The organism is Nocardiopsis nanhaiensis, from assembly GCF_054778635.1.
Map to the genome: position 1 here is coordinate 1 of NZ_BAAGZJ010000071.1, position 40,990 is coordinate 40,990.

Here is a 40,990-nt window from a genome sequence, read left to right on the forward strand (position 1 = left end):
CGCAGCGCCCGGTGGAGCGCGGGCAGGTGGCGGGCGGCACGGCGCAGGTCGGCCAGGGCGGTGGAGCCGACGTTCTCGGGCAGCCAGGCCGCACCCTCGCCCAACCACACCTGTTCCAGGGGCAGGCGCAGCCCGGGGTCGGCGGTGGAGCGCACCCAGAACTCCAGGGTCCAGGGGCGGGGACCGCCCTGGGCGCCCTCGTGCTCGGGCTCGCGGAGCACGAACAGCAGCTGGGCCCGGCCGCCGCCGCGCACCCGGGAACGCCATGCGCGCAGGGGCCCGTGCAGTGTTCGCGCCGTGTCCTCGTCGACGCGGGTGCGGTGCCCGGTGAGCGCGGCCGCCAGCCGCGCGGCAGGTGCCTGCTCGGGGGCGGGCACGGGGGTGTCTTCGGAGGCGTATGCGGCCGAGTCGTCTGCTCGGGCCCGGACCACGGCCATCCGACGGGCGGCGGCGTCGGTGAGCAGTTCCAGTGGAGCCAGCACACAGGTCCGCGCCACCTCTTCCCGTGCTGCCCCTTCCCGCGCCGCTCCGTCGCGCGCTGAGCCGCCCCGGCCCGGCACGTGCAGGTGGGCGGAGGCCGACGGCGGCAGGGCGTCGGTGAGCGCCGCCAGGTGCTCCTCGGCGCGGTCCAGCGGCGCGGGCCGCCAGCGCGCTTGCGGGGGCGATCCCACCAGGTCGGGGAGGACACCGCCCGCACGCACCAGGTGTTCGGCGAAGGCGTGGACCGCGCGTAGGTGGGTCAGGGCGGGGCCGACCCCGCAGGGCAGCTGGTCGAGCGCCCCCAGGAGCGTGTCGGCCTCGGCCGAGGACAGTTCCAGGGCCGTGACCCGCCAGGGCAGGAACGCCGCGGGGGAGGGGTCGGTGGAGCCGGACGGCGCCGGGGCGTCGCCGTCCGGCGTGGCAGTACTGGGCAGCGACAGCACCAGATCGGTGGTGTGGGCCGTGTCCGGGTCGAGCCCGGCTTCGGCCACCGCCTCACGCAGTTCCGCGACCCCCGTGCCGAAGGGGTGCGCCCCAGGGGAGCGTCGCGCGTCCCCGTCGGGAACACCCGGTTCCCCCTCGCCCCAGAGCAGCAGCGTGTCCCTTGACCACACACCGTGCAGAACCCGCACCGTAGCGCCCGCCAACCCATACCCCCGTGGTACCGCCTGCCAACGTCGTCGGCCCCAAGTATCGCCGGGACCGACGACGTTGCGTCACGCGCGGACCGGGAAAGGGGCCGAGGGCGGCGTCACAGGTTGCCGGGTACCTCGTTGCCGACCGCTTCGATGCCCTCTTTGAGGTTGGTCCACCACAGCAGCAGGCCGCCGACGATGAAGAACACCACCAGGGAGAAGATGGCGGTGCGGAACCCGCCGGTCAGGTTGACGACCAGGGTGATCGAGGCGGCACCCAGCAGGACCGATCCGCGGTCGGCCAGCTGGAAGAGGCTGAAGTACTCGGCCTCGCGCCCGCGCGGGATGAGCAGTGAGTACAGCGCCCGCGCCAGCGACTGCGTGCCGCCCAGAACCAGCCCGATGCCGGCGCCCAACAGGAAGAACAGCAGCGGGTCGTTCGGGGGCAGGTAGTAGCCGGCCGTGACCAGGAAGCACCAGGCGACCAGGCCGGCGAGAACGGTGTTCTTGGTGCCGAATCGGCGGCCGATCCAACCCATGATCAGGGCGCCGGCGAAGGCGACGAACTGGATGAGCAGGATGGTGCCGCTCAGCACCTCCAGCGGCAGTCCCAGATCCTGGCTCGCGAAGCTGCCCGCGAAGTAGATGACGGCCTGGATGCCGTTGTTGAACAGAACGAACGCGATCAGGAACTTCAGCGTGTTGGGGAAGCGCCGCATCTCGCCCAGAGTGCGCAAGTACTGCTTGAGTGAGGACCCCAGTTTGGGAGCCCCTGGCCCGGCGGCGAGTTTGCCGTACCGGTTGCGCAGCAGCCGGATGCCGATGACGGAGAACCCCAGCCACCACACGCCCACCGAGGCGAAGGCGATGCGCACCGCGTGGTCCTCCGCCACACCCAGGTCCCCAGCGAAGGCCAGCAGACCCAGGTGTGCGGCGAGCAGGATCCCCCCGCCCAGATAGGCCATCGACCACCCGGTCACCGAGACGCGGTTGCGTTCCTCGGAGGTCGCGATCTCCGGCAGGAAGGCGTTGAACACCACCAGGGACATCCCGTAGAACGTGTTGCCCACGATGAACAGCAGTGCCGCGACCTGGTAGTCGCTGGTGAAGTACAGCGAACTCACGCACAGCGATCCGATGGCGGCCAGCCAGAACAGCCACCGCTTCTTGTACTGGGTGTGGTCGGCCAGTGCCCCCACGACGGGCAGCAGTACCAGCAGAAGGATCCCCGCAACGGTGGTCACCAAGGGATGCAGCGAGTTCGGGTGCACGCTGAACCACTCGACCCCGAGCGGGTAGAGGAGCAGGCCCGGTTGGGAGCAGTCGTCGCCCGCTCCCGCCTCCGCGCAGGCCAACCCCGACAGGTAGGGGCCGATGAGGACCGTGACCACCGAGGTGATGAACACCTGGTTGGCCCAGTCGTAGGTGTACCAGCCGCGCTGTTCGCGCCTGCGCTGCTTGGGGTCGGGCGACGGTGAGTTGTCCGCCGCCGGGGCAGAGGGGGTGGTGGACATGGAGGGGTTATCCGTTCCGGGTGGGGTTGCCGGGGTTCCAGCGGCCGCGCCTGACCAGGAGCTCGCGCAGTGCGGTCGTGTTGTCCGTGACGATCCCGTCCACACCCGCGTCGAGCAGCCGCTCCATCACCTCGGGCGTGTTGATCGTCCACACGTGGACCTGCATGCCGAGCCGGTGCGCGGTGCGGATCACGTCCCGGCTGAGCAGGGGGAAGCCGTTGTGGCTCAGCGGGATCTGGGCGCAGACCGGGACGCGGCTGGCGGCCGGGCGCAGCAGCGGGGACAGGGACGCCAGCCGGAGCCGGGCCACGTCCACCGGTCCGCAGGAGGTCGCCACACGGGGGCCGAAGAGGTGGCGGGCCCGATTGAGGCGGTCTTGGTCGAAGGAGCCCACGCACACCCGGTCCCAGGCGCCCGTGCGGCGGAGCACGTCCAGCAGGGGCAGGACGGCGCCGTCCGACTTCAGGTCGATGTTGAACCGGGCTCCGGGCCAGGAGCCGAGCAGGTCCTCCAAAGCGGGCACCGGTTCCTTGCCCGCGACCCGGGCTCGGGCGACCTCGCGGTGGGGCAGAGCGGAGATGGCACCGACCCGGTCGGTGGTGCGGTCCAGGGTGTCGTCGTGGAAGGCCATGAGCACGCCGTCGCTGGTGGCGTGCACGTCCGTCTCCAGGTACGTGAAGCCGAGGTCGACGGCGTGTTGGAAGGCCACTGCGGTGTTCTCCAGCTCAGTGCGCCGCACGCCCCTGTCATCGGTGAGCCACCCGCCCCTGTGGGCGAGGGCGACGGGCACGGGGGAGGAAAGGTACGCGTGTGTCACGTCTGCAGTATGCCGGTTGTGGCGCGGCGGCCGCTCGTCTGCGGCACGCCGTGTTGGATAGGCGAAAAAGCTGGCATTCCAGGTGTCACGAGTGCCCTACTCACGGCTCCTTGTAGGGGGAAGGGTTTCGTCTCCCCCTCGGAAGGGATCTGTTCATGTCGCACACCCCCGACGGCCTCCCCTGCCAGCGTGCTCTCTGCAACCGTGCGCCGTCCGCCGCCTGGCGGCCGGCGCGGACCCCGGCGCGGACCCCGCGCCGCGGTATGTCCGTGGGCCGGTGCGGGGCGCCGGTCCTGGCGGGGCACCGCACCCCCGGTGACGTGCACCGGCTGGCCCAGCAGATGGCCGAGGTCCTCGTGGGCCGACGGGCCCCGGAGGTCCTTCGCCACCACGTGACGGTTCCGGTCCGGGAGGAGCTGCGCCGCCTCCGGGGAACGGTGAGCTGCGCGTTGGCGCCCCGCTTGGCCCGGGTGTTCCACCAGCCGCTCGGGACGGGCGCGGTGGAGGCCAGTGCCGTGATCGACTGCGACCGGCGTACGCGGGTGTTCGCCTTCCGGCTCCGCAGGGAGGAGGGGCGCTGGGTCTGCACCCGCCTGGAGACCGATCAGAGGCGATGAGGGTCGGAGCACCGACCCGCTGACCGAAAGGCCCAGTAAGGCTGGATTTGCCCTTTATCGCGTCGATAGAGTCCCGGTGGGATCACCCTCTGACCGGGACCTCTCCGGCTAGATGTATTCCCAGCACCCAATGGGAAGGAGGAGGCGGACCGTGCACCCCTGAGCACGGCCGCCACCTGAGCATGAAACCCGCTGACATCGCTTACCTGCACAGTCTCAGCGCACCGTCACTGTCCCCGGACGGTGGCCGAGCGGTCTTCGCCGTGACCCGGCCGGACCTGAAGGAGGACGCCTACCTAGGCTCCCTGTGGAGCGTGCCCACCGACGGCGCCGAGAGGCCCAGACAACTCACCCGGGGAAGCCGGGACGGTGCCCCCGCCTTCTCTCCCGACGGCCGGTGGATCGCCTTCCTCCGGCCCGACGAGGACAAGCGCCCCCAGATCCACGTGCTGCCCGTCGACGGCGGCGAGCCGTGGAAGATCACCGACCACCCCTTGGGCACGGGCCAGTTCACCTGGAGCCCCGACTCGACCCGGTTGGCCTACAACGCGCGCGTGCCGGAGGACGGACGCTACGTGGGGGGCGCACCGGACAAGGAGCCGCCGCGCCGGATCACCACCTTCAAGTACCGAATCGACAACATCGGCTTCACCGTCGACCGGCCCCAGCACATCTTCGTGAGTGCCCCGATCGACCCGACGGGGGAGACCGGCGAGGGGGAGCCGCCCGAACCGATCCGGGTCACCGAAGGCGACCGGGACCACGGCCGTCCCCTGTGGACACCGGACGGCACCGGCCTGGTGTTCGACGGCGCACTGCACGAGACCCGCGACACCGACCTGATCCAGGACGTGTGGACGTGTGCCCCGGAGGCCGGGGCCCGACCGCGCAGAATCACCCGGGGCGGCCTGGGTGGGCGCGCCGTGAGCCTGTCCGAGGACGGCGCCACGGTGTACTTCGTCGCCGACGACCTGGGCCCCGACGGCGGCGACTTCGTGGGCAGGGTCAGCGGACTGTGGTCGGTGCCCTTCGACGGTTCCGCCGCTCCCCGGCGTCTCACCGGCACCGAGGACCCGCGCATGACCGCGAGTACGCAGGCCACCGAACAGGGTGTGCTGGTCGCGGGCGAGAACCGCGGGGCGGTCGAGCTCTACCGGGTCACCCCCGAGGGCGAGCTCTCCACCCTGCTGGGCGGGCACGTCGAGGTCCAGGGTTTCGACCACGCCAACGGCGTGACCGTGGCGGTGGCCGCGGGCGAGCGGGACAGCGGCGAGCTCTACGTCCTCACCCAGGACGGCACCCGGGCCCTGACCTCCTTCACCAGCGAGTCCCTGGACCCGGTTCCGGTGACCGAGCTGACGGCGCACACCGCCGAGGGCCACCCGGTCCACGGGTGGGTGGCGGTGCCCGAGGGCGAGGGGCCGCACCCGGTCCTGCTGATGATCCACGGGGGTCCCTTCGCCCAGTACGGCTGGCAGCTCTTCGACGAGACCCAGGTCTACGCCGCTGCCGGGTACGCGGTGGTGTACTGCAACCCGCGCGGCTCCTCCGGCTACGGCCAGGAGCACGGGCGGGCGGTCATCGGTTCGGTGGGCGCTGTCACCGCGACCGACCTGCTGGCCTTCCTGGACCAGGCACTCGAGGACGAGCGCCTGGACGCCTCCAGGGTGGGTGTCATGGGCGGCTCGCACGGCGGGTTCATGACCACGTGGATCGCGGCCCACCACGGGGAGCGCTTCCGGGGCGCGATCAGCGAGCGCGCGGTCAACGCGATCGAGAGCATGCACGGCTCCTCCGACATCGGGGCCTTCTTCCCGGGGCCGCTGTACGGTCCCCCGGAGACCTGGCCCAAGGAGAGCCCGCTCACGTACGCGGACCAGATCGACAAGCCCTTCCTGATCATCCACTCCGAGCAGGACTGGCGCTGCCCGCTTGAACAGGCCCAGCGCCTGTACGTGGCGCTCAAACGGCGCGGGCACGAGACCGAGATGCTGGTGTTCCCGGGTGAGGGGCACGAGTTGACGCGCTCGGGCCTGCCCAGCCACCGGGTGTCCCGGTTCGATGCGGTCTTGGACTGGTGGGACCGCCACTTGTGATGTCCGGGGTCGGGCGCGCACCCAGCCCGGCCCCTTCCCTGTTTCACTGTGATACGCATCACGGTCAACTCGGCGCTTGGTCGGGTTTTGGCGTGCACTCCTCGGGAAGAATGGGCCCTCACCCGCGCCCACAGCGGGCTTCCCGCGCTCGACGCGTCCAGTGCAGGTCAGGTGGGTTGCCCAAGCGAAGGTAACGAACGGGTCGCGTTCAGTCCGAGTGATGACCTAGTGTTCCCCCCAGGTCGGAACGTCCCAGTTCGTCACCACCAGGGTGACAGCGTCTGACTTTCCGTTGCACTCTGCTCAACAGCTGTCCTTTTCCCAGGAGCAGAGGCCGTCACAACGCCCGGCGACTCCTTGCGGCCCTTCTCGCCGCCGCCGGATCCCCTGAACACGTGTCCCCACGCCGTCCCTCGGCGTGCCTTCGGGATGCCCATGTGCCGGTAAACGGGTGTGGGAGAAAGGCAGTCGGTGCTTTGACTCGCAACTCCGAACCCCGACGTCGCCTCGCGACGGTCGGCTTCGTCGCCCTCGGCGCCGTGGTGCTCTCCTCCGGTGTGGCGCTGGCTGAGCCCTCGGAGTCCGAGGCGCGTGAACGCTACGAAGAGCTCGAGGAGGAGCTCTCTGTCCTGAATGCCGCCTACAACGACGCGGAGGAAGACCAGGCCGCGGCCGAGGCCCAGCTCGAGGACCTCGAGGAGCAGCTGGAGGACGCGCAGGAGGACCTGGACTCCGTGTCCGGTCAGATCTCCGTGATCGTGCAGAGCGTCTACCGGGGCGCCACGCACAACCCCATGGATGTCCTGATCGGCGGCGACGCCGACAGCGCGCTGAATAACATCGCCGACCTGAACTACCTCTCGGAGAGGCAGCAGACGGTGCTCTCCGATTACGTGAGCGACGTCGAGCACGCCGAGGAGCTACACGGCGCCGCCGAAGCCTCCGAGGAGACCGCGGCCGAGGCCCTGGAGGCAGCCGAGGCCGCCATGACCCAGGGCGAGAGCGCCCTGGACGAGCAGGCCGAGGTCCTCGAGGAGCTCGGCGGGGTCGACCCGACCGCCGGCGAGGCCAATCAGGCCTCGAACGACGGCGGTTCCTCCGGCGGGGACGCCGCCGTCTCCGGTGACGTCCAGGCCGTCCTGGACTTCGCCCGTGACCAGATCGGCAAGCCCTACGTCTGGGGTGGTACCGGACCGGACGGCTTCGACTGCTCCGGCCTGACCCAGGCCGCCTGGGCCGAGGCGGGCGTGAGCCTGCCCCGCACCACCTACGACCAGGTCAACGCCGGAACCCCGGTCTCCCGTGACCAGCTCGAGCCGGGTGACCTGCTCTTCTTCTACAGCGAGTCGTCCCCGAGCCACGTGGGCATCTACTCCGGAAACGGCAACATGATCCACGGCTCCAACCCGGCCAAGCCGCTGGAGGAGATCGACCTGGCCTCCTACTGGGACAGCGTCTTCACCGGCGCGGTCCGCCCGGGCTAGGGCGTGTTCGGTGGGTGCTGCCCGTCGCGAGCGGCGTATCCAGTGGTGCTGGCACAAGGCCGAAGAAGGAGTCAGCCCGGGTTTGGCTGTCGACTTATGAGAACGCCGTGACAGTGCCGCTGGGGCGACGCGCAGCAGGGTATGTGTCCGCCGAACATGCCCTAGGGCGAGAGCAGGCACGAGGGTAGCCGGGGCCGGTGTGCGAACACCGTTCCCGGCTCCCTTTCGTGTGGCCCGCGGTCCGCCTTGTGAAATCGAGCGAGAAAAATCCTTCGCCAGGGCTTGCATCCCGCACCCGGGTACAGGCTTACCGTCGAGATATGAGCGACCACGAGCACACTGACAGCACCGAGTCCGCCGACTGGGTCCCCTCTGCCTGCACCCTGCCCACGGCCGAGCGGCCGCTGCGCGTCGCCGAGTTCGACGCGCTGTTCGGCCAGGCCGTACGCACGGTCGATCGGCCCGGGCCCGAGAGGTTGCGCCTAGGGCTGGAGCATCGTCCCGATATCGCGGCTCGGGCCGCCGAGCTCTCCGCCCGGGAGAACGGTTGCTGCTCGTTCTTCACTTTCGACCTGGTCATCGCCGCGGGAAACCTGGTGTTGGAGGTGGCGGTGCCACCACACCAAACCGGGGTCTTGGACGCCCTGTACGCGCGCGTCGGCGAAGCGGCCGGGATGCCATGACGGGCACGGCGGCCCCGGCACAGCTCCGCACCGGTCAGGTGGCGGAGCTGGCGGGGGTCAACATCCAGACGCTCCGCTACTACGAGCGCCGAGGCCTGATCGCCGAGCCCGAGCGCAGCCTCGGCGGGCACCGCCTCTACCCGGAGTCGACCGTCACGCAGGTGAAGGTCATCAAAGCGGCCCAGCGGCTCGGCTTCAGCCTGGCCGACATTGCCCACCTGATCAGCGCTGGTCGGCCCGGCCATCCCACCCCCGACCTGCAGGCGCATGCGCGCGCCAAGATCGAGGAGATCGACGCCCGGGTCGCGGACCTGATGACCATTCGCCGGTCCCTTGCCCAGGTGGTGGCCGCCCGCTGCGACAGTTTGGACCGCTGCACCTGCGCTGACTGCCCGCTGCCGTTCGCCGAACTGGTGCACCGGGAACCGGAGTGACCGAACGCCGGGGCACGGTGGAGACTGGGCCGGGGTTTCACCGGCGCAGGTAGCCGCGTATCCTACGGCCCATGGGTCGTCTACTTCTCAAGGTCGCCGCGGCTATCGCGGCCGTGATCGTCGTTTTCTGGCTGCTGTCCGTGATCATCGGCCTGCTGGTGTGGGTCGTCATGATCGGTCTGGTCGTCGGTGTCATCTTCCTCGGGGTCCGGATGCTGAAGTCCGACTCCGGCCTGCGGAGCTGACCCCGGTCCCCGCCGAGGCGGGGACGGATCCGGGTGTTCCGGATATCCGGGCAGCCGCGGTGATGTGACACATCGGGGCAGAAGATCTCACGCTGTGTAGGCAAACCCCGCTATAGTGACTGTGTGTCACTGAATAAGCACGTAGGGTCCCATGTTGATGGGGTGTCGCACCGAGGCCGGGTGGAACGCGTCACCACCCGCGTCTACCGCAACGACTGGAGTGCGCTGACACCACCCGCGACCGGCTGCTGGGCACCGGAACTCAGCGTCAGCGTCGTCATCCCCGCCCGGGGTGGACAGGACCGCCTCGACCTCACCCTGGGCTCCCTCTCCGTCCAGACCTACCCGGCACACCTCCTCGACGTCGTGGTCGTCGACGACCACTCCTCACCACCGCTCCGTCTGCCCGACCAGCGCCCGGAACGGTGCCGCGTGGTGGCCGCGCCCGACGGCGGCTGGGGTGCCGGTTACGCCCGCGCCTACGGTGCCCACGCCAGCACCGGCGACATCCTGCTCTGGATGGACGCCGACATGGTCGCCTGCCCCGAGTTCGTCGAGGCCCAGGCCCGCTGGCACCACACCCACGCCGAATGCGTCACCCTCGGCCGCATCCGCTTCACCGACGCCGAACCCCAAGGCCCCGCGGACGTGCTCTCCGCGGCCCGCTCGGGCAACCTGCACCGGGAACTGGACACGGGTAGCCGCCACGGATGGGTCGAACACCTCCTCGACCAGACCGATCACCTGCGCGACGCCGACCACCTGGGCTTCCACGCACACGTGGGCGCCGCGGCGGCCGTCCGGCGCACTCTCTACGAGGCGGCGGGCGGAGTCGACCCCGACCTCGATCTCGGCCAGGACACCGAGTTCGGCTACCGGCTGTGGCAGGCCGGGGCGGTCCTGGTCCCCGAACGCACGGCCACCGCCTGGCACGTGGGCGCGGCCTCCACAGCCCGCACCCGCCTGCCCTCGGAACGCTTCCGCACAGAGGTCCTCGCCGAACTCATGCCGCACCCGCACGCCTACCGCGAACGCGTTCCGGAACCGCGCCGCCGGACCCCGCTGGTCCACGCCGTCGTGGACGTGGACGGAGCCCCCTACCACCTCGTGCGCGCATGCGTGGACCGGCTCCTCGCCAGTACCGAGACCGACCTGGCCGTGACCCTGGTCGCCGACTGGGAGTGCGCCGAGGCCGCCCCCGGCGGGATGGACGGACCCCACCTGGACCTGCGCCTCGTCCAGGCCAACTACCTGCGCGAACCCCGGCTCAGCTTCTCCTCCAGCGTGCCCAAGACCGGCTTCCCCTCGCCCTTCCTCCTCCAGCTCCCCGTCGCCTGGGGGCTCGGCGAGGTCGCCCTGTCCCGCCTCCTGGCCAGCACGGAACGGGCCCGCGCCGGGCTCACCGAACTCTTCCCCGCCGCCTCACCCACTCGCGACGCCGGGGTGAGGCTGTGGCGCACCCGTGCCCTGGCCCGTGCCATGCGCGTGTGCGGAGAGGACGAGGACCTGGCCGACGTGGTCGCCGAAGTGCACGGCCGCTACCGCATCCACGGCGGCGAGGACACCCTCACCGACCTCACCCAGTACCGGCCGCCCCCGCCGCGCCCGGCCCCTCGGGAACAGGGCCCCGACCGAAGCCGGGACACCGAACACCCGCGGGAGGAGAACGGCCTCCAGGACGGCGGTGCAAGGGACGGCGAGGAGGATGGTGAGGGGGACGGTGAACCCGAGCCGGACGCGTTCCCGGACCGGACGCGGCGCCGCGGCCTCCGAGCGCGGCTGCGTTCCCTCTGGTCCCGGGCCTGCCGCGCCTCCGGCCGGGATATGCCCGGCCCCGACGATTGATCACGGCGACGGTCCGATGGCCGCTGTTTCGACCGGAGACCACGGCCCGTCAGAGGCCGCCCCGTCCTGACCGGCGACAACCGCTCTGACCGGTCCCGACCGGTTCCGGAACGCGCAACGGGCGTGCCACGACCGTGGCACGCCCGCAACCCCTGGCCCCGGCGGGCACTCGTCCTCGCCGGGAACGGATCAGGAACCGATCGCGTCGATCGACTCCAGCAGGTCGGCACGCAGGGAGTCGTCGACCGGGGTCGAGTCGGTCTCGTCGGAGGCCTCCTGCTGGCCCTCCTCGCTCACCACGTACTTCAGGAACGCCTTGACCCGCTCGGCCTCGTTCTCGTCCGGGTAGTCCAGGCACACCGTCTCGTAGGCCACCAGGACCAGCGGGTAGCTGCCCGGCTCGGTGGTGCCGAAGTCCAGGTCCAGCGCCAGGTCGTACTCGCTGGTGTTGTCCTCGCGGCGCGGGGATTCGGCCACGACCTTGGCGGCCGCTTCCGGCGAGATCTCGACGAAATCGTCGCCCACACCGATGTCGGCGGTCGGCAGACCGTGCAGGTGGGACATCTCCACGTACCCGATGGCGCCGTCGGCCCGCGAGACCGTGTCGGCGATACCGCTGTTGCCCTGTGCCGACTCACGCGGGGTGATCGGCCACTGGCCGTCGGCCTCGTGCGGCCAGGAGTCGGGGGCCGCCTCGGACAGATAGTGCGTGAAGTTCTCCGTCGTGCCGGAGTCGTCGGCCCTGTTCACCTGGGTGATCGCCAGATTCGGCAGGTCGAGGTCGGGGTTGTCCTCCGCGATCTCCGGGTCGTCCCAGTGCGTGATGTCCTGGTTGAAGATCCGCGCCACCGTGTCCGGTCTCAGGTTGATCGAGTCGATCCCCTCCAGGTTGAACACCACGGCGATGGCCACCACGTATCCGGGCAGGTTGATGGTGTCGGACTCGCCGCAGCGCTCCAGGGCGTCGACGTTCTCCTCCGGGTCCATCGGAGCATCCGTACCGGCGAACGTCACCGCCCCGTCGATGAACTGGTTGCGGCCGCCACCCGACCCGATCGAGTCGTAGTAGACGCGCGCGTCCTCGCAGGCCGACTGGTAGCCCGCGATCCACGTCGTCATCGCGTTCTCCTGGGCGCTGGACCCGGACCCGTGCAGACTCCCCGAGAAGCACTCCAGATCGTCGGGGACGGCCGGGGCGGCCCCCTCGACGGCGTCGTCGCTGCCGCAGGCGGTGGTCGCCAGCAGCAGTCCGGCCAACGCGGCCGAGGCGGCGCCCCGGTAGGCGCGGGAGCCGCGGCGGGTGCGGTCCTGGGTGCGGGTGCGCTTATTGGACGGGAGCACGCTGCCTCTATCCCCTTCGTCGGTGTCGGTGGTCCTTATTGTCATCACCGCTCGCAGCCGGTCCTCGGCGCGTTGTCGCTGGTAATGGAACACCGCCGAAGAATTTAATCATTTCGGGGCCACCTGTCCCAACGCGGGTGCGTGCGGAACCGGACGAGTCCGTGGCGGCTCGGGGGACTCCGGGTGGACAGCAGGTGAACGAGGAGTTTTCCACCGGTGAAAGGTGGCAGGGAGGGAGCTTCCGGGCAATCTCCGGGGGAGTGCGTGCAGGCGTGCATGACACGCCGGACCGAAGGGCAGTGATCCCCAGTAATGAGTCCGCACAGTGCGCCCCGGAACGTCCCCGCCACACCGACGTCCACCTACCGACTGCAGCTGAGGCCCGGTTTCACCCTGGCCGACGCGACCGCGCTGCTCGACCACCTGCACCGGCTGGGGGCGGGCGCCGTCTACCTGTCACCCATCCTCACCGCCACCCCCGGTTCCGACCACGGCTACGACGTGGTGGATCCCACACGGGTCTCCGAAGCCCTGGGCGGTGAACGGGCGCACCGCGAACTCGCCGACCGGGCCCACGCTCTCGGCATGGGCGTGGTCGTCGACATCGTGCCCAACCACATGTCCGTGGCCCGGCCCGACGCCAACCCGTGGTGGTGGGACGTTCTGGCGCGCGGACGTGACTCGGTGTACGCGCGCTGCTTCGACGTGGACTTCGACTCCGGACCGATCCTGGTGCCCGTCCTCGGGGACCACGGCGACGGCGGCCGCGCCGCCCTGGACGACCTCACCCTCGCCGACGGCCACCTCGTCTACTTCGACCAGCGTTTCCCTCTGGCCGTCGGCACCCACGAACCGGGCGACAGCGCGGCGACCGTGCACGCACGCCAGCACTACCGACTCGTCTCCTGGCGGCGCGGCGACAGCGAACTCAACTACCGGCGCTTCTTCGACGTCGACCACCTCGCCGCCGTCCGGGTGGAGGAACCCGGGGTCTTCGACGCCGCCCACGCCGAGATCCTCCGCTGGGCCGCCGACGGCAGAGCCGACGGGCTCCGGGTGGACCACGTCGACGGACTCAGCGACCCCGGCGGCTACCTGCGCCGCCTGGCCGAACGCTTCCACGGATGGATCGTCGTCGAGAAGATCCTCGCCCCCGGAGAGACGCTGCCCCGCTCCTGGCCGGTAGCCGGCACCACCGGGTACGACGCCCTCCGCCAGATCTGCGGCGTGTTCGTCGACCCCGACGCGGAACCCGTCCTCACCGCACTGGCCGCCGAACACGGAGTGGCCACCGACGTCGGCGCGATCGACCACCAAGCCCGCGCCCGCGCCGCCGCCGACCTCCTGCGCGCCGAGGTATGCCGCATCGCCGCCCTGGTCCCGGACCCCGGCGGCGAGGGGGACCGGCGCTCCGCGACCCGCCGGGAAGAGGCCGTCGCCGAACTCCTCACGTCCTTCGACGTCTACCGCTCCTACCTGCCCGAAGCCGAACCCGCCTGGGCCCGCGCCGTACACGCGGCCGCCGCGCGCCGACCCGACCTCGAACCCGTCCTGAAGACCCTCGACCGGGCCGTCCGCGAGGACCCCCACGGCGAGCTCGCCCACCGCGTCCAACAGACCAGCGCCATGGTCGTGGCCATGGGCACCGAGAACACGGCGTTCTACAGGGGTACCCGCTTCGCCGCCCTGAACGAGGTCGGCGGCGACCCCGCGCGGTTCGGCGTGGATGTGACCGCCTTCCACGAAGCCAACCTTCGCCGCGAAGCCGCCGAACCCCACACCATGACCACGCTGACCACGCACGACACCAAACGTTCCGAGGACGTGCGGGCCCGCCTGGCCGCCCTCTCCGAGGTCCCCTCGGACTTCGCCGAGGCCGTGCGCCGCTGGACGCGGCAGGCGCCGCTGCCCGAGCCCTCCCTCGACCTCCTCGGCTGGCAGACCCTGGTCGGTGCCTGGCCCGTCAGCGACGAACGCCTCGTCGAGTACCTCCTCAAGGCGGCCCGCGAAGCCCGCCTCGGAACCTCCTGGACCGCCCAGGACACCGACTTCGAGGACCGGATCCGCGCCTGGCCCGCCCAGATCCAAGGAGAACTGCGCGCCGACGTCGAAGCCCTGGTCGACACGGTGCGCGCGGCGGGGTGGAGCAACTCCCTGGCGCAGAAGGCCGTCCAGCTCCTCGGCCCAGGGGTGCCCGACATCTACCAGGGCACGGAGCTCTGGGACCTGTCCCTGGTCGACCCGGACAACCGCAGGCCCGTCGACCACCAGAGGCGCACCGAACTCCTCTCCCGCCTCGAAACCGGCTGGAAACCCCCGGTCGACGACACCGGGGCTGCCAAACTCCACCTGGTCCGCACCTGTCTGCGCATCCGGGGCGAACTACGGCCGGACGGCTACCTGCCGCTGACCGCCGAGGGCCCGTCCGCCGAGCACGCACTGGCCTTCACCCGCACCACCCGGGGCTCCCGCCGACCGGCCCTGGCGGTGGTCGCGACCCGGCTGCCGCTGACCCTGTCCGACGCCGGAGGCTGGGGCGACACGGTCCTCCCGCTGCCCTCCGGCCCGGGGGAGTGGACCGACCACCTCACCGGCCGGACGCTCGCGCCGGAACGCATGGACGGCCTCACCACCGCCCGCCTCTCCGAAGTCCTGGACACCTACCCGGTGGCGGTCCTGGTGCGGCGGTGAACACCGGTGCGCCGGTAAGCTGGCCGCGATCATGATGAACACCCACTCCGGTCCCGCCCTGCGCATGCCCAACTCCGTCGCGGCGGTCCTGACCTGCCCCGTCTGCGGCCAGCCCCTCGAACGGGACCCCCGCGGGCTGCTCTGCGCCTCCGGCCACAGCTTCAACGTCGCCCGTGAGGGCTACGCCGGGCTCCTCACCGGAGCGACCCCGCCGGGAACCGGTGACAGCAAGGACATGGTCGCCGCCCGCTTGCGCTTCCAGGAGAAGGGCCACTACGACCCCATCGGTCAGGCACTGGCCGCACAGCTCTCGAAAGAGCCAGCTGCCTCCCAAGGGGTGGTCGTCGACGTCGGCGGCGGTACTGGGCACTACCTCACCCAGGTCCTGGAAAGCCTCCCCGAAACCGTCGGCCTGACCACCGACGTCTCCAAGTTCGCCGCCCGGAAAGCAGCCAGGTCCCACCCGCGCGGCGGAGCCGTCACCTGCGACTCCTGGCGCACCCTGCCCCTCGCCGACGGCACTGCCGACGCTCTTCTCAACGTGTTCGCGCCACGCAACGCCGCCGAGTTCCACCGCGTACTCAAGGCCAACGGCATGCTCCTGGTGGTCACACCCGCCGCCGACCACCTCGCCGAACCGCGCACCGCGCTCGGGCTGCTGGAGGTCGACCCCCGCAAGGACGAGCGGCTCGCCGACAGCCTGGGAGACCACTTCACCCGCGAAGGCACCCAAGAGCTGGGCTTCACCATGGATCTGTCGCACGACGACGTGCACACCGTCGTGGGCATGGGCCCCAGCGCCCGCCACATCACCCCGGAGGACCTGGCAGCCCGGGTGTCGAAACTCCCGGAGCCCTTCACCACCACCGCGTCGGTCCGCGTGGGCCTCTACCGGCCGACGCTGCTCTAGAGCGGGCCCGGCCACCCTGCCCCGCGTGGCGATCGCCCCCGGTGGGTAGGCAGTCCTGCGTGAACGAACTGCCCACGGAACCGACTCTGGCCGCCTCCCCTGGGCGGGGGGTTCTCGGCGACTTCTCTGTCTGGGCTCCCCACGCCCGGTGGGTTCGTGTACGGGTCGACGGCTTCGACCATCCCATGCAGGCCGACACCATCGCCGACGGCTGGTGGCACGCGCAGGTGGACGGGGCCGGACCCGGTTCGGACTACGCCTACCTCTTGGACGACGACGACCGGCTCCTGCCCGACCCGCGCTCCCTCCGGCAGCCGGACGGGGTCCACGCGCCCAGCCGTGTCTACGACCACGACGCGCACATGTGGGCCGATGGCGACTGGACGGGCCGCCCTCTCGCCGGGGCCGTGATCTACGAGCTCCACGTCGGTACCTTTACCTCCGAAGGCACGCTCACCGCCGCCGTCGACCGTCTCGGCCACCTGGTCGACCTCGGTGTCACCCACGTCGAGCTGATGCCCCTCAACGCCTTCGACGGCACCCACGGCTGGGGCTACGACGGTGTCCTGTGGTCCGCCGTCCACGAACCCTATGGCGGGCCCGACGCACTCAAGGGGTTCGTCGACGCCTGCCACCGCCGCGGGCTGGCCGTCCTCCTGGACGTGGTGTACAACCACCTCGGCCCGTCCGGCGCCTACCTGCCGCGCTTCGGCCCCTACTTCTCCGGCGAGAACGCCTGGGGGCCGTCCCTCAACCTGGACGGGCCGGACTCGGACCCCGTCCGCGACCTGGTCGTCGAGGGTGCCCTGGACTGGTTGCGCCACTTCCACCTTGACGGGCTGCGCCTGGACGCCGTGCACGCCCTGCACGACGACCGTGCGGTCCCGATCCTCGCCGAACTCTCCGCGGAGGTCGACGCCCTGGCCACCGGACTCGGCCGCCCCCTCCCCCTGATCGCCGAGTCCGACCGCAACGATGCCCGCACCGTCCTGCCCCGAGAGGCGGGCGGTCTGGGAATGACCGCGCAGTGGTCCGACGATCTCCACCACGCCCTGCACGTGGCCCTGACCGGTGAGACCCACGGCTACTACGCGGACTTCGAAGGGCCGGAGGTGCTCCCCGACGTGCTGCGGCGCGTCTTCCGGCACGACGGGAACCGGTCCAGCTTCCGGGGTAGGCGGCACGGGGCCCCCGTCGACACCGCACGCGTCCCGGGCAGCCGCTTCCTCGGCTATCTCAGCACCCACGACCAGATCGGCAACCGGGCCCGGGGCGACCGCATGGGCGAATACGTCTCACCGGGTCTGCTCACCTGCGGTGCCGCGCTTGTCCTCTGCTCTCCGTACACACCCATGATCTTCATGGGTGAGGAGTGGGGCGCGACCACACCGTGGCCGTTCTTCGCCTCCTTCACCGACCCGGCCCTGGCCGACGGGGTGCGCCGCGGCCGTCGGCGCGAGTTCGAGGGGCTGGGCTGGGCGGAGGAGGACATCCCCGACCCCATGGATCCGGCCACCCGCGACGGCGCGGTCCTGGACTGGTCGGAGGCGGAGCACGAACCCCGCCAGCTGGTCCTGGACACCTACCGGTCCCTGATCGCCCTGCGCCGGTCCGAACCGGAGCTCTCCGATCCGCGGCTGGACCGTTTCGCGGTCACCGCCAGCAGCGACGGGCGGTTGATCGTGCTCTCCCGCGGCTCCCTGCGCCTGGTCTGCAACCTGGGCGCCGAGGAGGTCGAGGTCAAACTGGACGCCGCCCCTCGGGAGCTGCTGCTCGCCAACGGTTACCCCCGGGTCGGCGGCATCGCGGTGGTGGTGCCGGGCGAGTTCTTCGCTGTGCTGCGGGTCTGAGCCGTCGGAGAGCGTGGTCCGACGGCCGGGGCTCGGGCCGGTTCTAGCCGACGGGGCCGCTGAAGTCGGCCTCGTCCTCGCCGTTGACCATGGACACCGTCATGGTGCCGGGTGCCTCCGGCGCGTCGCAGGACAGCTCCATGCTGTGCGTGCCGGCCTCGGCCTCGGTGACCGGGGCGTCGGAGTCGGCCGGGTGCGTCGCCCCGTCTTCGTAGGAGCACTGCATGTCGAGGTTGGCCAGCCCGAAGACCCTCTCCAGCTGGGGCACCTCGATGGTCAGGGTGAAGACCGCCTGACCCGCCGCATCGAGGGTGACGTCGTCCACCGTGTAGACGACGTCCTCCTCGACCCCGTCCTGGAACTCGTGCTCGTAGGCGCCCACCGGGTGCGCGAAGGCGGCGCCCTCACCGAAGGCGTACTCGTGACCGTCCCCGTCCCCTTCGGGCTCGGCTGGTTCTCCGTCTTCTGCTTCGGGCGCGGGCTCGTCCGTCGTGTCCTCGGGCGGGCCGATCGATTCGGATCCCGCGTCGGTGGCCGTCTCGTCGACGGCCGGTGGGTCCTCCATGGACATCTCCTGTGCCGAGGAACCACACCCGGCCGCCGCGAGAGCGATCGGTAGTGCTAGTGCGTATGGGATGATTCGTCGCATAACCCCACGTTAAGTGAGGTTTAGCGGCTTTCTCGGGTCTTGTCGGGGCCTCATCCGGCCAGCACTCGAAGTACACCCACCCACTGCTCGGGCGTCACCACACCCACCGGAGCGCTCGGGGCGATCCCCGCCTTCCGCAGGGCCGCAGCCACCTTCCGGGCCGGGTACTCCCGCCGCAGCGACGCCGCGAGCGAACCGCCCACCCCGGTGAAACCGATTTCGACCATGCGCCGGTACTCACCCGTCTGCTCCTGAGGCACCAGGGGCTCGGCCCGTCGGGTCAGCACCAGCAGCCCGGCGTCCACCCGGGGCGCGGGACGGAAGCGGTCCCGGCTGATCCGCCCGGCCAGCCGCCACGACCACTGGGGCCAGGTGAGTACGGTCAACCGGCTCCACCGGCCGTAGGCGCCGGTGCGTTTGCGCGCGTACTCCAGCTGGGTGACGAGCGTGGCGGAGGTGAGGCTGGGAGCCTTCAGGCACCACCGGACGATGTCGGCGGTCCGCGAGTACGGGATGTTGCCGACGACCGCGAACGGTTCCCGGGGCGCGGATGACCGGGTGAAGTCACCGCGCACCACCCGCACACCCCGGGCCGGGTCCCGGTAGCGGTCGGAGAGCCGCGCGGCCAGCTGCGGGTCGAGTTCGTGGGCGATCACGCTGCGGGCGGCGGGGGAGAGGAAACGGGTGATGGCGCCGTCCCCGGAGCCCACCTCCACCACTAGGTCCTTGGGGCCCACCCCGGCCACCCGTACCACCCAGCGGGCGGTGGCGGGGTCGGCGAGGAAGTTCTGGGAGAGGCGGCGCCGGTTGCCGGACCGCCGCTCCTCCCCGCTTCGGGTTTTCGCACGTCGGGACTTCCCGCGGGGTTCGCCGCCACGCTGATGCTTGGCGTGTGGCTTGTCGGCGCGTGGGCGTCGGGCGTTCGGGTGCTTGTTGTCGCGGGGGCTGGTGCCCTGCTTCTTGGCGTGGGGGTTCGCGCCGTGCCGGGGGCCGGTGCCGCTGTTCTCGCGTGGGTTGCGTGCCACGAGTGGTCCGTTCTGCCGCCCGTGCGGGGCGGCGGACGCGGACGGGCAGCACGAGGGGGCGCGGCACCGCGAGGGTGCGCGCCACAGAGGAAGGTCCGTGGTTGCCCGTCCGGAAGGAATGAGGACGTCGGCGGAACCTGGACCGATACGCGTGAAGGGAGCCCCCTGGCACCGCCGACGTCGCACCCGCAGGTACGGGAACGGCGGTGCGCTCTGAGGGGCCCGGCTACCGGTCCAGCTGCGCGGACCGGAGGCGTGCGAAGGTTTCAGCGGTCACGGGCCAGGCGAACCGGCCCTGGATGATCGCGTGGAAAGCTGCCATGGCGCTCACGGTAGAGGGGCGGCACTCCTCCGGGCAACGGGTTTTCCGGGCGCCCCGTGCGCGTCACGGACCCGCTTCACACTCACCGCGCGCCACCGAAAACCGGTCGCGTGGCCCGGCCTGACCACGCGATACTCGCGTCCATGCCAGACTTCTCCGACTTCGACACCCGCCACTACCGGACCGTCGACGTGGCCACCGGCTACGACGGCTGGTCCAGCACCTACGAGGACTCGGTCCTGGACGCCATGGACCTCGACCTGCTCAACGGACTTACCGCACCGGACTGGTCCGAGGCCCGCCGCGTCGCCGACCTGGGGTGCGGCACCGGGCGCACCGGGGCCTGGCTCCGGGAACAGGGGACGGCGCACGTGGACGGCGTGGACCTCAGCGCCGGGATGCTCGCCCTCGCCGAGAAACGCGGCGCCCACGACACTCTCGCCCAAGGCGACGTCCGCGCGACCGGTCTGCCCGGCAACACCTACGACCTGGTCATCGCCTCGCTCATCGACGAGCACCTGCCCGACCTCGCGCCCTTCTACGCGGAGGCCTGGCGGCTCACCAAACCGGGCGGGCGCTGCGTGCTGGTCGCCTACCACCCGCAGTTCATCATGGCCTCCGGCATGCCCACCCACTTCACCGACGCGTCAGGCGAGGAGATCGCGATCACCACCCACGTGCACCTGCTCGGTGACCACGTGCGCGCCGCCCTCGGCAGCGGATGGCGGTTGGCGGAGCTGAACGAGGCGGTCGTGGACGACGGCTGGGTGGCGGCCAAACCCAAGTGGGAACGCTTCCGCGGCTACCCGATCTCGGCCGCGTTCGTGTGGACCAAGCCCGCCTGACCGAACCCGCGCCCGGGCCCGCCCGTATCCCGATCAGGGCGCGGTGAGCATCCGTGTCCACAGGCCCTGGTGCCGCTGGATGTAGTCGGCGGCCGCACCCCAGTGGTCGGCGTGCCCCTCGGAGTGCAGGCGGGCCCAGGGTTGCTGGCCGGTCCGCCCCCCTTCTTCCAGGAGTTCGAACATGGCGCGCACCCGCAGCAGGGCGGCCCCGGGGAGTTCGAGGCGCTGGTCGGCGTCACAGCCGTAGCCGTCGGCCAGCGCCCGCAGCCTTTCGCCCGCGGTCTCGGGGCCGCCGCCCTCATGCAGCGGCACGAAACCGTGCGCGGCGTAGCCCAGGTCCCCCATCCGGGTGCCCGGTGCGGCGCCGTCCCAGTCGATGAACGTCCACAGCTCCGGCAGGCGCGTCCCACTGGCGTCGAAGGCCTCCTGGCTGCCCTGGGGGTCGCGGACCAGGTTCCAGGGGGCGAGGTCGTAGTGGCAGATGACCTCGGGTTCCTCGGGCGGGAACACTGATTCCCACACCGCGCCCTCCTGGGACCGGTATCCGGCGGTGAGGTCGTGCAGTCGCCGGATCATCGAACCCAGCCTGCGCAGTTCGGCGGCGGTCATCGGCGGCATCCGGTCGGCCATGGTGCCGGGTGCGTGGGCCAGCCGCTGATGGCCCGCGGGGCGCTCGCCGTAGGAGACGGGGGAACCCGAGAAACCGCGCAGGTGGAGGTAGCGCAGGAGGGACGTCACAGCGGGGGAGGAACGGGTCCAGGGCTTGCGCACGGTCCGGCCGATCCGCAGGACCTGGGCGGAGACGTTTCCGCCCTCCAGGACTTCCATGTCGTCTTCGGATGGGGTGGTGTCTCCGGATGGGGCAGTGGGGGAGGGGTCGAAGTGTGCCACGCTCCCATGTTCACCCGGGGCGGCCGGGGCGTCCACCGGGTTTCCGGACCTCGGTGGGTCACCTCTGGTCCCGCGGACCGGTCTCTCCGTTCCCGCTGTCCCCGAGCCCCTCAGCGCTCTTCCTCTCCGCCAGCTCCAAGGCGGCCTGCTCCGCGGTTTCGATGGCCGCGTCGTCGATCCGCAGCAGGGGGATCACCAGGGTGAGCACCAGCAGGGCCATGCAGAGGAACATCGGCTGGAGGCCGATGAACTCGGCGAGCAGACCACCGGCCGCGGCGCCCAGGGGACGGGTCCCCCACGCGAACAGCCGGTAGACGCTGTTGACCCTCCCCAACAGCGCGCCCGGGGCCATGCGCTGCCTCAGGGACACGGTGATCACGTTCCACATGGTGACCCCGAGTCCACCGAGGACGAAGCCCAGACCGACCAGCCAGACATCGGTGGTCAGCCCAGGAGCCACCAGTATCACGCAGAACAGGACGACGCTCAGCCACAGCGACCGGGTACGGCCGAGCACCCGCTCGAACCACGCGGTGGCGAACGCCCCGACCACGCTGCCCACGGCGACCATCGCGAACAGGAGGCCGAAGGCCGCTTCGGTGAGGCCCATGGGGGAGCCGGACCCCACGACGAAGAGCGCCACCACCCCGAAGAGCGCGGAGAAGGCGAAGTTGGAGACGCCGACCATGAGGGCGAAGGTGCGCAGGAGCCGGTGCCGCCAGAGGAACCGCACCCCTTCGGCGATGTCGGCACGCATGCTGGTCGGCGGTCCGGTGCGGGCCACCTTGTAGCGGCCGCGCACCAGTAACAGCGCACCCACGGCCGCGAACCACAGGGCCGCCGGGGTCACGAAGGCCAGGCCCACACTCACCGCCACCAGGGCGCTGCCCAAGGTCGGGCCGACGAACTCCTGGCTGCTCAGCTCCACCGCGAACAGGCGCCCATTGGCCCGGGAGAGGCGGTCGCGGGGCACCAGCTGCGGCAGGATCGACTGCGCCGAGGTGTCGTAGACGGTCTCGGTCATACCGATGAGAAAGGCCACCGCGTAGAGCAACCAGACCGACCCGAAGTCGAAGGCGACGGACAGGGTCAGGAGCGCAGCCAAGCTGCCGCGCATCACGTTGGCGCCGAGCATGGCCAGCCTTCGGTCCACCCGGTCGGCCAGCGCCCCGGCGGGCAGCGCGAAGAATAGCCACGGCAGGCTCAGCGCCACCAGGATCCCCGAGATGAGGGCGGGGGAGTCGGTGAAGCGCAGCGCCACCAAGGGCAGCGCGACCTTCAAGACGCCGTCGGCGAGGTTGGATCCCCCGGAGGCGGTCAACAGGGACCAGAAGGGTGCGCCCAGACCGCTGGTGCCCCGCTCTGCCACGCACCGGGGTGGTGGCACCTCGTCTTCGGCCATGGGTTGAGACTGCCAGATCGATCGACAAAACTCAATCGATTCAGAAAGATCAATGGATCGGTGCGGATCGGTTACGCTGCACGCATGGCAGAACCGGACCCTGACCCGCCCCAGCCCCCGAGCCCGGCGCCGCGCCGCAGGCGTCCGGCCACGGCAAAGGAGGCCAAGGCCCTGAGTCACCCGCTGCGCCTGCGCATCCTGCGCCTGTGCCTGGCCCGGGAGCTCACCAACAAGGAACTGGCCGACCGGCTCGACACCACCCCGGGCACGGTGCTCTATCATGTCCGCCATTTGGTCGGCGCTGGACTGCTCGTCGCCGCCCCGGTGCGCACCGGCACCGGCGGTGCCCTGGAGAAGCCCTACCGCGCCACCGGTGAGAGCTGGTGGCTGGACGGCCCCTTGCAGGACATGACGGGGGAGGAGCGCATCGCACCGGTCACCGCCTTCCAAGAGGAACTCGCCGAAGCGGGGGCCGACTCGGTGCGCACCTACGCCCGGTTCGTCCTGCACCTGAACGACGAGGAACTCGACGAGCTCGACCAGCGCCTCCTCGCGGTCATCGACGAGTACATGGCCACCGACGACCAGCGCCTGGACCGGCCCGCCTACGGCGGCGCCATCATCTTGCACCGAACGGGCGAGTAACCCACCGCAGGATCAGAACGACTGCCACGGGCCCTTCGGCGGACCCTGCCCCAGCCCCGGCTCCGACCAGTCGCACACCCCGTCGGCGAACACCTCCTCAGCGAGTTCGGTCTGCTCCTCGTCGAACTCCGCCGGGTGCTCCCGCGCGTCGAACGGGGTCAGGCGGCACTTGACGATGTCGGAGGCCAACGGGCCGCCCGCCGCGGTCCTGGGGGAACCGTGCGTGGGGAACTCGTCGGCGCACCGGTCGCCCTGCCCTCCCGGTAGCGGGAGCTGTTCCGCCGCCACCCGTTCGTCGCCGATCCAGCAGGAGTCCGTCAGCCACTCCGGACGGCTCCGCTCCAGGTAGTCGGCCGGGTCGGCACCGGGGCGGGTGCGGGAGAGCTCGTCGGCCGCGGTCACCCAGGCGTCCAGTTCGGTCAGGGCCCGGCCGGCCACCGGCTGGTCGGCGGAGAACACCCCGCCGTAGTGGTCCTCCACCAGCATCACCTGGTTGTCGGCGGACCCGTTGGCGGCCATCAGCCGCTCGCGCGTGGAGAACGAGTGGTAGCGCATGTGGATGTCGCCGCCCTCCGCGTCGTCCTGGTAGGGACGGTGGTCCACGATCGGGATGTCGGCGAGGCCGCCGCCCCCGTGCAGCAGGCGCCCGCTGTCGTAGGCCGCACGGACGGCTGCTTGATCGCCCACCGTGCGTTCGGGCACCACGCCGCCGTCCTGGTCGAAACCGCCCACGTGCTCGTTCAGGTGCAGGAACTCGTCCACGTCGATGTCCCCTTCCACCAGGGACGATAGCCCGTACTGGATCCCCACGTTGTCCAACGGACGACGCACCAGACCGGTGTCCGGGTGGGTCCCGTAGACGTTCGCGGCGTGCGAGTACATGTCGCAGCGGGCCCCGTCGGGGTTGTCCTCGGGGTGGTAGCGCTCGGCGGCGGGCAGCTCGTCGGGACACTCGCCCTGGGGATCGATCCGGGACGCGGCCCCCGCCATGGCCCCGATACCCTCCCAGGACCCGAAGCCGGACACGGCGCGCTGCTGCTCCCGGGTCAGGCTCCCGGGGTGCTCCTCGGCGTAGGACTGCAGGAGCAGGGCGTCGGTGACGGCGGGCGCGGTCGCGAACCCGACGTCGGGGTAGCTCTGCGAGACCACCATCCCGTCGAGCAGCCCCGGATAGTTGTCGCCGATCTGGTGCCCCTGGTACGCGCCGCCGGAGTTGCCCCAGCCCAGCGTGTGCTCAGGCACCCCGTAGGTGAGGGCGAACCGCTCCTTGACCGCGCTCATGGTCTCGGCGGCCAGGAGGTCGTCGCAGTTGTTGCCGAACACGTTCAACGAGGCGGAGGCCACCGCGTACCCCTCCGAGAGCATGCCGTGGTCCACGACCCCGGCGGTGTCGCTCCCCTGGATGTACCAGCCGCCCGGGCACCCGCCACCGAACTTGTACACGAGGCGGTGGTTCCAGCCCTCGGGCGGGGTCCACGGATCCGGTGCGTCCTCGCGCGGGTCGTGCAGGACGGCCGTCTCATACACGGACCGGTTGGCCGTGCCCGTCTCCACCCGTACCGTGTACGGGACCTCGTCGCCGGACGCGGTGGTCGTGTACGCGACGTCGGCGGGCAGCCGGTCGCCCTCGGGCAGCGGGGCGAACTCCCCGTCGGTGGTGCGGTACACGTACCCCACCACGGTCTCCACCGAGCAGTCGTCGTCCAACGGGGCACCCAGGTGCCCGCCCCAAGCCAGTTCGAAGTCCTCGGTCCCGCACACGAACGGGTCCTGGTGCGGGCCCGCGAACACCGGGCCCGTGATCGGGTGGTTGGTGACCACCGTGCGGGCTTCTTCCGGGGCCTCGGCCCCCTCGGCCGAGGCGGCCAGGGCGGTCTGCCCCTCGGGCAGGTCCGGGACCAGGCCCTCCAACGCGTTACCGCCGCCGGGCAGGTGGACGGGGCGCAATCGGTCGGTGACGTCCGTGCCGTCCGCCGCCAACCGGACCCGGTGGGGTTCGACAGTGCGCGGCACCTCCACCCGCACCAGGACGGTTCCGTCCATGACCGTGTCCGGGCGTGCGGAGAGCACACGGACCCGCAGCTCGCCGGGAAGCTCATCGGTGACGGGCTGTACCGGAGCGGCCGAAGGGGGCAGGGACACCGCCGAGGCCTGGTCGAGCAGGGGGGTGCCGGAGACGGTGAAGAGGACGGCGGTCGCGGAGGCGCCGAACCCCAGGGACACGCGGCCCCACAGGCGGTTCACCAGGTACTCCCGGAATCCCCGGAGTGCCGGGAACTCCCGGAGCGCGCGGGCGCGCCCGTACTTGTCGTGGACTTGGGGCTTTGGTGGCAGTTGTGACCGCTGTCGCACGGGGTGATGGTCTCCGCGCGACCAAAGCAGGAGCTGGGGACACACCGGCTATGAGACGGGCTTTGCACTCCCATGCCGCCACCGATACCCCGTTCGGGGGACAAGAACACCAAAGGCCCGGTGACCACATCTGTCCAGTGCGGTCACCGGGCCGACAGGTTCAATGACGGAGCCGGGCTGTCCTGCGAAGGGTCCGAGCTGCCGGAGAACACCTCAGGGACGGCGGACCTCGCGTCCAGTCACCCGGCCCGGAGTGATCTTCAGGACCTGGTCGCGCTCGCCCTCCGCCCAGGGCTGGGGGAGGCGCCCCTGGGGGATCCGCTCCAGCTCCCCGGCGTCACGGATCCACCGGCAGCGCCCTGACGCAAGCACGCTCCAGCCCTCACGGCGTTCCTCGTCGAAGTGGTCCACCTGGAAGGCCGCGTACCCGCGCCCGTACCGCATGATGGTCCCCGCCAACGTGGACCGGAATACGATGGTGTCGTTGACCAGGGCGTAGTTGACCGGGAGCACGGTCGGAGCGGCGTCCCCGTCGATGGTGAAGGCCACCCGACCGATGTCTCGCGTGGCCATCAGGTTGAGGCAGGTCTGGCGCTCCAGGACGGTGAAACTGGCCTCCTCGTTGTCGGCCAGGTCGGCCCCGACCAGCAACTGGTCGTCCTCCCCGAGGCGTTCGGTTCCCGCGAACTCGTCGGATGCCGTCCGCTGCTCCGGAGGCGGGGTCGGACCCGCAACCGAACCCCGCCCCTGCGCGGACGCGTCAGCACCGCTTGTTCCAGCCATCACAAGTCCCCCGAAGATTGGCGCCTTCAGTTCCCGACCCCACCATCATTGCTGCTCGCGGCCCCGAAGGCAGGGGTCGCGAGCCCCCCGAAGGACGGCAAAGGTCCTCGTCGGCGCACTACCCGTCGGGACACTCGCCTCAAACGAAAAGGGACGTTCGACTCACCTGGTGGCGGCCGTCGCTGTCTAGGCTGGAGAGGTGAGGCCCGAGCCCCCGACCAGCGCCCGGAACGCCGGAACGGATCCGACCGAAGGCGCTCCGGGTACGGGGCGACGGGCGAACCCCACAAACCAAGGCGGCCGTGCCGCCTCAGGTCACCAGCGCTGAGGAGGTGTGCACCTGATGGGCGGCGACAGATCGATCCGGGTGTTCCTGGTAGACGACCACGAGATCGTCCGGCGAGGGGTCGGATCACTCCTCGACGACGAGGACGGCATCACGGTGGTCGGCGAGGCCGGAACCGCCGCGCAGGCCCTGGCCAGGGTCCCCGCGCTCGAACCCGACGTGGTCGTGCTCGACGTGCGGCTCCCCGACGGCGACGGCGTCACCGTGTGCCGGGACATCCGTTCGATGCTCCCGGAGACCCGCATGCTCATGCTCACGTCCTACTCCGACGACGAGGCGCTCTACGGCGCGGTCATGGCGGGGGCGTCCGGCTACATCCTCAAGCAGATCCACGGCACCGACCTGGTCGGCGCCGTACGCACGGTCGCCCAGGGCCGGTCCCTGCTCGACCCCGAGTCCACCGCGCGCATGCTCAAGCGGCTCCGTGAGGAGGCCGGACGCACGGACCCGCTGAGCGAGCTCACCGAACAGGAGCGGCGCGTCCTGGAACTCATCGGTGAGGGCCTGACCAACCGGGAGATCGGCGCCCGGATGTACCTGGCGGAGAAGACCGTGAAGAACTACGTGTCCCGCGTGCTCGCCAAGCTCGGAATGGCCCGCCGCACCCAGGCGGCCGCCTACGCGGTGCGCCTCTCCATGGACCAGACTGCCTGAGCACGCCGCCCGGCCCCGGCCGCCGGGTCGGAGGAAGCCGCGCGTCAGCAACCGCGCCAACGGGCTGCCCTTGAGGGAGCGGCCCGTTCCGGTGCGTGGGGTGTCTCAGGAGCACCGCACCCGGTCCCGGGGTCAGCCCGCGGGGCCCTCGTCCTCGTCCGGGTGCTGGACCGGGGCCGACCACTCGACCACGGTGCCCTCTCCGGGCCCGGTCGCCACCGCCATCGTCCCGCCCAGTTCCTCGGCGCGCGAGGTGAGGTTGCGCAGGCCGCTGCGGGCCGCACCCTCCGGGATGCCCCGGCCGTTGTCGGAGACCCGCAGCACCACCTCGTCACCGCCCACCGACAGCTCGACGTCCGCGGTGGTGGCCCCGGCGTGGCGGGCGGTGTTGGACAGGAGCTCGCGCAACACCGCGACCAGGTGCTCGCCCGTCCGCTCGTCCACCGCGTTGTCGATCGGCCCCTGGGTGAGCAGGCGCGGCGCGAAACCCAGCGTCTCGGCGGTGGCGTTGACCAGCTCCAGGACCTGGGAGCGCAACCACGAGGTGTCGTCGTCGGCGGAGCTCTGCAGGGCGAAGATCGTGGACCGGATCTGCCGGATGGTGTCGTCCAGGTCGTCGACGGCGCTCTGCACGCGCTTGGCCGAGGTCGAGTCGTCGATCCGCCGCACGGTGCCCATCAGCGTGATGGCGGTGGCGTACAGCCGCTGAATGACCGTGTCATGCAGGTCCCGGGCGATGCGGTCCCGGTCCTCGAGCACGCTCAGCCGCTCGGAGTCCAACCGGGTCTCGGCCAGCTCCAAGGCGACCGCCGCCTGGTTGGCGAACGAGGAAAGCATGCTCAACCAGCTGTTCTGGAAGAGCTCCCGGTCCTGGTTGCGGCCGAGCACCAGGACACCCCTGGCGCCGTCGGGCGGACCGAAGGGCAGCACCAGTGCCGGGCCGATCCCCATCCGGGTGAGGAAACCCGCCCCCTCGTGCTCGGTGGCCGAGACGTCGGTGCGCACCGGGGTCCCGCTCAGGTAGACCCCGCCGAGCAGGGTGTCGGCGGCCCGGGTCAGCGTGGCACCCTGGGCACCCGTGGCCAGGGTCTGGCACTGGTCCTCGGGGCCGTCCCACACCCGCACGGTGAGAGTCTCGGGCTCCTCACCGGGCATGGCGATCACGGCGACGTCGGCGTGCGCCATCGTCCGGGCCCGCCGCGCGACCAGTCGCAGAACCTCCTCCGGGGCCGCGCCGGACAGCAGCCGTGTGGTGATCTGCCCCGAGGCGTCCAACCAGGTCTCGCGGCTCTGCGTCTGCGCGAACAGCTGCGCGTTCTCGATCGCGGTACCGGCAGCCGTGGCCAGCGCCCGCAAGAGGAGCTCGTCGTCTCCGGTGAACTCCGCGCCGTCGGTCTTGTCGGTCATGTAGAGGTTGCCGAAGACCTGGTCGCGGATACGGATGGGCACCCCGAGGAAGGTGTGCATCGGCGGGTGGCCCTCGGGGAAGCCGCGCGACTCGGGATGGTCGCGCACGTCCCGGAGCCGGAGGGGTTCGGGCTCCTTGATGAGGAGTCCGAGGATCCCCTCGCCCTTGGGCCAGTGGTCGATACACGCGATCTCGTGCGGCTCCAGGCCCACGGGAATGAACCGGCTCATGTTCCCGTCGGGGCCGATCACCCCCAGAGCGCCGTAGCGTGCGTTGACCAGCCGGGTGGCGGTCTCGGTGATGCGCATGAGGAGCGGTTCGAGTTCGAGCCCCTCCCCGATGGAGACGACCGCCTCCAAAAGCGTCCGGATGCGCTCCTGAGTCTGGGAGATCTCCGCCATGCGGTGCCGGACTTCGTCGAGCAGGTCGTCCAGCCCCACCCGGGGGAGTGACAGCCGGTCCTGCCCGTCGAGGTCGTGTGGATCGCCGTCTGGCTCGCTCATAGGGGACTCATTTCCGACTGCGCGGTCTCAGGGCTATAACCGAGTCTAGGGCCGCACTTTCCGGGTTCGTAGCCGCCTGCGGTATCTGCTCCGTGCCCCGTGTCACCACCACTGATCAGGTGCTTCTCCCGACTAGAACAGTGTTCCGCGCAAGAGTCGAAAGGCCCCTTTCTGCAGGGACCTCTATAACCCGTCAAAACATATGAAACGCCCGTAGAAGGCACCAGCAGTTCGTCCCGGTGCTTTCTGGAATGGAAGGGATCATCCCGCGCCACCCGAGCAGTTCCGCCCCGGTCAGATCTCGTCAACAGAGCCGGGCATCTCCACGGTCGGATTGTTGACGCCCAGCTTGAGTGCTGCTTCGTACACGGGTCTGCTCCGGGAGGGGGAGACGTCGAGGGCTGCCCTCAAGCTTAGGCCGGGGAGGGCCGGTTCGGCCGTTGTCCACAGCTCGAACCGGCCCGAGTTCGCGGCCGCCTCTTCCAGCGGGGCTAGAGCCCTTCGGCGGTGAACTCCAGCGGCTCCGGGTCGAGGCCCTCGGGCCCGCCCCGGTACAGCAGGTAGCCGTCGCTCGCGCTGGGGCTCGCCGGGTGGGCGGTGCTCAGCAGAAGGTCGGCGTATCCGTCGCCGTCGTAGTCCGCCAGCGCGTGGTGGCGGTAGGAGCCCAGGTCGGAGGTGTCCGGTACCGGCAGCGCGGCGGAACCCTCACCGGTCAGGCCGTCGGGGCCGCCGAGCAGGACCGTCACTGTCTCATAGGCGTAGCCCGGACCGGTCATGACCACGGCGTCGTCGTGGCCGTCGCCGGTCACGTCGCCGACCAGGAATCCGTTGCCGAACCCGTCACCGTCCTCGGACTCGCCGGGAACGCCCTCGCTGTCCAGGGTGAGGCGGACCGGCTCCGCGTCCAGGAATCCGTCGGCGCCCCCGTAAGTGTCGGCGTATCCCGGATGCAGTTCGTCGTCGTGGCCAGGCTCGTTGTTGGGGATACCGCTCACCCCGATGAGCAGGTCGGTACTGCCGTCGGCGTTGAAGTCGCCGGTCGCGTACGCGTGTGAGGGGGCGGTGTCGCCCAGGACCTCCTGTACGGGGCCCTCGGGGCCCGAGCGCAGCACCAGGTGGCTGACGGGTGACTCGTCCGAACCGCGGACCAGCAGCAGGTCCTCCGCCGCGTCCCCGTCGGCGTCGAAGACCTCCAGGCTGGCGTCCTGGGCGTCGTCGGGCAGCGGCAGGTCCCGGGTCTCGGCGGGGGAGCCGTCCCGGTCGAAGGGGCCGCGGTGGTAGGCGGTCTCGTACTCGTCGACCGGGGTTCCCTGGAGGCGGTCGAGCACGGCCACGTCGGTGTGGCCGTCGCCGTCGAGGTCGCCGACGGCCAGGGACACCGCGTTCATGCCGGTCGGATCGTCCATGTCCAGCCAGGGGAGCGGTACGGCCTCTCCGGTGGGCCCGTCCGGGCCTCCCCACACGACGAAGCCGCTCCCGGCGTCGACGATCAGGTCCGTGTACCCGTCGCCGTCGAGGTCGCCGGTGTCCAGGACCGTGAGCGGTTCGCCGTTGTCGGGCAGGCCCAGGTCGGAGCGGGTCAGGGTGACTCCGTTGTGGGGATCGAGCCCGTTCTCACCGCCGAACAGCACCCCCACGTACGGCTCGCCGGCGTCCGCGCCGCCCTGGTTCCCGTCGATCGGCAGGTCGGGGAAGCCGTCGCCGTTGACGTCGTCGGGCACGTCCGCGCCGCCGCCGTCCATGGTCTCGGCGGCGGTCATGTCGGCGGTGGGTGTGCTGCAACCGGCTATCGCGAGCAGGGCCGCGGCCAGCAGGGGTGTGAGGGTGATCTGGTGCTTCATGGTGTCTTCCGCCGCAGTTGTGAATCTGTTGTGCGTACGACGCCGCGGCGGTAAAGGCCGTTTACCCTCCCGAAAATGTGGGTGCAGGTTTCCTTCGGTACCGGGAACCGGGAAGGGTGCATGCGCACCGCACCGCACCGGATCCGCACCCCGCCGCGCACACGCGAAGGGCGGGCCGGTCGGCTCGCGCCGTCCGGCCCGCCCTGGGGAGGTGGGGGTTCGGGGAGGTGGGGGCTCCTGACAGGTCAACGGGTCAGTTGGTCACCTTGGCGGAGATGTCGTCCAGGTCGTCGTGCCGGGTCTCCCGGCTGACCAGGAGCGCGCCCAGGGTGATCAGGCCGACCAGGACCAGGTAGCCGCCGACCCACCCCAGACCGAAGGTACCCGCGAGCCAGGTCGCGATGTAGGGCGCGAACGAGGCACCTAGGAGGCTGGCCAGGTTGTAGGCGGCCGAGGCGCCGGTGTAGCGCACCTTGGTCGGGAACAGCTCCGGCAGCACCGCGGCCATCGGGCCGAAGGTCAGACCCATGAGGGACAGGCCGATGATGAGGAAGGCCATCACGCCGACGGTTCCGCCGCTGCCCATGAGCGGGCCCATGGCGAAGCCGAACACGATGATCGCCACGGTGACCGTGATCAGGGTGGGTCGGCGGCCGAACCGGTCCGCGAGCAGCCCGGAGACCGGGGTGAACAGGCCGAAGAACAGGACGCCGATCAGCAGGAAGACCAGGAACTCGGTGCGCTCGTACCCCAGCCCGTTCTCCGGGTCGGTGCCGAAGCCCAAGGAGAAGACGGTCATCAAGTAGAAGAGCACGTAGGTGGCGACCATGATCAGGGTGCCGATGAGCACGGCGGGCCAGTTACTGCGGAACACCTCGACGATGGGTGTCTTGACGCGCTCGCCGGAGGCCACGACCTTGGCGAAGGCGGGGGTCTCGTGCAGGGTCAGGCGCACCCACAGGCCGACGATGATCAGCACGGTCGAGAGCAGGAACGGGATCCGCCAGCCGTAGGCCAGGAAGGCTTCATCACTCATCGCCTGGCTCAGGACCAGGAAGACACCGTTGGCGAGGAAGAAACCGATCGGCGCGCCCAGCTGCGGGAACGTTCCGTAGAAGCCGCGCTTGCCGGGGGGAGCGTTCTCGGTGGCCAGCAGGGCCGCGCCGCCCCATTCGCCACCCAGGCCCAGGCCCTGGCCGAACCGGCAGACCGCCAGCAGCAGCGGGGCGGCCACGCCGATCTGGGCGTAGGTCGGCAGCAGGCCGATCGCGATGGTGGCGATGCCCATGGTCAGCAGGGACGCCACCAGGGTGGCTTTGCGGCCGATCCGGTCGCCGAAGTGCCCGAACACCCACGAGCCGATCGGTCGGGCCACGAAGGCGATGGCGAAGGTCGCCAGCGACTGCAGCCGGGCCGCCATCATGTCGCCCTCGGGGAAGAACAGGTACGGAAAGACCAGGACGGCGGCGGTCGCGTAGATGTAGAAGTCGTAGAACTCGATGGACGTGCCCACGAGGCTCGCCGTGAGGACCTTCCGTTTCGGGTTGGTCGGTGGGTCCGCCGTCTCGGTCTGTGGCCGTTGCGGCGACGGGGTGTCTTCGGCGACGTCCGTCATGCGACTTCTTTCCAGGTCAGTGCGGGTGGATGGCAGGATGCTAGCCGCCTTCGACACCATATGAAACATTTGTCTTAGTATGTGGACTCATGGTCCATTCATGGTTGTTTCATGGCATCTGGATGGATTTCGAGATCCCGTGCCCCCTCGGGCTTCGCGGCTCCTGAGTGACGTGCGGCACGGGGCCGGTGTCACGTTTCCGGACCCAGGGCCCGTCATGTGGATCGAACGCACTCGTACCGCTTGACGAAGGAAGACCCATGGCACACGAACTCCTCGTCCTCGGCGCCGGCTACGCGGGGCTCGCCGCGGCAGGTCGGGCCGCGCACCAAGCCCGCCGCGCCCGGATCGATCTCCGCGTGACCCTGGTCAACGCCACCTCCGACTTCGTCGAACGGGTCCGCCTGCACCAGGTGGCCGCCGGACAGGACGTCGCGGTCCACCCGCTGCCCGACGCTCTCGATGGCACCGGAATCGACCTGGTCGTCGGCTGGGCCGAGCACATCGACACGGAACGGCGCACGGTCAGAGTGCGCACCGAACGGGAGGAACGGGAGCTCGACTACGACACACTCGTGTACGCGATCGGCAGCGGTGCCGCCCGGAACGGTGCCCCCGGCGCCGCCGAACACGCCCTCACCTCCGCTTCTCTGCCGGACGCACGCGCCCTGGCCGGACGCGCCCGGGACGCGAGGACCCGCACCCTCGCGGTCGTCGGCGGCGGCCTCACCGGCCTGGAGGTGGCCACCGAGTTCGCGGAGAGCCATCCCGGCCTGCGGATCGAACTCGTCACCCGGGGCCGCGTCGCGGACGGGGCCAGCCCGCGCGGGCGCTCCCACGTCCACCGGGTCCTGCGCCGCCTGGGTGTCAGTGTTCGCGAACACGCCTCCGTGGCGGAGGTGGACGCCGAGGGCCTCTTGCTGGCCGACAGCTCCCGTGTCCCCGCCGACCTCGTCGTCTGGAACGCGGGGTTCACGATGGCCGGCTTAGCCGCCGAGGCCGGACTCACCGTGGACGACGACGGCCGGGCCGTGGTCGACGGAGCCCAGCGCTCGGTCTCCCACCCCGACGTGCTCGTGGTGGGAGACGCGGCGAACGCGCCCGGGGCGGACGGCCAGCCCCTCCGGATGTCGTGCGCCATGGGCCTTCCCATGGGGTGGAGCGCCGCGGACACGGCCGTCGCCCGCGCGGCGGGGAAGGAGCCCCGGCCGTCCACGTTCGGCTACCTGTTCCAGTGCGTGAGCCTGGGGCGCGGGGACGGGTACATCCAGTTCGTGCGCGGTGACGACTCCCCGGGCCGCTTCGTCCTCACCGGTCGGCTGGCCGCCCTCTACAAGGAGCTCATCGTGGTCTCCGCTCTTCGCGGCGTCTACAACGGGGCGAAGGGCGGCCAGCGCCAGCCCAACCAGTACCTGGCACTGGCCCGCTGGGCGGCCCGGCGCTTCGTCCGCCGCCACCTCGGCCGGGGCGTCGGACGGGGCCGTGCGCCCGGGTCGCTCAGCGCGCCGAGTAGCGGTCCGAGGACCGGCTCCTGGGAACCCCGCTGACCCGCACCACCCGGGTGCAGTTGTCCCGAAACGCCTTCACGAACTCACCGTTGGGCCGGTCGCTGCGCGCGACCCACTCCTTGGCGGCGCTCACGCTCGCCCCGCCGGCCATCTGGCGCCGCTGCAGGCGGCGTTCACGCACTCGGTCCTCGGCCTCGACGTACCACAGCTCCGTGAACAGCCCTCGGAGCCGTGCCCAGGGCTCCTCGTCACTCGCGAGGTAGTTGCCCTCGGTCACGACGAGTCGGGTGTGCGGTTCCACCACGTGCTGGGCGGCGATCGGCTCGTGCAGCCTGCGGTCGTAGTCTGGGACGTAGACCGCGTGGTCCGTCTCGGTGAGCAGCCGCCGCACCATGGCCACGTATCCGTGCGCGTCGAAGGTGTCCGGGGCACCCTTGCGGTTCCGACGGCCCAACCGGTTCAGCTGGGCGTTGGACAGGTGGAAACCGTCCATGGGCAGGTAGCCGGCGGTACCGGGGCGGCCCGACCGCTGGTCCACCATGCGCACCAGGTAGCGCGCCAGGGTGGACTTTCCCGCCGCGGGGGCGCCGGTCAGCCCGAGCACCACACGGGCGGGGCCTTCGGTGGGGGCCTCAGGGACCAGGTCGAGGACATCGGCGACGAGGGAGTCGAGCATGGTTGACAGCCTAGGGCGTGAGCGCCGTGTGCCCGGGCCCCGCTGCACGTGAGCGGGCCCCGCCGCCGAGGGACGGCCGCGGGGCCCGGGCTTCCGTCGGGCCCGGGGGTTCTGCGGGCCCGGTGCGCGTCCGGGTTAGGGCGCGTGGCCGACGAAGGCGAGGGCCTGCCGGACCAGGATGCCCTGACCGCCGGGCATGTCCTCGCGCACCTGCGGGCTGGTGGCCTCATCGGGGGTGAACCACACCAGGTCCAGGGCGTCCTGGCGGGGCTGGCAGTCCCCGCTCACCGGCACGACGTAGGCCATGGCCACTGCGTGCTGGCGGGGGTCGTGGAACGGGGTGATGCCCGGGGTGGGGAAGTACTCGGCGACCGTGAACGGTTGGGGAGAGCTGGGGATGCGGGGCAGCGCGACCGGACCCAGGTCCTTCTCCAGGTGGCGCACGAGCGCGTCCCGGACCCGCTCGTGGTACAGGACCCGACCGGAGACCACCGACCGGTTGAAGGTGCCGTCGGGGTCGGCGCGCATGAGCAGGCCCACGTGGGTCACCGACCCGGACTCGTCCACCCGGACGGGCACCGCCTGGACATAGAGCACGGGCATGCGGGCGCGGACGCTCTCCAACTCTTCGGGGGAGAACCAGCCGGGCTGGGTGTCAGCGGTTTCGGTCATCGGGTTCGCGGTCGTCCGTCTGCGCGGCAGCGGGCGGACCGCTCCCTCCCTTCGCTCTCTGCGTGTCCCTGGGGCCGGTCGGCGGCCCCGTTCCCCAGGGGGAACCGGGGCACCGGCCGTCACACGGGTGTCCAAGTACCGCTTTTACCGCACGGGCGCGCGGAACGCACGGTGCGGGTGGGTATTCGGGAGTGTCCGAGAGAGAGGGGTGCGGGCCCTGTGCGTACGGGGCCCGGACGGGATCGCGGAAGAACACCGTGGGCAGTGGCACCCCGGGTGTCCGTGAAACCACTCCAGCGAGAATTCGTCGGGTTTTCTCACGGAAAACCTCCCGGAACCTCACTGGAGAGGTTACGATCTCGTACGCGGTTGCGTAGTGGAAAGGTTACGTCCGGTGAGAGGTGGACGAGTGGCGAAGGATGCCCTGTTCTCGGCCCGGGAGCGTTTCCCCTGTACGGGAGTGACGGTGGTACGCGTCCACGGCGAAGTGGACCTGGCCACCGCCGACCACCTCCGTGATCGGCTGCTCCAGGCAGCGGAGGCCTCCCGGTGCGACTGCCTGGTCGTGGACATGTCCGGCCTGGGCTTCTTCGACGCCAGCGGCGTGCGCGCCCTGGTCGCCGCCTACCAGGTGCTGACCCGGCAGGGCCGACACGTGGTCCTCGCTGAAGCCTCTCCCATCGCCGCGCGTGTACTCGACGCCCTCGGCATGCGGCGCCTGTTCGAGATCTACCCCATGGTGGAGATGGCGCTGACGCACACCAGCGGACTGCGCGTCGACGGCGAACCCATCTTCGACAACCCCGTCCGCTGAAGCAGGGCCGGAGCTGGCACCGTCCCGAACCCGCGAAACCCTTCCCGCCGCGTTCGCCGCGGCCGAAGGGGTTTCGCGTCCGTGTCTGACCCGCCCCTGGGGCGCCGCCCCGCACTCTGCCGCCCCGCCCTCAAAGGGGGCGAGCTCAAGGAACGCTCGTCCGAGGGAGGCTCAGGGAAGTGCGGACGGGCGCTCCGGCTTGTCGGCCCCCTCAGGGCGTTCCAGGAAGGGCGCGAGGAGGTCGGGGACGGCCTCGTCCGCCCACCCCAGGCCCTGGCCCAACCCGACGTCCCCCGCGGTGTACATGCCGTTGCCGGAGGCCGTGGTCGCCGAGACGTTGGCCAGCCCGAGCCTGCGCTGGAACGGCGAGCGGGTGATGCGCCAGCCGATCACCGACGAGCGCTCCAGGGTGACGGTGTCGCGGACCCCCATGCCCCTGCGGACCACCAGGTACTTCGGATGCAGACCGTGGCCCAGGCCCCGGTAGGAGCCGAGCGCGTACCAGTACGCCACCGCGGCGAACAGCAGTGCCACCACGAACCACCCCCAAGCAGGGGTGGACTCGGCGGTCGAGGCGACCAGCGGGATCGGTATGATCTGCTCTTCCGCCTGCCGCAGCACCTCCCACCAAGCCTCGGTGGCCCACTGCTGCAGCCATATGAGCCCGCCGGCCAGGGCGAAGGCCATGAGGGAGACGACCGTGGCGCGGGTGAAGCGGCGGCGCAGCGCCGCCTTCGGGTGCCGGGCCAGCGGCGCCTCCAACGCGGAGTCGGGCTCGCGCATCAGGGCGGCCCCCAGCTCGCGGGCGCGCGTCCGGGGCATGGCGGGGGACAGGCGGCTCTTGGCCGCGGTCTTCTGCGCATCACCCGCGGACAGCCCTGTCGCCACCGCCCGGATGGACGCCCCGCGCACCGAGCGCAGCACGAACGGCTCGTGCAGGACCACACCGTTGAGGCGGCAGCCCTCCACGGACAGCGACACGCTGGTGAGCAGTCCCCGGCGCAGCCGCACCGTACCGTCGGCCTCGCGGATGAGCCGGTAGTCCCACCAGGTCTCCACCGCGGCGAGGACCAAGACGACCACGCCGGACAGCAGCAGGCCGAACAGGGCCAGCGGCACGACCAGCAAGAGCTGGGCCATCACGAAACTGGACATCTCCTGGCCGCTGGGCAGATCGGCCTGGTCGGAGATCCACCGCCACCCGTGCCCGCCGCTCTGTGCGTTGATACCGATCAGGGTGGCGATCACACCGAGCCCGATGCCGAAGGTCGCGGTGGTGGCGGGCGCGTAGGCGAACCAGCGCGGGTTCAACCGGACCAGTTCGGTCTCGTCGGCATCGGAGCCGTCGCCGGTCTCGCCGCCGTCCGCGGATTTCGCGGTGGACGGGGTGCGCTGCAGGAGCTCGCGGCGCAGCTGCTCGCCCTGCTCCGCCGTCACGAACTGCAGCTGCAGCTGGTCCGTGCCGCCTGCTCCGGCGGACTCGCCGGTTCCCACCGTCACCGAGCACAGGCCGAAGATCCGTACGTAGATCGGGGCGGCCACGTCCACGCTGCGTACGCGTTCGCGCGGGATGGAGCGGTAGGCCTTGGCGATGACACCCGAGCGCATCTCCATGCGTTCGGCGGTGACCCGGTACCGGACGGCGCGCAACCGGACGAGGTCGATGTAGGTCATCACGCCGATGAAGGCGAGTACGGCGGGCAGCGGAAGCAGTGCCCACAGCGCGGAGATCTCGTCGACGATGCCGAGGGCCAGGAGCACGGTCGCGATGATGGCGGTCGGCACCGCGAACACCGAAACCACGGCGGTGTTGGCCCACACGCTGAGTGCGTTCAGCCCCTCCCAGTCGCCCTCGGGGTCGGTGTCCGCGGGAGCATCCGCGGGGACAGCGGCCTCCGGAGCGTCTGCGGAGGCGTCCCCGGAAGCCTCGTCGGCCACGGGTGGATCCGGCTGTGCGGGGGCCTTTGCCTCGGCCGCCGACTCGGGTTCTGGGCGGCGGCCCTCCTCCGGCTGATGCCCTTCTTCGGGGCGTTGGTCCTTGTCGGGGCGGTGGTCGTCGTTGGAGCTCACGTTGCGTCCCCCGGTACGGCCTGGGTGCTGTCGGTGAGCTGGTCGGCCACCTCGGTCGCCAGCTGGTGGCCCAGGCCGCTGATCTCGATCGGGCCCGCGGCCGAGGCGGTCGTGACCGTCACGCTCGACAGGCCGAACGCTCTCTGTAGTGGCCCGCGCGCCGTGTCGACGGTCTGGATGCGCGACATCGGGGCGACCCGCCACTCCTGCCAGACCCACCCGCTGGAGGTGTAGACGGCGGTGTCGGTGACTTCCCAGCGGTGGACCCGGTAACGCCACTGCGGCATCACCACGGTGATCAGTAGCCCGATCCCGCCCAGGACCCCGGCCGCGAGCAGGAACCAGAACTGCACCGGTTCCCAGATTAGGGCGGGCACGGCGGGGACCACGGTGAGGACGACCGTCACGGCCGCGGACTGCGCCGTCCACCACCAGATGGCACGCCGGTTCACGCGGTGGTTGGGCGGTCGCAGGCGCAGAGCGTCGGTGCTCATCCCGGCCACCTCTCCTCTCGATCGGGGCCCTGAGGGTGGGCCGACTATTAAAAGTGATATCACAATGCTATGCTCAAGTCATCACCTGAACGGGTGACGCCCCAAGAGGACGGAAGGCGTATGAGCGACGCTTCGAGTGTCACCAGGCCCGCACCCCAGTACCGCGAGCGCGTAGCCTTCGGTTCCGGCGGGATTCCCATGTTCGTGGTCTCTGTCGTACTGTTCCTAGTCGGCACCGGGATCGCGCTCCTGGCCCTGGCCGGGTTCCCCGTCATCTTCGTCGCCATCGGCATCGTGGTGGCCGCCGTGGGCCTCGCCCTGGCCTTCGGGCTGACGATGGTCGCGCCCAACGAGGCCCAGGTCGTACAGTTCTTCGGCCGCTACGTCGGCACCATCCGCACCGACGGCCTGCGCTGGGTCAACCCGCTCACCGTGCGCAGGGCGATCTCCACCCGGATCCGCAACCACGAGACCTCCGTCATGAAGGTCAACGACGCCTCCGGCAGCCCGATCGAGATCGCGGCCGTCGTAGTCTGGCAGGTGGAGGACACCGCGCGGGCCTCCTTCGAGGTCGACGACTTCATCCAGTTCGTCTCCACCCAGACCGAGGCCGCGGTCCGCCACATCGCGGGCAAGTACCCCTATGACTCCTACGGCGAGAGCACCGACCTCTCCCTGCGCGACAGCGCCGACGCCATCACCGAGCAGCTCTCCAAGGAGGTCGCAGAACGGGTCGACGCGGCGGGCGTGAAGATCGTGGAGTCCCGGTTCACCCACCTGGCCTACGCGCCCGAGATCGCCCAGGCGATGCTGCAGCGCCAGCAGGCCAGCGCCATGATCGCCGCCCGCGCCGAGATCGTCGAGGGCGCCGTCAGCCTGGTCGACCGCGCCCTGGAACGCCTCTCCGACGAGGACGTGGTCGACCTCGACGAGGAGCGCAAGGCCGCCATGGTCAGCAACCTGCTCGTGGTGCTCTGTTCGGACCGCCCAGCCAGTCCCGTCGTCAACACCGGGACCCTGTACCAGTAGACCCGGGTGAGGTGCCGTGCCCGAGCGCAAGAAGGTATTGCTGCGGCTCGACCCCGCCGTCCACGACGCGCTCGCGCGCTGGGCCGGGAATGAGCTGCGCAGTACCAACGCCCAGATCGAGTACCTGCTGCGCCGCGCCCTGGACGATGCGGGCCGGATGCCCAAGGACGCCGGAGGCATCCCCAAGAGGGGTCGGCCCCGCAAGACCGAGGCCGACGAACCCGTCGCCGGGAGCGAGGACGCTGAGGACGAGCCGGACCAGACTTGACGGAGCCGGGTGCCCGAGGGGGACACCCGGCTCCGCGTCTGTGGGCATCAGTCCACGGGTCCACTGATGTGCTGCGCCAGTCTCCCTCCGTCCGCGCGAGCCACTGCGGAACGATGCTCATGGGAAAGGGCGAACCGGTCCTGAAGGTCTCCTCGCCGAAGGCCCGAACGCTCAGTGTGTAGGCGCTGTTCTCGAGCCGGAACTCCAGGATGCTGGTCATCCCTGTCTCATGGTCAGGCGTGACGATCCAGTACGAGGGGATTCCGAACGCCGCGTACTCGCGAAGTCTGACGTGGTGGTCGCGCAGGACGCTCTCCGGGGAGGTCGCCTCCACGACGAGCAGGGGAGGTTATTCAGGTAAGTGTTCGTGACCGCCCCCGTACCGACTACCGACAGATCCGGCGCACGGTGATCTGGTTTTGGGCGGTGCAGACCCCGTCCCTTCAGGGCGGGGATAACCGCCCCCGCTCAGAAAAGTCACACCCTCCCGCTACGGTCCTGTCCAGGATCGAGGAGGGAGGTGTGTGCTGTGCTGA

At 70.8% G+C, this 40,990-nt stretch carries 33 protein-coding genes and 2 pseudogenes; 17 read left to right on the top strand and 18 right to left on the bottom strand.

Annotated features, from left to right (window positions below):
- The 3 genes and pseudogenes from ACYVD1_RS26320 to ACYVD1_RS26330 form a co-directional block, all read right to left on the bottom strand.
- A pseudogene (locus ACYVD1_RS26320) lies at nucleotides 1-1,112 on the bottom strand (ATP-dependent helicase); the annotation flags it as partial.
- A gap of 119 nt (nucleotides 1,113-1,231) precedes the next feature.
- The gene (locus tag ACYVD1_RS26325) at nucleotides 1,232-2,629 is read right to left on the bottom strand and encodes an MFS transporter (protein ID WP_460777166.1); all 1,398 of its coding nucleotides are present in this window, start codon (nucleotides 2,627-2,629) and stop codon (nucleotides 1,232-1,234) included.
- Between the two features lie 7 nt (nucleotides 2,630-2,636).
- Nucleotides 2,637-3,446: a glycerophosphodiester phosphodiesterase gene (locus ACYVD1_RS26330; RefSeq protein WP_460777167.1), complete on the bottom strand. Its 810-nt coding sequence runs from the start codon at nucleotides 3,444-3,446 to the stop codon at nucleotides 2,637-2,639.
- A 155-nt stretch (nucleotides 3,447-3,601) separates the two neighbouring features.
- Here ACYVD1_RS26330 and ACYVD1_RS26335 point away from each other — a divergent pair, with 155 nt between their 5' ends.
- From ACYVD1_RS26335 to ACYVD1_RS26365, 7 genes are all read left to right on the top strand, one after another.
- A complete protein-coding gene (locus ACYVD1_RS26335; RefSeq protein ID WP_460777168.1) occupies nucleotides 3,602-4,063 on the top strand; it encodes an Rv3235 family protein in 462 nt (153 codons plus the stop codon).
- 182 nt (nucleotides 4,064-4,245) lie between these two features.
- A complete protein-coding gene (locus tag ACYVD1_RS26340) occupies nucleotides 4,246-6,159 on the top strand; it encodes a S9 family peptidase (RefSeq protein ID WP_460777169.1) in 1,914 nt (637 codons plus the stop codon).
- A 476-nt stretch (nucleotides 6,160-6,635) separates the two neighbouring features.
- Nucleotides 6,636-7,643 carry a C40 family peptidase gene (locus ACYVD1_RS26345; protein WP_460777170.1) on the top strand — a complete coding sequence of 336 codons (1,008 nt, stop codon included), beginning with the start codon at nucleotides 6,636-6,638 and terminating at the stop codon, nucleotides 7,641-7,643.
- A gap of 320 nt (nucleotides 7,644-7,963) precedes the next feature.
- The gene (locus ACYVD1_RS26350) at nucleotides 7,964-8,326 is read left to right on the top strand and encodes a hypothetical protein (RefSeq protein ID WP_460777171.1); all 363 of its coding nucleotides are present in this window, start codon (nucleotides 7,964-7,966) and stop codon (nucleotides 8,324-8,326) included.
- Complete coding sequence (locus ACYVD1_RS26355; RefSeq protein ID WP_460777172.1) at nucleotides 8,323-8,760, top strand: MerR family transcriptional regulator; 438 nt, start codon at nucleotides 8,323-8,325, stop codon at nucleotides 8,758-8,760. The genes ACYVD1_RS26350 and ACYVD1_RS26355 overlap by 4 nt, the downstream gene beginning before the upstream one ends.
- 71 nt (nucleotides 8,761-8,831) lie before the next feature.
- The gene (locus tag ACYVD1_RS26360; RefSeq protein WP_460777173.1) at nucleotides 8,832-9,005 is read left to right on the top strand and encodes a hypothetical protein; all 174 of its coding nucleotides are present in this window, start codon (nucleotides 8,832-8,834) and stop codon (nucleotides 9,003-9,005) included.
- Between the two features lie 180 nt (nucleotides 9,006-9,185).
- Nucleotides 9,186-10,850, top strand: a complete 1,665-nt coding sequence (locus tag ACYVD1_RS26365; RefSeq protein ID WP_460777174.1) for a glycosyltransferase family 2 protein — start codon at nucleotides 9,186-9,188, stop codon at nucleotides 10,848-10,850.
- A gap of 189 nt (nucleotides 10,851-11,039) precedes the next feature.
- Here ACYVD1_RS26365 and pstS read toward each other — a convergent pair whose 3' ends face one another.
- Nucleotides 11,040-12,191 carry a phosphate ABC transporter substrate-binding protein PstS gene (gene pstS, locus ACYVD1_RS26370; RefSeq protein WP_460777197.1) on the bottom strand — a complete coding sequence of 384 codons (1,152 nt, stop codon included), beginning with the start codon at nucleotides 12,189-12,191 and terminating at the stop codon, nucleotides 11,040-11,042.
- A gap of 312 nt (nucleotides 12,192-12,503) precedes the next feature.
- Here pstS and treY point away from each other — a divergent pair, with 312 nt between their 5' ends.
- The 3 genes from treY to treZ are packed head-to-tail and all read left to right on the top strand — an operon-like array spanning nucleotide 12,504 to nucleotide 17,642.
- Nucleotides 12,504-14,882, top strand: a complete 2,379-nt coding sequence (treY, locus tag ACYVD1_RS26375) for a malto-oligosyltrehalose synthase (protein WP_460777175.1) — start codon at nucleotides 12,504-12,506, stop codon at nucleotides 14,880-14,882.
- 31 nt (nucleotides 14,883-14,913) lie between these two features.
- Complete coding sequence (locus tag ACYVD1_RS26380) at nucleotides 14,914-15,792, top strand: putative RNA methyltransferase (protein ID WP_460777176.1); 879 nt, start codon at nucleotides 14,914-14,916, stop codon at nucleotides 15,790-15,792.
- 59 nt (nucleotides 15,793-15,851) lie between these two features.
- Entirely contained in the window at nucleotides 15,852-17,642 is a 1,791-nt protein-coding gene (treZ, locus tag ACYVD1_RS26385; RefSeq protein ID WP_460777177.1) for a malto-oligosyltrehalose trehalohydrolase, read from the top strand.
- 43 nt (nucleotides 17,643-17,685) lie between these two features.
- Here treZ and ACYVD1_RS26390 read toward each other — a convergent pair whose 3' ends face one another.
- Together ACYVD1_RS26390 and erm are read right to left on the bottom strand one after the other, a co-directional pair.
- On the bottom strand, nucleotides 17,686-18,207 hold the full coding sequence (locus tag ACYVD1_RS26390; RefSeq protein ID WP_460777178.1) for a hypothetical protein: 522 nt from the start codon (nucleotides 18,205-18,207) through the stop codon (nucleotides 17,686-17,688).
- 134 nt (nucleotides 18,208-18,341) lie between these two features.
- Nucleotides 18,342-19,316 (bottom strand): ErmE/ErmH/ErmO/ErmR family 23S rRNA (adenine(2058)-N(6))-methyltransferase, encoded by a 975-nt coding sequence (erm, locus tag ACYVD1_RS26395; RefSeq protein ID WP_460777179.1) that lies wholly within the window; start codon nucleotides 19,314-19,316, stop codon nucleotides 18,342-18,344.
- A gap of 465 nt (nucleotides 19,317-19,781) precedes the next feature.
- Here erm and ACYVD1_RS26400 point away from each other — a divergent pair, with 465 nt between their 5' ends.
- Nucleotides 19,782-20,483 carry a class I SAM-dependent DNA methyltransferase gene (locus tag ACYVD1_RS26400; protein WP_460777180.1) on the top strand — a complete coding sequence of 234 codons (702 nt, stop codon included), beginning with the start codon at nucleotides 19,782-19,784 and terminating at the stop codon, nucleotides 20,481-20,483.
- A 33-nt stretch (nucleotides 20,484-20,516) separates the two neighbouring features.
- Here the strand turns inward: ACYVD1_RS26400 and ACYVD1_RS26405 are convergent, their stop codons facing one another.
- Complete coding sequence (locus ACYVD1_RS26405; RefSeq protein WP_460777198.1) at nucleotides 20,517-21,311, bottom strand: aminoglycoside phosphotransferase/kinase family protein; 795 nt, start codon at nucleotides 21,309-21,311, stop codon at nucleotides 20,517-20,519.
- A 121-nt stretch (nucleotides 21,312-21,432) separates the two neighbouring features.
- Nucleotides 21,433-22,776 carry an MFS transporter gene (locus ACYVD1_RS26410; protein ID WP_460777181.1) on the bottom strand — a complete coding sequence of 448 codons (1,344 nt, stop codon included), beginning with the start codon at nucleotides 22,774-22,776 and terminating at the stop codon, nucleotides 21,433-21,435.
- An 84-nt stretch (nucleotides 22,777-22,860) separates the two neighbouring features.
- Here ACYVD1_RS26410 and ACYVD1_RS26415 point away from each other — a divergent pair, with 84 nt between their 5' ends.
- Nucleotides 22,861-23,421, top strand: coding sequence for a helix-turn-helix domain-containing protein (locus ACYVD1_RS26415; protein ID WP_460777182.1), 561 nt, complete (start codon nucleotides 22,861-22,863; stop codon nucleotides 23,419-23,421).
- 12 nt (nucleotides 23,422-23,433) lie between these two features.
- On the opposite strand, the gene ACYVD1_RS26420 is transcribed toward ACYVD1_RS26415, so the two are convergent.
- Nucleotides 23,434-25,773 carry a DUF6351 family protein gene (locus tag ACYVD1_RS26420; RefSeq protein ID WP_460777183.1) on the bottom strand — a complete coding sequence of 780 codons (2,340 nt, stop codon included), beginning with the start codon at nucleotides 25,771-25,773 and terminating at the stop codon, nucleotides 23,434-23,436.
- Nucleotides 25,774-25,986: 213 nt separating this feature from the next.
- Nucleotides 25,987-26,556: a pyridoxamine 5'-phosphate oxidase family protein gene (locus tag ACYVD1_RS26425; protein ID WP_460777184.1), complete on the bottom strand. Its 570-nt coding sequence runs from the start codon at nucleotides 26,554-26,556 to the stop codon at nucleotides 25,987-25,989.
- Nucleotides 26,557-26,899: 343 nt separating this feature from the next.
- Between ACYVD1_RS26425 and ACYVD1_RS26430 the strand changes: the two genes are divergently transcribed.
- A complete protein-coding gene (locus ACYVD1_RS26430; RefSeq protein WP_460777185.1) occupies nucleotides 26,900-27,556 on the top strand; it encodes a response regulator in 657 nt (218 codons plus the stop codon).
- Nucleotides 27,557-27,688: 132 nt separating this feature from the next.
- Here ACYVD1_RS26430 and ACYVD1_RS26435 read toward each other — a convergent pair whose 3' ends face one another.
- From ACYVD1_RS26435 to ACYVD1_RS26445, 3 genes are all read right to left on the bottom strand, one after another.
- Nucleotides 27,689-29,467 (bottom strand): sensor histidine kinase, encoded by a 1,779-nt coding sequence (locus ACYVD1_RS26435; RefSeq protein WP_460777186.1) that lies wholly within the window; start codon nucleotides 29,465-29,467, stop codon nucleotides 27,689-27,691.
- Between the two features lie 491 nt (nucleotides 29,468-29,958).
- Nucleotides 29,959-31,308, bottom strand: coding sequence for an FG-GAP repeat domain-containing protein (locus ACYVD1_RS26440; RefSeq protein WP_460777188.1), 1,350 nt, complete (start codon nucleotides 31,306-31,308; stop codon nucleotides 29,959-29,961).
- 253 nt (nucleotides 31,309-31,561) lie between these two features.
- A complete protein-coding gene (locus ACYVD1_RS26445; RefSeq protein WP_460777189.1) occupies nucleotides 31,562-32,923 on the bottom strand; it encodes an MFS transporter in 1,362 nt (453 codons plus the stop codon).
- A 260-nt stretch (nucleotides 32,924-33,183) separates the two neighbouring features.
- Between ACYVD1_RS26445 and ACYVD1_RS26450 the strand changes: the two genes are divergently transcribed.
- Nucleotides 33,184-34,470 carry an NAD(P)/FAD-dependent oxidoreductase gene (locus ACYVD1_RS26450; protein WP_460777190.1) on the top strand — a complete coding sequence of 429 codons (1,287 nt, stop codon included), beginning with the start codon at nucleotides 33,184-33,186 and terminating at the stop codon, nucleotides 34,468-34,470.
- Here ACYVD1_RS26450 and ACYVD1_RS26455 read toward each other — a convergent pair.
- Together ACYVD1_RS26455 and ACYVD1_RS26460 are read right to left on the bottom strand one after the other, a co-directional pair.
- Nucleotides 34,421-35,107, bottom strand: a complete 687-nt coding sequence (locus tag ACYVD1_RS26455; protein WP_460777191.1) for a nucleoside/nucleotide kinase family protein — start codon at nucleotides 35,105-35,107, stop codon at nucleotides 34,421-34,423. The genes ACYVD1_RS26450 and ACYVD1_RS26455 overlap by 50 nt on opposite strands.
- Nucleotides 35,108-35,242: 135 nt before the next feature.
- Complete coding sequence (locus ACYVD1_RS26460) at nucleotides 35,243-35,779, bottom strand: NUDIX hydrolase family protein (RefSeq protein WP_460749049.1); 537 nt, start codon at nucleotides 35,777-35,779, stop codon at nucleotides 35,243-35,245.
- 460 nt (nucleotides 35,780-36,239) lie between these two features.
- Here ACYVD1_RS26460 and ACYVD1_RS26465 point away from each other — a divergent pair, with 460 nt between their 5' ends.
- Nucleotides 36,240-36,593 (top strand): STAS domain-containing protein, encoded by a 354-nt coding sequence (locus ACYVD1_RS26465; protein WP_460749184.1) that lies wholly within the window; start codon nucleotides 36,240-36,242, stop codon nucleotides 36,591-36,593.
- Between the two features lie 171 nt (nucleotides 36,594-36,764).
- Here ACYVD1_RS26465 and ACYVD1_RS26470 read toward each other — a convergent pair whose 3' ends face one another.
- Nucleotides 36,765-38,663 carry a PH domain-containing protein gene (locus ACYVD1_RS26470; RefSeq protein ID WP_460777192.1) on the bottom strand — a complete coding sequence of 633 codons (1,899 nt, stop codon included), beginning with the start codon at nucleotides 38,661-38,663 and terminating at the stop codon, nucleotides 36,765-36,767.
- On the bottom strand, nucleotides 38,660-39,157 hold the full coding sequence (locus tag ACYVD1_RS26475) for a PH domain-containing protein (protein ID WP_460777193.1): 498 nt from the start codon (nucleotides 39,155-39,157) through the stop codon (nucleotides 38,660-38,662). The genes ACYVD1_RS26470 and ACYVD1_RS26475 overlap by 4 nt, the downstream gene beginning before the upstream one ends.
- 120 nt (nucleotides 39,158-39,277) lie before the next feature.
- On the opposite strand from ACYVD1_RS26475, the gene ACYVD1_RS26480 reads away from it, so the two are divergent.
- On the top strand, nucleotides 39,278-40,186 hold the full coding sequence (locus ACYVD1_RS26480; protein ID WP_460777194.1) for an SPFH domain-containing protein: 909 nt from the start codon (nucleotides 39,278-39,280) through the stop codon (nucleotides 40,184-40,186).
- Nucleotides 40,187-40,202: 16 nt separating this feature from the next.
- Complete coding sequence (locus ACYVD1_RS26485; protein WP_460777195.1) at nucleotides 40,203-40,454, top strand: type II toxin-antitoxin system antitoxin; 252 nt, start codon at nucleotides 40,203-40,205, stop codon at nucleotides 40,452-40,454.
- 175 nt (nucleotides 40,455-40,629) lie between these two features.
- Here ACYVD1_RS26485 and ACYVD1_RS26490 read toward each other — a convergent pair.
- Nucleotides 40,630-40,797, bottom strand: a pseudogene (locus tag ACYVD1_RS26490) (Uma2 family endonuclease); the annotation flags it as partial.
- Nucleotides 40,798-40,990 lie beyond the last annotated feature (193 nt).

Bases quoted from the DNA above. Each gene is read 5' to 3' on its own strand.
- ACYVD1_RS26325 (WP_460777166.1), bottom strand. From the start codon at position 2,629: ATGTCCACCACCCCCTCTGCCCCGGCGGCGGACAACTCACCGTCGCCC.
- ACYVD1_RS26475 (WP_460777193.1), bottom strand. From the start codon at position 39,157: ATGAGCACCGACGCTCTGCGCCTGCGACCGCCCAACCACCGCGTGAAC.
- ACYVD1_RS26430 (WP_460777185.1), top strand. From the start codon at position 26,900: ATGGGCGGCGACAGATCGATCCGGGTGTTCCTGGTAGACGACCACGAG.
- ACYVD1_RS26355 (WP_460777172.1), top strand. From the start codon at position 8,323: ATGACGGGCACGGCGGCCCCGGCACAGCTCCGCACCGGTCAGGTGGCG.
- ACYVD1_RS26360 (WP_460777173.1), top strand. From the start codon at position 8,832: ATGGGTCGTCTACTTCTCAAGGTCGCCGCGGCTATCGCGGCCGTGATC.
- ACYVD1_RS26460 (WP_460749049.1), bottom strand. From the start codon at position 35,779: ATGACCGAAACCGCTGACACCCAGCCCGGCTGGTTCTCCCCCGAAGAG.
- ACYVD1_RS26350 (WP_460777171.1), top strand. From the start codon at position 7,964: ATGAGCGACCACGAGCACACTGACAGCACCGAGTCCGCCGACTGGGTC.
- ACYVD1_RS26335 (WP_460777168.1), top strand. From the start codon at position 3,602: ATGTCGCACACCCCCGACGGCCTCCCCTGCCAGCGTGCTCTCTGCAAC.
- ACYVD1_RS26340 (WP_460777169.1), top strand. From the start codon at position 4,246: ATGAAACCCGCTGACATCGCTTACCTGCACAGTCTCAGCGCACCGTCA.
- ACYVD1_RS26400 (WP_460777180.1), top strand. From the start codon at position 19,782: ATGCCAGACTTCTCCGACTTCGACACCCGCCACTACCGGACCGTCGAC.
- ACYVD1_RS26450 (WP_460777190.1), top strand. From the start codon at position 33,184: ATGGCACACGAACTCCTCGTCCTCGGCGCCGGCTACGCGGGGCTCGCC.
- ACYVD1_RS26410 (WP_460777181.1), bottom strand. From the start codon at position 22,776: ATGGCCGAAGACGAGGTGCCACCACCCCGGTGCGTGGCAGAGCGGGGC.
- ACYVD1_RS26480 (WP_460777194.1), top strand. From the start codon at position 39,278: ATGAGCGACGCTTCGAGTGTCACCAGGCCCGCACCCCAGTACCGCGAG.
- ACYVD1_RS26425 (WP_460777184.1), bottom strand. From the start codon at position 26,556: ATGGCTGGAACAAGCGGTGCTGACGCGTCCGCGCAGGGGCGGGGTTCG.
- treY (WP_460777175.1), top strand. From the start codon at position 12,504: ATGAGTCCGCACAGTGCGCCCCGGAACGTCCCCGCCACACCGACGTCC.
- ACYVD1_RS26455 (WP_460777191.1), bottom strand. From the start codon at position 35,107: ATGCTCGACTCCCTCGTCGCCGATGTCCTCGACCTGGTCCCTGAGGCC.
- ACYVD1_RS26435 (WP_460777186.1), bottom strand. From the start codon at position 29,467: ATGAGCGAGCCAGACGGCGATCCACACGACCTCGACGGGCAGGACCGG.
- ACYVD1_RS26445 (WP_460777189.1), bottom strand. From the start codon at position 32,923: ATGACGGACGTCGCCGAAGACACCCCGTCGCCGCAACGGCCACAGACC.
- ACYVD1_RS26390 (WP_460777178.1), bottom strand. From the start codon at position 18,207: ATGGAGGACCCACCGGCCGTCGACGAGACGGCCACCGACGCGGGATCC.
- ACYVD1_RS26380 (WP_460777176.1), top strand. From the start codon at position 14,914: ATGATGAACACCCACTCCGGTCCCGCCCTGCGCATGCCCAACTCCGTC.
- ACYVD1_RS26415 (WP_460777182.1), top strand. From the start codon at position 22,861: ATGGCAGAACCGGACCCTGACCCGCCCCAGCCCCCGAGCCCGGCGCCG.
- ACYVD1_RS26440 (WP_460777188.1), bottom strand. From the start codon at position 31,308: ATGAAGCACCAGATCACCCTCACACCCCTGCTGGCCGCGGCCCTGCTC.
- ACYVD1_RS26405 (WP_460777198.1), bottom strand. From the start codon at position 21,311: ATGGAAGTCCTGGAGGGCGGAAACGTCTCCGCCCAGGTCCTGCGGATC.